Source organism: Streptomyces sp. NPDC052721, from assembly GCF_040678315.1.
Classification (GTDB): domain Bacteria; phylum Actinomycetota; class Actinomycetes; order Streptomycetales; family Streptomycetaceae; genus Streptomyces.
Map to the genome: position 1 here is coordinate 55,303 of NZ_JBFATL010000031.1, position 48,814 is coordinate 104,116.

At 68.6% G+C, this 48,814-nt stretch carries 39 protein-coding genes and 7 pseudogenes (1 of these 46 cut by a window edge); 15 read left to right on the plus strand and 31 right to left on the minus strand.

The genetic code is table 11. The annotated features are described in order from the left end of the window. Nucleotides 1–155 (minus strand): annotated as a pseudogene (locus AB0L21_RS26725) (DUF4440 domain-containing protein) (its annotated part extends 1 nt beyond the left edge of the window); the annotation flags it as partial. 317 nt (nt 156–472) lie between these two features. After that, complete coding sequence (locus AB0L21_RS26730) at nt 473–1,204, minus strand: hypothetical protein (RefSeq protein WP_365786888.1); 732 nt, start codon at nt 1,202–1,204, stop codon at nt 473–475. 703 nt (nt 1,205–1,907) lie between these two features. Here AB0L21_RS26730 and AB0L21_RS26735 point away from each other — a divergent pair. The 3 genes and pseudogenes from AB0L21_RS26735 to AB0L21_RS26745 all read left to right on the plus strand — a co-directional run. After that, nucleotides 1,908–2,611: pseudogene (locus AB0L21_RS26735) on the plus strand (IS5 family transposase); the annotation flags it as partial. Nucleotides 2,612–2,773: 162 nt separating this feature from the next. Next, entirely contained in the window at nt 2,774–4,363 is a 1,590-nt protein-coding gene (locus AB0L21_RS26740; RefSeq protein ID WP_365786889.1) for a phospholipase A2, read from the plus strand. Nucleotides 4,364–4,519: 156 nt separating this feature from the next. Further along, nucleotides 4,520–6,919 carry a proprotein convertase P-domain-containing protein gene (locus AB0L21_RS26745; RefSeq protein WP_365786891.1) on the plus strand — a complete coding sequence of 800 codons (2,400 nt, stop codon included), beginning with the start codon at nt 4,520–4,522 and terminating at the stop codon, nt 6,917–6,919. Nucleotides 6,920–6,974: 55 nt separating this feature from the next. Here the strand turns inward: AB0L21_RS26745 and AB0L21_RS26750 are convergent, their stop codons facing one another. After that, nucleotides 6,975–7,172 (minus strand): hypothetical protein, encoded by a 198-nt coding sequence (locus AB0L21_RS26750; protein ID WP_365786893.1) that lies wholly within the window; start codon nt 7,170–7,172, stop codon nt 6,975–6,977. Nucleotides 7,173–7,640: 468 nt separating this feature from the next. Between AB0L21_RS26750 and AB0L21_RS26755 the strand changes: the two genes are divergently transcribed. After that, nucleotides 7,641–8,171 carry a hypothetical protein gene (locus tag AB0L21_RS26755; RefSeq protein WP_365705033.1) on the plus strand — a complete coding sequence of 177 codons (531 nt, stop codon included), beginning with the start codon at nt 7,641–7,643 and terminating at the stop codon, nt 8,169–8,171. 88 nt (nt 8,172–8,259) lie between these two features. Here AB0L21_RS26755 and AB0L21_RS26760 read toward each other — a convergent pair whose 3' ends face one another. The 3 genes and pseudogenes from AB0L21_RS26760 to AB0L21_RS26770 form a co-directional block, all read right to left on the minus strand. Then, on the minus strand, nt 8,260–9,066 hold the full coding sequence (locus AB0L21_RS26760) for a nucleotidyltransferase domain-containing protein (RefSeq protein ID WP_365705035.1): 807 nt from the start codon (nt 9,064–9,066) through the stop codon (nt 8,260–8,262). A 197-nt stretch (nt 9,067–9,263) separates the two neighbouring features. Then, nucleotides 9,264–9,359: pseudogene (locus AB0L21_RS26765) on the minus strand (IS5/IS1182 family transposase); the annotation flags it as partial. A 43-nt stretch (nt 9,360–9,402) separates the two neighbouring features. Further along, nucleotides 9,403–10,076 (minus strand): annotated as a pseudogene (locus AB0L21_RS26770) (transposase); the annotation flags it as partial. Between the two features lie 621 nt (nt 10,077–10,697). Between AB0L21_RS26770 and AB0L21_RS26775 the strand changes: the two are divergent. After that, nucleotides 10,698–11,450: an alpha/beta hydrolase gene (locus tag AB0L21_RS26775; RefSeq protein WP_365705037.1), complete on the plus strand. Its 753-nt coding sequence runs from the start codon at nt 10,698–10,700 to the stop codon at nt 11,448–11,450. Nucleotides 11,451–11,719: 269 nt separating this feature from the next. On the opposite strand, the gene AB0L21_RS26780 is transcribed toward AB0L21_RS26775, so the two are convergent. Together AB0L21_RS26780 and AB0L21_RS26785 are read right to left on the minus strand one after the other, a co-directional pair. After that, nucleotides 11,720–12,310: a sigma factor-like helix-turn-helix DNA-binding protein gene (locus AB0L21_RS26780; protein ID WP_365786895.1), complete on the minus strand. Its 591-nt coding sequence runs from the start codon at nt 12,308–12,310 to the stop codon at nt 11,720–11,722. Beyond that, on the minus strand, nt 12,294–12,452 hold the full coding sequence (locus AB0L21_RS26785; RefSeq protein WP_365705040.1) for a hypothetical protein: 159 nt from the start codon (nt 12,450–12,452) through the stop codon (nt 12,294–12,296). The genes AB0L21_RS26780 and AB0L21_RS26785 overlap by 17 nt, the downstream gene beginning before the upstream one ends. 567 nt (nt 12,453–13,019) lie before the next feature. Between AB0L21_RS26785 and AB0L21_RS26790 the strand changes: the two genes are divergently transcribed. The 3 genes and pseudogenes from AB0L21_RS26790 to AB0L21_RS26800 form a co-directional block, all read left to right on the plus strand. After that, on the plus strand, nt 13,020–14,228 hold the full coding sequence (locus AB0L21_RS26790) for an alpha/beta hydrolase (RefSeq protein WP_365786897.1): 1,209 nt from the start codon (nt 13,020–13,022) through the stop codon (nt 14,226–14,228). 468 nt (nt 14,229–14,696) lie between these two features. Further along, nucleotides 14,697–15,098 carry a peptide-methionine (R)-S-oxide reductase MsrB gene (gene msrB, locus AB0L21_RS26795; protein WP_365705044.1) on the plus strand — a complete coding sequence of 134 codons (402 nt, stop codon included), beginning with the start codon at nt 14,697–14,699 and terminating at the stop codon, nt 15,096–15,098. 172 nt (nt 15,099–15,270) lie between these two features. Then, nucleotides 15,271–15,410, plus strand: a pseudogene (locus AB0L21_RS26800) (IS701 family transposase); the annotation flags it as partial. Nucleotides 15,411–15,532: 122 nt separating this feature from the next. Here the strand turns inward: AB0L21_RS26800 and AB0L21_RS26805 are convergent. The 5 genes from AB0L21_RS26805 to AB0L21_RS26825 form a co-directional block, all read right to left on the minus strand. Next, a complete protein-coding gene (locus tag AB0L21_RS26805) occupies nt 15,533–15,886 on the minus strand; it encodes a hypothetical protein (RefSeq protein ID WP_365786898.1) in 354 nt (117 codons plus the stop codon). Nucleotides 15,887–16,165: 279 nt separating this feature from the next. Then, complete coding sequence (locus AB0L21_RS26810) at nt 16,166–16,618, minus strand: hypothetical protein (protein WP_365786900.1); 453 nt, start codon at nt 16,616–16,618, stop codon at nt 16,166–16,168. A gap of 368 nt (nt 16,619–16,986) precedes the next feature. Further along, nucleotides 16,987–17,262: a YciI family protein gene (locus AB0L21_RS26815; RefSeq protein WP_365705050.1), complete on the minus strand. Its 276-nt coding sequence runs from the start codon at nt 17,260–17,262 to the stop codon at nt 16,987–16,989. A gap of 114 nt (nt 17,263–17,376) precedes the next feature. After that, complete coding sequence (locus AB0L21_RS26820) at nt 17,377–18,651, minus strand: hypothetical protein (protein WP_365705051.1); 1,275 nt, start codon at nt 18,649–18,651, stop codon at nt 17,377–17,379. Between the two features lie 36 nt (nt 18,652–18,687). Continuing rightward, complete coding sequence (locus AB0L21_RS26825) at nt 18,688–19,830, minus strand: homogentisate 1,2-dioxygenase (protein ID WP_365705053.1); 1,143 nt, start codon at nt 19,828–19,830, stop codon at nt 18,688–18,690. A 328-nt stretch (nt 19,831–20,158) separates the two neighbouring features. Here AB0L21_RS26825 and AB0L21_RS26830 point away from each other — a divergent pair, with 328 nt between their 5' ends. Together AB0L21_RS26830 and AB0L21_RS26835 are read left to right on the plus strand one after the other, a co-directional pair. Beyond that, nucleotides 20,159–20,902, plus strand: coding sequence for an Asp/Glu racemase (locus tag AB0L21_RS26830; protein WP_365786902.1), 744 nt, complete (start codon nt 20,159–20,161; stop codon nt 20,900–20,902). A gap of 56 nt (nt 20,903–20,958) precedes the next feature. Continuing rightward, nucleotides 20,959–22,053 (plus strand): alpha/beta hydrolase fold domain-containing protein, encoded by a 1,095-nt coding sequence (locus AB0L21_RS26835; RefSeq protein WP_365786904.1) that lies wholly within the window; start codon nt 20,959–20,961, stop codon nt 22,051–22,053. Between the two features lie 5 nt (nt 22,054–22,058). On the opposite strand, the gene AB0L21_RS26840 is transcribed toward AB0L21_RS26835, so the two are convergent. The 3 genes from AB0L21_RS26840 to AB0L21_RS26850 form a co-directional block, all read right to left on the minus strand. After that, complete coding sequence (locus AB0L21_RS26840; protein ID WP_365705060.1) at nt 22,059–22,925, minus strand: helix-turn-helix transcriptional regulator; 867 nt, start codon at nt 22,923–22,925, stop codon at nt 22,059–22,061. A gap of 504 nt (nt 22,926–23,429) precedes the next feature. After that, nucleotides 23,430–24,230, minus strand: coding sequence for a hypothetical protein (locus tag AB0L21_RS26845; RefSeq protein ID WP_365705062.1), 801 nt, complete (start codon nt 24,228–24,230; stop codon nt 23,430–23,432). A gap of 200 nt (nt 24,231–24,430) precedes the next feature. After that, the gene (locus AB0L21_RS26850; RefSeq protein ID WP_365705064.1) at nt 24,431–25,633 is read right to left on the minus strand and encodes an MFS transporter; all 1,203 of its coding nucleotides are present in this window, start codon (nt 25,631–25,633) and stop codon (nt 24,431–24,433) included. 672 nt (nt 25,634–26,305) lie between these two features. Here AB0L21_RS26850 and AB0L21_RS26855 point away from each other — a divergent pair. Then, complete coding sequence (locus AB0L21_RS26855; RefSeq protein WP_365786906.1) at nt 26,306–28,108, plus strand: hypothetical protein; 1,803 nt, start codon at nt 26,306–26,308, stop codon at nt 28,106–28,108. A gap of 786 nt (nt 28,109–28,894) precedes the next feature. On the opposite strand, the gene AB0L21_RS26860 is transcribed toward AB0L21_RS26855, so the two are convergent. The 5 genes from AB0L21_RS26860 to AB0L21_RS26880 form a co-directional block, all read right to left on the minus strand. Beyond that, nucleotides 28,895–29,299: a hypothetical protein gene (locus AB0L21_RS26860; RefSeq protein ID WP_365786908.1), complete on the minus strand. Its 405-nt coding sequence runs from the start codon at nt 29,297–29,299 to the stop codon at nt 28,895–28,897. Nucleotides 29,300–29,546: 247 nt separating this feature from the next. Continuing rightward, nucleotides 29,547–30,107, minus strand: a complete 561-nt coding sequence (locus AB0L21_RS26865) for an SUKH-4 family immunity protein (RefSeq protein WP_365705070.1) — start codon at nt 30,105–30,107, stop codon at nt 29,547–29,549. Nucleotides 30,108–30,386: 279 nt separating this feature from the next. Next, nucleotides 30,387–30,701 (minus strand): hypothetical protein, encoded by a 315-nt coding sequence (locus tag AB0L21_RS26870; protein ID WP_365786911.1) that lies wholly within the window; start codon nt 30,699–30,701, stop codon nt 30,387–30,389. Nucleotides 30,702–31,238: 537 nt separating this feature from the next. Beyond that, nucleotides 31,239–31,682 (minus strand): large conductance mechanosensitive channel protein MscL, encoded by a 444-nt coding sequence (gene mscL, locus AB0L21_RS26875; protein ID WP_365705074.1) that lies wholly within the window; start codon nt 31,680–31,682, stop codon nt 31,239–31,241. Nucleotides 31,683–31,732: 50 nt separating this feature from the next. Next, nucleotides 31,733–31,930 carry a hypothetical protein gene (locus AB0L21_RS26880; protein WP_365786912.1) on the minus strand — a complete coding sequence of 66 codons (198 nt, stop codon included), beginning with the start codon at nt 31,928–31,930 and terminating at the stop codon, nt 31,733–31,735. A 331-nt stretch (nt 31,931–32,261) separates the two neighbouring features. On the opposite strand from AB0L21_RS26880, the pseudogene AB0L21_RS26885 reads away from it, so the two are divergent. Next, a pseudogene (locus AB0L21_RS26885) lies at nt 32,262–32,354 on the plus strand (IS5/IS1182 family transposase); the annotation flags it as partial. An 8-nt stretch (nt 32,355–32,362) separates the two neighbouring features. On the opposite strand, the gene AB0L21_RS26890 reads toward AB0L21_RS26885, so the two are convergent. The 4 genes from AB0L21_RS26890 to AB0L21_RS26905 all read right to left on the minus strand — a co-directional run bounded on the left by AB0L21_RS26890 (nt 32,363) and on the right by AB0L21_RS26905 (nt 35,956). After that, a complete protein-coding gene (locus tag AB0L21_RS26890) occupies nt 32,363–33,295 on the minus strand; it encodes an ABC transporter substrate-binding protein (protein ID WP_365786914.1) in 933 nt (310 codons plus the stop codon). 12 nt (nt 33,296–33,307) lie between these two features. Next, entirely contained in the window at nt 33,308–33,970 is a 663-nt protein-coding gene (locus tag AB0L21_RS26895; RefSeq protein WP_365705078.1) for an ABC transporter permease, read from the minus strand. Continuing rightward, nucleotides 33,970–34,611, minus strand: coding sequence for an ABC transporter permease (locus tag AB0L21_RS26900; RefSeq protein WP_365705080.1), 642 nt, complete (start codon nt 34,609–34,611; stop codon nt 33,970–33,972). Before AB0L21_RS26900 ends, AB0L21_RS26895 begins: the two co-directional genes overlap by 1 nt. A gap of 310 nt (nt 34,612–34,921) precedes the next feature. Beyond that, nucleotides 34,922–35,956: an ABC transporter ATP-binding protein gene (locus AB0L21_RS26905; protein WP_365705082.1), complete on the minus strand. Its 1,035-nt coding sequence runs from the start codon at nt 35,954–35,956 to the stop codon at nt 34,922–34,924. 141 nt (nt 35,957–36,097) lie between these two features. Here AB0L21_RS26905 and AB0L21_RS26910 point away from each other — a divergent pair, with 141 nt between their 5' ends. Beyond that, entirely contained in the window at nt 36,098–37,597 is a 1,500-nt protein-coding gene (locus AB0L21_RS26910; RefSeq protein WP_365786916.1) for an aromatic amino acid ammonia-lyase, read from the plus strand. A 282-nt stretch (nt 37,598–37,879) separates the two neighbouring features. Here AB0L21_RS26910 and AB0L21_RS26915 read toward each other — a convergent pair whose 3' ends face one another. The 5 genes from AB0L21_RS26915 to AB0L21_RS26935 form a co-directional block, all read right to left on the minus strand. Next, entirely contained in the window at nt 37,880–39,139 is a 1,260-nt protein-coding gene (locus AB0L21_RS26915; protein ID WP_365705086.1) for an RNA polymerase sigma factor, read from the minus strand. Nucleotides 39,140–39,141: 2 nt separating this feature from the next. Further along, nucleotides 39,142–39,561, minus strand: a complete 420-nt coding sequence (locus AB0L21_RS26920) for a YciI family protein (protein WP_365705136.1) — start codon at nt 39,559–39,561, stop codon at nt 39,142–39,144. A 34-nt stretch (nt 39,562–39,595) separates the two neighbouring features. Further along, nucleotides 39,596–39,928: a DUF1801 domain-containing protein gene (locus AB0L21_RS26925; RefSeq protein WP_365786918.1), complete on the minus strand. Its 333-nt coding sequence runs from the start codon at nt 39,926–39,928 to the stop codon at nt 39,596–39,598. Between the two features lie 61 nt (nt 39,929–39,989). Beyond that, nucleotides 39,990–40,538, minus strand: coding sequence for a dihydrofolate reductase family protein (locus AB0L21_RS26930; protein WP_365786920.1), 549 nt, complete (start codon nt 40,536–40,538; stop codon nt 39,990–39,992). A gap of 520 nt (nt 40,539–41,058) precedes the next feature. Beyond that, a complete protein-coding gene (locus tag AB0L21_RS26935; RefSeq protein ID WP_365786922.1) occupies nt 41,059–41,235 on the minus strand; it encodes a hypothetical protein in 177 nt (58 codons plus the stop codon). A gap of 47 nt (nt 41,236–41,282) precedes the next feature. Between AB0L21_RS26935 and AB0L21_RS26940 the strand changes: the two are divergent. Further along, nucleotides 41,283–41,402, plus strand: a pseudogene (locus AB0L21_RS26940) (IS5/IS1182 family transposase); the annotation flags it as partial. Nucleotides 41,403–41,543: 141 nt separating this feature from the next. Here AB0L21_RS26940 and AB0L21_RS26945 read toward each other — a convergent pair. Beyond that, on the minus strand, nt 41,544–44,810 hold the full coding sequence (locus AB0L21_RS26945; RefSeq protein WP_365786924.1) for a S8 family peptidase: 3,267 nt from the start codon (nt 44,808–44,810) through the stop codon (nt 41,544–41,546). 663 nt (nt 44,811–45,473) lie between these two features. On the opposite strand from AB0L21_RS26945, the gene AB0L21_RS26950 reads away from it, so the two are divergent. Next, nucleotides 45,474–48,725: a S8 family peptidase gene (locus AB0L21_RS26950; RefSeq protein ID WP_365786926.1), complete on the plus strand. Its 3,252-nt coding sequence runs from the start codon at nt 45,474–45,476 to the stop codon at nt 48,723–48,725. The last annotated feature ends 89 nt before the right edge of the window (nt 48,726–48,814 follow it).

Below are 48,814 nucleotides of genomic sequence, written 5' to 3' on the forward strand. Positions count from 1 at the left end.
ACGAATTGCTCGAAGCGGACGATCAGTCCGCCGCCCCACGACGAAGTGGTGCGCGACCCGGACGTCGATCCGCTTGCCCGTCGCCTAGTGACAGCCGTGTAGAGGGGCCAGGACAACGACGTTTCGCCGTCGACGACGTACGTGTCGTCGCCGGCGACCCGGTCGTCCGCATACTTGGCGGGAAGATCTGCCGGATGAGCGGTTGGTCAACTGTGGCCGCTAGAGGGCGACATCGCAGGCATGTATGACCGCCGCAAAAGTCGCGCTCAGGGGGACGTTCGTCCTGTCGCATACGACACGTGTTCCCTACGCCTTCGGGCCCCGGCCCGCGTACCGCGATCCGGCGGTTGCGTGAGAGGGGCGAGGCCATCCAGCGGCGCGGTGAACGTTGCGAGGTGGTGTACTACCCCGGCGTGGGCTGTCCGCGGATCGAGGGTGAGGCAACTCGCCAGTGGCACGCTTCTCCAGAGGACTACTGAAGATTCTCCGTGACAACCTCGTGGTTGGGGCTGAAGATGACGATTCTCTCAAGCAGGTCTCCCTTCGTGTGGAGGACCTCCCATCCCACCGAAGTCTTGCCACCTGGGAAAAGTGCATCGCAACGGAAGAAGACAAATTCCCGGTTCTGATAGTAGCTTTCGACCTCGATACTCACGGGCGGAGCTTTCTGCTGCACGACGCTGATGTAATCATTGAGAGCATCGCGACCCACGAAGACGTTATCGGGTTCAGGCTCCATGAAGGTGAAGTTTTCGGCGTAGATGTCTTCCATCGCCTTCGCGCGCTCACCCGGGTCCGGGATCGTCCAGACCTGCATGTGCTTGGCCGTCAGCAGCCTGGCGCGGTCCGAGGCGCTGGCCAGGCTCAGGTTGAGGTGGGCGATTCGCCCGTCCACGTCCAGGGTGACCGCGGCATGACCGCTCGCCAAGAACTCCTTGCCTTGGAGATCCTGCACGGCTTCACTCCAGTCAGCGGTGATGGAGCCGTCGGCTTCCACCGACCCGGTCCAGGTATGTTTGATTGCCCTACGCTTGGCTGCCTTCCTGTGGTGGAAAGCGAGGGCCCGCTCCCGGCCCTGCACGAATTCGCCGCAGTGCAGCAACAACACGTTGTCCGCCAAGATATCGCGAAGGGCGTCGAGACCGGCGGGGTCAATGTTGGCCGATTCCACGATCTCGAAATAACGGGCAAGCGGGGTCGTCATGACCTATCTCCTTCTTGAGTCGAGTCGTTCGCACAGCTATGTGTCATTGGGGGCCGGCCGGCACTGAGGAAGCGCGGTGACAATGCACCGTCGGCCACCATCAGTCAGCAGCACTGCTGCGACTGGATGACGGCAAGAGTCGACATCCAGGACGGACCCTCCCGACCCGGCCGCTCGCCATCAGGATCCGACACGCTTCCCAGAACTGAGAGTATATGCGCCCATCTTGGGGCGCAGAGACAAGGTGGGACCTCGCGCCACCCTTCGAAGCCGCAATACGGTGGATGCGGCCGGTGCAATGTCTGAAATGATCAGAATGACCCGTACCGGGGCGTTTGGCGAATCAAGAAGCGCAGTGATGGAAAGCCATCCCGACTCCCGAAGCCACTCGGTGTTGCGGACGCCTCCGAGTGCCACGGCGGCAACCTCGGCGTCGAGCGTGCTGCGAGTGAGCACAGCGGAACTGCCCCTGCTCGTCGCCTGGTGCCGGGTGACCTTGACATCGCAATGCAGGTCGACGCTGTGCGTGCGCTGCAAGTCCGCAGCAGACCCGAATCGAGGAACTGCTGCGCTCGCGGGAGACCTTCGCAGAAGACCTCTTCAGCGCGCTGCTGGACGAGTTGGGCTTTCCCCAGGCCACCCGGCAACCCCAGAGCCATAAGACGCCATTTCAGTTGGCCTGATCTTGCGGCAGTCTGGGGTGATGACTGCTGCGCTTGTCGAGCGGATGGCGCCGGAAGAGTTGTGGACGTTGTTCCAGCGGGTGATGCCGCCGGCACCGGTTCGCCCGCAGGGTGGAGGGCATCGCCGGCGAGGGGACCGCGAGGTGCTGGCCGCGATCGTTTTCGTGGCCACGTCGGGCTGCACCTGGAATCAACTCCCGCCGGGCTTCGGTCTGTCCGGGGTGACCGCCTTCCGGCGGTTCACCGAGTGGACCGAGGCCAGGGTCTGGGCCAAGCTCCACCGCCTGGTCCTGGACGAACTCGGCGCCCGGGGCGAGCTTGACTGGTCGCGGTGCGCGATCGACTCCGTCAGCGTCCGGGCACTCAAAGGGGGCGGCTGACGGGACCGAATCCGACCGACCGAGGCAAGAGCGGATCGAAAATCCACCTGGCCGTGGACCGCAGCGGTCTTCCCGTCGCCGTCGCCATCTCCGCTGCCAACACACACGACAGCCTCGCGCTGCAGCCGGTGATCGCCTCGATCCCACCCGTGCGCAGCCGACGCGGTCCCCGGCGACGACGGCCTGCGAAACTCCACGCAGACAAGGGCTACGACTACTCTCACCTGCGGCGATGGCTCCGTGAGCGAGGCATCACACCCCGCATCGCCCGCTGCGGCACCGACACCTCACAGCGACTGGGCCGACACCGCTGGGTGGTCGAGCGGGCCATGTCTTGGCTTGCCTCATCAACTACCGACGACTCACCAAGTGAAACGACGTCTTTAATCGACAGATCCCTGATAGTTGACACGGCAAGTATCAGGCCATTTTACTGTCCTCCAAGATCACCTGCCCAAGATCTGTAACCGTCGACATCCAGGTCGACTTGAACCGAGAGGGAAACAGTGCGCAGAATCGCACTTCCTATCGCGGCATTGGGGCTGGCGCTACTGTCGCCACTGCTGCCCACTTCAGCCACCGCCTCAACCGCCGAGGTGCCCGACCAGCCTTTTTCCGAAGGCACGGTCCAGCCGATAGGCCCCGGCACATACCTGTCCTCGAGCGACAGCTTCACGATCCCCGAGACCGACGTACCGGCAGGCCTGATGGGCCGCACCCACTCGGTCGTCGGTCAGCTCCAGGGCGTCTCGCAGGCGCAGGACGCCCCCACCAACCGATCCGACCTCGGTGTGTTCGGGCCGAGCTGGGAAGCCGAATTCCTCGGCGGCCAGCTCAACCGCAAGCTGACCACGGGCACGAACTCGATCACGACGACGGACCTGACCGCCAACGAGTCCGTCCGCTACGACTTGACCGACTCCGTCGCCGGCGCCAACGGCGGCAGCGTCAACACCTACACGGCCGCCAACGGCTCCAAACTGGTCGAGACCATCAAGTGGGACGACCTCGCCGGCGCGCTGAAGACGACCGTCGTGGAGACGCTGAACGTCGACCTGGCCACGCCCGTCCAGGACGACGACGTCCCCGTCGACTCGCTGGGCAACCCGGTCACCGCGGCTGACCTCAAGCCCTCCTACACATGGAAGCAGGTCGGCGGCGGCGGCGACAACTGGCGTGTGACGGCCGCGGGCAACAAGGCGTATGGGCAGTCCACGGTCTCCTACGACAGCGTCGGCCGCGTGTCCACCGTCAACGACCCCGCGGCGGGCGAGACACCGGCGCAGTCGGTCAAGGTCACCTACGCCACCACGACCACCGCTTCCGGTGAAACCCTTGGTGACGTGAAGGGTCAGGTGAAGGACATCACCCTCACCTCCGGTCAGACCGTGCAAACCGTGGCCCGCTACTCCTACGACGGCTCCGGGCTGCTGCGGAAGGTCACCAACCCGGCCGAGAGCAGGGACCTGGCCGCCTACACCTACGACACCTACGACCGGCTGGACACCGTAACCAACGCCGCCGCATTCCAATGGGATTTGAACTACGTCGGTGACGCCGCCGCTCCGGATGCGGTGCAGACCGCCGGCACGACACAAGACCCGAACGATCCCGTCAACCCGCCCGCCAATCCTGAACCTCCTACCGCGGGCGGAACCAACCCCTGGTACTGCGACTGGGCCATACGGTGGATCTGGTGGCAGGGCCCCGACTGCGTCGCGAGTGTCGCTCACTACGGCTGGCACAATCCGTCGTGGAGGCAGACTCCCACCGGCCGTTGGATCATGGGCATTTGGCACGACCACTGCACCCACTCCCTGGACAAGCCGTTCGGCTATGACTTCCGCCCGGCGTGCGACGCGCACGACTACGCCTACGGAACCATCGGCAACTGGTACAAGGACTACGCCCGCCGCATGACTCCGGACAAAAAGGTTAGCGCGGACAGCGAGTTCTACTCGCTGCTCAAGTACCAAACGTGCCCAGGTTACTGGGACCAAAGTTGGTGCGGATTCATTGCCTATATCTACCGCCAGGGCGTCAGGTTGGGCAACCCGAAGAACGGCGCAGACCGGACCACCACTTACGGACCCTGATGAACCAGGAGCTCGGCTAACCCGCTGTTCGATCAGCTGACTCGGCCTGCTGAGCGCCAGGGCCTTTTGAAAGAGAGCCCGCGGGGCCGGGCGCGCGAGAACCCCTCGCCGCCCGGCCCCTTTCGCGGCCCGCGCACCCGCACCACCCTCCCCTGCATGGAGTACCACGTGATCAGACGCATAAGGGGCATGGTCGCCGCCGCGGCGACTGCCCTGGTGTTCACCGCCATACCCTCGGCGAACGCCACACCCCTACCGGTTGCCAGCCAGACCCGTGCTGCGATGACCGACCCGGTCGACGCGCCGCTGCGCGCGAAGACACGAGGCGACGGAACTGTCCGCGTCAATGTCGTCACCAAGAGCCGTGGGGACCTGCCCGGCGCCGCGACCGCCGGCAAGAAGGTGCAGTCCTTCGACGAGCTGCCGCTGGTCACGCTCAAGGTCGACAAGGGCGGCCTGGACAAGCTGTCCGCCAACCCGCGCGTGGTCAGCGTCGCCGAGGACGTACCGGTGCCGCCGGCCCTGGATCAGAGCATCCCCCTGATCGGCGGCGACAAGGCCTACGCGGCGGGCAAGACCGGCGCGGGCACCGCGATAGCCGTCCTCGACACCGGTGTCGCCACCAAGCACCCGTTCTTCGGTAACCGGGTCAAGACCGAGGCGTGTTACTCCGTCAACGACGACAGCTACGGCGCCACCAGCCTCTGCCCCGACGGCACCACCGAGCAGCAGGGCGCCGGCAGCGCGAACTCCGAAGCGGGGCCCTGCGCCACGATGGGCGACGCCTGCTTCCACGGCACCCACGTCGCCGGGATCGCCGCCGGTGACGGAACCGGCGTCACCGGCGCACCCGCACACGGTGTCGCCCCCGGCGCGAACCTCATCGCCATCCAGGTGTTCTCCAGGTTCGACTCCGACGACTACTGCGGAGACGGGGCCAGCCCGTGCGTGCTCAGCTTCACCAGCTCCCAGATCAAGGGACTTGAGGAGGTCTCCGCACTGAAGCAGGCCGGAACCAACGTCGTCGCCGCGAACCTGTCCCTCGGCGCGGGGAACTGGACTTCCGAATGCACGTCCGACCCGCGCAAACTGATCATCGACAACCTGCTCACGCAAGGTGTCGCCACCGTCGTCGCGGCCGGCAACAACGGCTACACCAACGCGGTCAGCGCCCCCGGATGTGTGTCCTCCGCCGTCACGGTCGGCGCCACCACCGACGACGACCAGCTGGCCGTCTTCACCAACCGCGGCCCGCTGCTGGACTACTTCGCCCCCGGCTCCAGCATCGTCTCCTCCGTTCCCGGCGGTGGCTACGCCTCCATGAACGGCACCTCCATGGCCACCCCCCACGTGTCCGGCTCCCTGGCCATCCTCCGACAGGCTTTCCCCGACGAGAGGATGACGGACCTTGAGTCGCGGCTGACCAACACCGGGAAGCCCATCACCTACACCGGCGGCACCACCCCCCGTATCGACGTCGGCCGGGCGCTCGGCGGTTCGGCGCCGGAACCCACCCCGGACCCCAAGCCCCGTCCCACCAAGGTCATCAGCGAAAAGGCGTACGCCATCCCCGACCCGGGAACCCTCGAGGCGCCGATCACGGTGTCCGGCGTCCCCGGCAACGCCTCCAGGTCGATGAAGGTGGCCGTGAACCTCACCCACGGGTCGCAGAGCCAACTCAGGATCGATCTGGTCGCCCCGGACGGCCAGACGTACCCCCTCAAACCGCTGTCCACGGGGGGCAGCGGCACCCTCAACGACAGCTACTTCGTCGACGCGAGCACCGCCCCCGCGAGCGGCACCTGGAAGCTGCACGTCGAGGACACCTCGGCAGGCACCACCGGCACCCTCACCTCCTGGTCCCTCCTCTTCGCCAACTCCTTCGAGAAGACCGGGTCCTACCTCATCCCCGACCCGGGCACCCTCACCTCGCAGATCGCCGTCGACGGGTTCACCGGCAAGGCCGCGGGTGCCCTGCGCGTGTACGTCGGTGCCACGCACGAATGGCTCGGCGACCTGAAGATCGACCTGGTGGCCCCCGACGGCCAGACATACCCCATCAAGGCGACGTCCCCGACGGAGGCCGGCGGCACCATCAACACCACCTACACGGTCGACGCCAGTGCCTCCCCGGCCAACGGGACTTGGAAGCTCCTCGTCCAGGACAGTGACGGGGGTTCCAGAGGATTCCTCACCGCCTGGTCGCTGGCCTTCCCGTCGAACGAGAACCAGACCAGCCGCGCCATCCCTGACTCCGGCTCCGTCGACGTGCCGATCACCATCAGCGGCTTCACCGGCAACGCGTCCAAGGAACTCAAGGTCCACGTGGAGGCCAAGCATGAGCGGCGCGGCGATCTGAAGATCGAGCTCCTGGACCCGAACGGCAAGGCGTATCTGGTGAAGGCGTCTTCGACGACGGACACCGGCCAGACCATCAGGAAGAACTACACCGTCGACGCCAGTACGTCCCCGGCGTCCGGCACATGGAAGCTCCACGTCTCGGACGTCTACGCGGGCTCCACAGGCACCATCGACAGCTGGACGCTCACCTTCTGACGCCCCCGACTCGAAAGGAACCGGCCGCCGCCCGGTGAGGGCGGCGGCCGGTCACTCATGCCAGGGAACGCGTCACTTGCGGTCCGGCAACCGGCCAGCTTGCGAACCGCCCCCACACCCTCACCCACCCGCTGTACGCGGCGGCACCGGCCATCACCGCCATCACCGGCATCACCGGCATCACCGGCATCACCGGCATCACCGGCATCAGCCTGCGGCAACTCGCGCTAATCCGCGGCATCGACATCGACACGACAGCCACCCGCTTCAAGACCCACGACAGCCCAGCCCACCGCCGCTGCCGCCTCCACCCCCTGCCCACCTGGGCCCGCCCTCTCCTGCACGCCGCCGCCCTTGAGCCCGAGGCGATGCCGTATACGTGGAGACGAACTGCTTGATCTGGGCAATGCCTCCGCTGCCGGGCACGGGAGTCGGGATCACGTTGGTGGTGAAAATCAAATACTCGGGCAGCCGCTCCCGCTTGGAGTCCGGACTCAGCCACGCTTCGAATGTGAAACCACGAGACCGCATCCTGGGATTGCTGATCCATGCGTTGTCGGAACTTGGCCCGCACCACCCCATAGCCGTCCCATGCCTCAAGCTCGCTCTGACACCAACGCTGCGCGCCCCATGTGCACTTGCGTGTGCCCATCGTTCGACTCGTACCTTGCGGCGTTGGCCTCAGAACTCGCTGCGAACCGCCGAGGAACAGGGGGAACACGTGTCAAAGTCGACTGAAGAGGCACTCGCGGATCTCGCACGGCATGCGAACGTCGCTGTCCATTCCACCTCGGCGCTGGCTGGTGACGTTGGTGCCGCAGCCGCAGAGGACGACGAGGAACGCAAAGAGAAGGAGTTCGAAGCCCTCCGGCGCAAACCGGGCCTGCGTCCGTTACCTGCCGCAGATCTTGGCGGCTCGGTCCGCCTGACGCCGTGGGACGTTCTGCACACCTTCGCGCGAGCCATCTCCTTGGCACGCCGAGGAGCAGCCCGCGGCCTGGCCGAGCACTGGGGCAGTGTGAAGTACAGCTTGGCACTCAACGCCAGCCCACCTTCATACATGGGACTCTCTGCCGAGGGACGGGACACGGCCGACTACTACAAGGCGCTCCAGTCGGGGGAGCTCGGTGTCGGATTCGCGCTGGCCCTCGCTGAGCGGATTCTCAGCCGACGTTACCCGGACCATGCGGTATCGATCGTCCCGGCGGACACGGCCCTCCGTGCTGGTTGGGCCCTCAGTGCGTGCTTCTGATCAGTAGGCAGGTGCAGTTCGGCGAGCGTGGCGCCGGGCCGCGCTCCGGTGGATGGCTGCGTAGGTGAGAACGGCCCGGCCCTGCCTGTCAGGGACGCGGGGCTTTCTCACCGTGCACGGCTGTGTATTCGGCTGCGAGCCAAGGGCCGAGGTCGTTGATGAGCATCCCGAGCACCGCCGGGTCGGGCGAGGGTGCACGACCAATTGACGCGGCGACACGCATCTGCTCGACGCGCTCGGGGTAGTAGCGGCCGAAGAGCTCGGCGGACTGGTCGAGGTCACTGGTCCAGCCGCCCCATCGGGGCATGATCAGAGTGAATCCCGTGCGGACGATGCGCCGGCCGACGAGACGGCTGAGGGTCCGGCGATGGGCGTCCGTGGTGGCTTCGGCTGCTTTGGCACGCCAGCGTGGAAGCACGCGGGCGAGGTCACCGTTGGTCTCCCGCGCGAGTAGGGCAGTGGGGCGGAAACGGGGCAGCTCTTCTGCGAGGTCAGGGCCCAGCAACGGGGTGCAGAGGCAGGCGATGAAGAATCCGCCATCGTGACGTTCAACGTCGCTGAGCAGAACCCGCGTGCTGGTCAGCAGGATCCCGACGCCATCGACCTGCGGGAATGCACGGTCGAGTGCGGCCTCGATCGCTTTGGCGTCAGCGCGGTCGGCTTCGGTGGGCTCGTCGTGGAGGGCGAGCTGGAGGTCGAGGTCGGAGACTCCAGGAGTGGCGGTGCCACGGGGGATACTGCCGTAGAGGTAGGCGCTGTGCAGGCGCGTTCTGTCGAACGTTGCGGTGATATGAGCGCGGGCCGCATCGACGACGGGGACGAACGCTGCCGGCACTCGGTCCAGTGCGCCTTCGCGTGCGATCGTTCCGTCGCGGTCCAGCCCTCGTTCATCCATGGGGCCACTGTGCCTCGTGCTGCTGCGTGCTGCCGAGCGGATTTCCGAGGTGGTGTGACATGCGCGAATCGCACCGCCCAGGCTGGGTCAGCAGGAAGCGGTGCCAGCACGGACGGCGGAGGTGCCGGATGCGGCCGGGAGTAGCGCCGTGAGATGTCGGCCGATGCCGGTTTCCTCGGCCAGCCGGGGGTGGCCCTCTGTGAGTCGATCACGGTCGCCACCGCGCGGGGGCCTTTGCCCATGCCGCGGCGTATCCGCCCCGAGAGCTGGTCACGGATCTGACCGACGATACCCGGTCTGGGGGTCCATGGCCCGCTGGGCCGCCGCCGGTCCTGCCCAAGCGTCGGCGAACTCGGCGAACCGGTCCGGAGCGGCCTCCTCGGCCGGAGCGGTATAGACGGGCTTGAGGAGCTTGGCGATCTCGTCCCAGTGCTGACGGGCGGCATAGCGGAAGGGAGTTCCTCAGCAGGTGGACCACCCTTGAGCCCGTCGCAGACCAGCATCAGTACGGCACTTGCGCCGCGGTTCTTGATCTCGGTGAGAAGATGCAGGCAGTGCTTGGCACCCTCGCCGCCGTCGCCGGCCCACAACCTCCCGCCGGTCCTCGGCGGTCACGGCCAGGGCCACGTAGACGGGCCGGTTGGCGACCGCGCTGTCGCGGGATCGTGGAGGTGGTCTTCCGGGAGACCTCGGCGCCATAGACCTCCGCAAGGGTATCTCCACAGGTCCCACATCGGTCAGAACGCTCTTCGTGCGGGTGCGGTTGCGTGAGTTGCCGCCGTTCCTCCCGGCCGGGTCGTGCTTGTCATAGCCGAGGTGCCGGGATGTCGCCCTCCGGGGCGGACTGCTGCTTCGTCAGCTGCTGCAGCAGCCACCCTCACCGGTCAGATGCAGGCCACCGGCCTGGGCCCGAAGACCAGTTCCTCGGTCAGCCGGTCATCCACCGCCCTTGGCCTCTGCGGCACGGACGGCTCGACGGTCTCGGGTTCGGTCACGTTCTCACTGGTCATCGGTGCGTCTTCCATGATCGGCAGTTACACCGAACGATTCACAGTCACAGCCCGGGCCGTGCTCCGTGTGCGTCGTGCGCCGGCGTCCCCGCCGGCACCGTCCGGCTCAACTCGCCGGCTACTCCCGGGCCGGAGGCGCCGCCTCCTGCGCGGCGCTCAGTGGCTCCCTGGTACCGGTTGAGTGACTGCGCCTGCCGTTCCGACGTCCGTGCGGGCTGCCCGTCGCGCCGCGCGCGCACGGGTGTCGGCTCGCCAGGGCCGGTGATCGGGTACGACGGGATGTCCGTCCGTCCTCACACGCAACCCGGCGGGTGGCCGCGCGTCAGTCATGGAGAGACGACGTGCCGGTGCCCGCTCACGGCGACGCGGCACAGCGGGACGGCGTGGCGCACGCGGCGCATCGGGGCCGCACGGGGCACGTCGTGACCCAGGCGAGAGAGGCAAGGAAGACAAGTGAGAAGACTTTCCCGGACAATGGTGTGCACTCTGCTGTGCTTCGGCGCGCTGGCGGCATGCTCCCCCGGTCCCGAGGCGGCACGTGCGTCGCGTGCGCCGGCATCCGCCCACACGGTGGAGGCGGGCAGTCCGTCGCCCGGCCGGACTTCCGCGCGGGACCAGGCCGTGCCTTCCACCACCCCGCCGAGCCGCCGGCCGCCAGCCTCCTACACCCCCAGCTGGCCCGGCAGAACGGTACGCAACAGTGCCGGCTACCTGGTCGACACCTGCGTGCCCAAGTCCCTGCGGGACAAGGCCACGACACTGACGACCAGTGACGGCGTGCACCTGTCCGCACTGGAACTCGGCGAGGGACCCGACGGAGTGCTTCTCGACCACGAACAGGGCTACAACATCTGCTCCTTCCTCGACATCGGCAAGGAACTCGCCTCCCGTGGATACCACGTGATGATCCCGGAGTACCGCAACCACGGCGCCTCGCAAATGGTGGCCGACAACGAGCACATCCTCCGGGACACCCGTGCCGCCCTCGCCGAGCTCGAGCGTCTGGGCGCCGAGCGCGTCTTCCTCGGCGGCGCGTCATGCGGCGGTACCACCGCGGCGCTCGCCGGCGTCGAAGGCCGCCTGCCGGTGATGGGGCTGCTCATCATGTCCTCCCCCGCGCGTTGCGGCGGCGACGGCGTGGCCGCGGTGCGGACGATCAAGGCCCCCTCCCTGTTCGTCGTCTCGCCCGACGACATGAACGGAGCCGTGGAGAAACAGGTCCGCGAGCTGTACGCCGCCTCCGGGTCGAAGGACAAGAAGCTCGTCATCGACCAGAGCGGAGCCCACGGGACCGACATGATCCGCCGCGCTCCTCAGGGGGCCGCGCTGTACGACCAGGTGATCCGCTTCGTCGAGTCCTCGTACGGCCACTGACGCCGCTGTACGAGGACACGGCCAGATCCGCGCCCTCCGAACGGTCGGGGCGTCACGGCAGGGCCACCCCGAGGGACTGCCGCGGGGCGGCCTGCGGGAGCGCGGGGCCGGACCGCTCGGCCGGACCGCCTGAGGGCGGTGCGGGAACGGGGTCGACGGTCCCCGGTCTCCGTGACGCCGTCGGGCTGGGACTGCCGGTCGGGGAGGGCGAAGGCCCGGCCGGAATGACCGAAGGGGTGGTGGGGCCCCGGTCGGACCGTGCACGAGGATCACCACCGCGGCCACCACGGCCGCCAGGCCCAGCGTCCCCGGCACGGCCCGCCGCAGCCCCTGCCACCGCGGGACGTCGTGCGGTGACGGCGGGAGGACCGGTCGCAGGTCCCCGGCACCGACGGTGCCGGCACGTGCGGCGAGCACCTCCCGCAGCAGGTCTTCCAGTCCGTCCGGGTACGGGGCAGCGGATCCGGCCGCTCAACGTCTCGCTTCCAGCTTCCTGGCCGGCGCGGCCAGCGCCCGCCGGCCGTGGACTTGACCGTGCCGCGTGACAGACCGAGCGTTTCGGTGATCTGCGCTTCGCTCACGTAGGACCAGTACCGCAGCACCAGCGCCTCCCGCTGCCGCCGGGTGAGCGACCGCAGCGCCTCCTGCACCTCGCGGTGTTCTTCCTTCGGCAGTACGTCCCCGTTGCGCCGGTGGGGCGGGAACGGGCCGCTCCGGTACGTGGGCGCGGGCCCTCCGGTACGTGGGGCGCCGGCCCTCCGGCGCCTGCGCAGCACCGCGCGCGCCGTCGACCACGCTCCGCCTCCGTACGCCTCGGAGTCGCCCGGGCCGACGAGCGCCCCGCTATGACGGCGGAACATGCCGTGAACGCGTCTGGACGATGTCCTCCGCCGTCGGGAGGCCGTCCACGAGGAGCAGGGCCAGACGCACGTGGTACAGCCTGCGGTGGTGGTACAGGTCGCTGATGCCGGGCGTGACGTTGCCGTGGCGTCCGGCCGACACCGAGCGCCCGTGTCCGGTGTGAGGGCGCGGTCCGTGCTGCTCCGCCACCCCGCGAACAGGCTCCGCAGCAGTCGTGTCCATCGGCCGCGCGGCTCGCCGTTGACGGCGGGGGCGACCACGTGGGGAGTAGTCGGCCGGACGGCGGCGGTCACCGCAGCCGCGTCCTCTCCCCCGGCAGGCGCACCGGTGCCCGACGGCCCGGTCTTGTGACTGCGGTGACGTCGGGGGCGGACATGCGGTACCTCAAGCGTGGTGTGTGTGTGACGACGGAGGCGGACGTTCCTCCTGCCCCGCAGACGTCCACCGCCGAACGGCGTTGCGGGGACCGAGGAGAATGCGACGTTCATCAGATGGCGCACGGGGGTGCGAGCGGTGGCGGCAGCCAGCGCGGGTTGATCGCCGGGCCGCGCAACCTCGGCCGCCGCCGGACGTCTGTCGGGACGAAGCGATCATCCGGCGCCGGCACGGACCGCCGGTGCCACCACTCAACGCTCAGGGAGCCCTTCGTTGCGACACAACGGCACCATCTCAGCGCCTCGCCGCCTGCCGCGGACCTGGACACTCGTCGTGTCCACGGCCGCCCTCCTCCTCCCGCAGGCGCTCGGCAGCACGGCGTCCTCAGCCGCTCCCGACGCTCCGGCCCAGTCAGGGCGGGCCGTCGCCGCCGTCACCTACAGCCTGGGTGACCGTGCGTACGCGCTGCCGGAAACCGGGGAACCGGTCGAGATGGCCGCGACCGTGCACTACCCGAGGGACCTCGGTACCAGCCCGCGGCCACTCGTCGTCGCGCTGCACGGCTGGCACGAGACCTGCGCCGACCGAACGGCAGCGGCGGCCCGCGACGCCGCAGGGCAGGCCGAGGACTGGGACGCGTACACGGCCGCCAACCAGAAGCTGTTCAGCTGGCCCTGCGCCCACGGCACACGCCCCATCGCCAACGACCGCGGCTACGACTACCTCGGCGAGGAACTGGCGCGCCAGGGGTTCATCGTGGTGTCCATCCGTGCCAACGGCATCAACGCCTCGTCGTTGTCGGGCGACGAGAACGCCTCCGCGCGGGCCGAACTGATCAACAGGCACCTCGCCCTGTGGCAGCAGCTCAGCGCCACGGGCCGAGGCGGTCTCGTCGGCGCGTTCCGCGACGCCGGCACGGGCAAGCCGCGGCACGTCGACTTCAGGCACCACGTCGACCTGAACAACGTCGGCACCCTGGGCCATTCGCGCGGTGGCGCGGGCGTGACCTGGCAGGCAGCCGAGCACCACAAGGCCCAGTGGCCCGCCGGCGTCAAGGTCAGGGCGGTCATGGCGCTGGCCCCCGCGTACAACGTCATGACCGAGGACATGACGGCGTACGAGATCACGAAGACGCCCATGGCCGTGATCCGCGGGACCTGTGACGGGCAGGTCGGCCGGGAAGCGCTCTCCTTCGCCGCCGACGCGACCGCCGACGGCTCAGCCGCGTTCCACACGTTTCAGGTGCACGGCGCCAACCACAACTACTTCAACACGCGGTGGTCACCGGCCAGCGGGGAGGTCGCCGCCTGGGACGACGCCGGCCATGACCAGGCCCACCCCGGCCAGTGCGCCGAGCCGGGCGAGTCCTCCTACGAGACCCAGGTGACCGAAGCCGGCGAACGCGAGGTCGGCGCCGCCTACATCACCGCCTTCTTCCGCCGGTACCTCACCGGCGACAAGCGGGTCGACGCGATGCTCACCGGCGAACGGCACCCCCTCGCGCACATCACCCGCGTCGACGTGACGACCGGCCGTCGCTGACGCGCGCGGTCGTTCCTCCTCCCCGCTGCCGCCAGGGCAGGAGGAACGACCGCTCCAACCGGGGCCCGGATCGCGGCGCTCCGCACCGTGAGAGTCAGGGAGGTCCGGTGCCGCCTGCCGACAGTGGGCCAGCGGTGGCTTGCCGTCTCACTTATATGAGCATATACTCGTACTCCATGGTTCGCCAGCCCGCCGGCAAGTAGGCCGCTTTCTGGATCCGTGTGTCACTTCCCCGGCAGACTGACCTCCTCGCGGTGCGGGCCATGATCTAGACAGCGCCAAGCACCCAGAATTCAGGACACATGCCATTTTCGTGGCCGAACGGATTCCGACTCGTCGGCAGTCACAAAAGTCAGCGGCTAACCTCGACTCAGGTGCTTTTTTGTCGCTAATTTCTCAACCAAAGCATGATCCGTCCAGCGCTGCTCGCATTCTGAAGCAGCGTTTCCGGTCCTGAAGGATGAAGCCATGACGTACGATATCGAGAAGTCGAACGCCGAGTGGCGTGCGGAACTCACCCCCGAGGAGTACAGGGTGCTCCGCGGAGCTGCGGACGAAGCGGCGTTCACGGGAGAGTACACCGATACCGAAGAAAAAGGCGTGTACTCCTGCAGGGCCTGCGGAGCGGATCTATTCACTTCCGAGGAGAAGTTCGACTCCCGCTGTGGCTGGCCTGCGTTCTACGACCCCAAGGACCTCGATTCGGTCGAACTGCAGCAGGACGGATCCCCCTATCCCGTCGTTCGGTGCGCTCGTTGCGGGTCGTATCTTGGAGAGTTGTTCGAGGGCGAGGGCTTTGCAACGCCGACGGACAAGCGATACTGCATAAACAGCCTCGCCCTGCGGCTGAAGCCTGCCGATTCCGAATGATTTGACTCAGCTCGTCGCTCGGACCGTGCAGCTCGTTGTGTCTGGCTCGGCCTCCGCCAGGTCCTCACCGTCGTGCAGGGGGACAGGCGGAGCCCGACCGCATGGGGTCGGGGCGCACTCCCGCAAGGAGCCCGGGCGGAGGAGGCCAGGCCGCACAGGGCCGACGTGCCTTCGGAAGAACGGCTGGACCCTGGCGGAGGAGGCCGGCCATGCGGGCCCGGACCATATCCACCGGATGCTGAACCGGATCGAGTGGGACGCCGACGAGGTCCTCGACGACTGCGACTGTACGTGGTCGACAACCTCGGTGAGGAAGGCCCGCGGGCTCAACCCGGTGAACGGGGCTCTCGAAGCCGCCTCCGACGCCGTGGTCACACCAGCCACGCCGAAATCATCGCCCCGGGCCGGCGTGTTCCTCAGCGGGCCTCTCCGCCTCAGCGGAACTCGTGGATCACCTGGATCTCGCCGACGATGTGGGCGTTGAAGTCGTCCAGTTCCTCGGCAGGAACCCACAGCTCGAGGATCGTCCGCCCGCCTGCCTGCTGGACGGGATACCGGCTCAAGAAGTCCGACTCGACCTCGAAACGAGTGACGAAGCCGGCGCCGTCGTGCTTCACGTTCCAGTCCCGCGCGATCCTGACCGCGTAGTCCTCGTCGAGGACCGGGTAGAAGATCGGCTGCTCGGGCAGCCGGGGCGGCCAGGCACGCCAGTTCAGCTCCCGGACCAGATCCAGCTCCTTGGGGCCGGTGGGACGCCACAGGGTCGTCGTTGCTTGCGGGCTGGTCATCTGCATCGCTCTCTGCACGTAGGACGCCCACGGCGGGTCGGGACACCCGACGTTACCGGCACCGCGAACTCAGCAGCCACGCGGTCTCCGCACCATGACCAGCGCCGTGACCGACAGGTGCGGGTCTCCCGTGCTCGCGATCGCCGCGGCCGGTCTGTTCCGAGAGTTCGCAGCCGGTCCCTGTCAGTGGTCTCCCTGTTTGACGCACGACTTCGGACATGCGCGGACGCCGCGGACCGTCGTCGCAGGCAGAGCGGAACAGGTCGTACCAGGGCCGCTTCAACCCATGAATGACTCGTTGCCGGTCCGCTGCATGCTGTCGGCCCCGAAGCCTTGCCAGTCCACCGTCATGGTGGATGCCGTAGACCTGTAGATCTTGCCCAGAGTCCGGTCGGCGTTCCCGTCATCACACTTGAGTCTGATCACGTGCCCCCCGTCCTCCTTGCTCAGAGTTCCTCGACAGTGGCTTTCACCCAGCAACTCCACCCGGGAGCCTTCGATGCGCAGGACGACCGGGGGGCCGGACGAGAAGGACGCCCAGGAGCCGGTGAGGGTCGCATCGACCTTGTCGTCGGCGTCCTGAGCCGAGGGCGTGCCGTCCACAGTCCCTCCGGCCGGCGTGGACACCGGTGGCGCGGACGGCTTCGCCTTCCCCGATTCCGCGACGCCGCATCCGCTCAGGACGAGGACCGCCGCTACGACCACCGCGGCCTGGTGCACCTGTTTGATCACGTCAACCCTTCGAAGGAGCGTCCGGAACCGGCGACCGAGTTCACGCCGGCCGGCGCGCGCCGAGATTACCAACGCCGTTGGAGCAGCAGGGCATTGCGTCAGTGCACGCGGGCTCTGTCTCTGGTGCCCGTGGCAGGGCTCGGCGGCCGCACAGGCACGGTGGCGCGGGAGGAACGCACAAGGAGCGCGGCACGCCGTCGCTGGCGCCGGCTCGACCACGACCGCGGTCCATGTCATGGCTGGGACGGGGACGCGCGGTGCACCACACCTGTGCCTTGGCAGGTGTCGACGCATGCCTGGCTGCCGACCCCGTCCGCCGCTCACGCCCGGCCGTCGCCGTCAGTCAGGTGACCAGCGGCGGCGAACGCTCAGCGCTGTACCGACCCCCGCACGACGTTCCATTCGCGTACGTCCGCGGTCGCGTGGCCGGAGCGGATGAGGGGACTGTTCCGGTAGAGGTTCTGAACCTGCTCGAGAGAGTCGGCGGCCAGGACGGCCATACCGCCACCGCCGTCGCTGAACGGGCCCGCGAGCAGGAGGGTGCCGTCGGCGTGGAGCTTGTCCAGGAACCTGGCCTGCGCCACACCCACCTCCTGGTCGGGCGGGGTGCCGCCGAATTCGAGCGTCACAACGAATCGCTTCATGATCATCCTCCACTTCAGGAGTCCGCCGAGGCGAACGGATCTCCGGTCCATCGCGCACAACGGTGTGGTGGTGGCGTGGCGTGCTGCCACCACCACACCGACCGGGCGCTTCAGTCAGCGGTTCGCAGCCGCGGGGAAGCGTGGAGCGAGCCACTCGGCGATGAACTGCAACGCCTTCTCCCGCTGCTCGAGCGGGTAGCCGAAGTGTTCGCCCTCAAGGAAGTGCACCGTCTTGTCCTCGGCCGGGCAGGCGTCGAACTGTGCCTGGTTGGTGTCGGGGAAGGCGAGGCTGTCCCCGGTGAAGTTGATGACGAGCAGCGGCTCGTGCACCGACTTCACCGATTCGAGCAGATTGGCCCGCGTCGACAGTCCCGACCAGGTGCTGAGCCACGCCCGCGGTGTGACCAGCCGGCCGAACCCGCCGGGCGCGTAGTTGACCTGGTCCGGCCGGGGCCCGAGGATCGAGGCGGGCTCCCGGGTGGACTTCCAGGCGTGCAGGCTCAGGTCCAGGTATGCCGGATCGGCCTCGGTGCGGTGCACGATCATGTAGTCGCCGACCATGGCGCGGCGGGTGATGCGGATGCGCTCCTCCAGCGGCAGGTCCGCGAAGCCCGGCTCCTGCATCTTCCGCCGGTAGCGCTGCCGCTCGGTGATCAGCCCCCGGGCCCGGGCGTCCAGCCGGGCCACGCGGGCCCGCTGTGCCTCCCGGTACCGTTCCAGGAACTCCACGGAGTACTTGCTCGGCTCCGGCGGCTCACGGAAGCCGTTCGCCGGGCTGTACATGTCCAGCTCCGGATCGACCGCCAGCGGATCATCCTCGTCGACCACCGACGGGTCGATGGCGGTGAGCATGAACGCTCCCTGGCCGGGATGCGCTGCGAGCAGGGCCAGCCCGTCCGCGGTGGGCATCTCCACCGCGTTGAGGTCCAGCGGCTCCCCGGCGGCCGTGTCCGTCAGCCGTCCCGGCGGTGCCGTGCCGGCCTGCTGCTGGTAGAACGCCAGCAGAGATCCGCCGCCGCTGTTGCCGAGCAGGACGATCTTTTCGAAGCCCCGCTCGTTCTTCAGATGGCTCAGTGCCGCCGCGAGATCGAGCAGGATCCTCTCGTGCTCGCAATCGACATCGTTGTGCAGCGCCCGGGTCTGGTGGCCGTAGAAGGCGTATCCGGCTTCGAGGACCGCCGGAGCGGCATAGTGGCGGCTCATGTCGCCACGGGGGTGCGACGTCACTACGACCGTCCGCTCCCCGCCGCGGGTGTAGAGCGTCCCACGGGAGGCACCCCCGTCGGCGGCGCTGATCGGTATGACCGTCGCTTCGGTTCCCGTCGGCAGGGCGCTGAAATCGATGATGCCGACACCCACGGTGCTGATCTTCTTCTTTTCTTCAGCCATGGATCGGCTCCTTGAACGAGCTGTCGTACCGGAACATCACTCGGCCGCAACCCCTTCGCGCAGCTGGTCACCCGCGCGCTTCAGGGCCCGGGCCTCCGGTGTGGGGGTCAGCGTTCGCCGGGTGTCCACGAAGATGAACTCGAAGTCGGCGAAGTCGCCCGGCTTGATGTTCTTGCGGATCTCCTCCGCGACCGTGGCCGGGAGGCCGTGGTGCAGTCCCCGCGGAGTGAGGGAAAGGCTGGCCGGGGCCATGGGCAGACCGAGGGCGGTTCCGTTGTGCGTGAACAGGAACTCGTCGTAGTCCATGTTCCGGTGGTACGGGGGGAGTTGCTCCGCGTCCGGTGCGGACTCGAGCGGACGGGGCAGGAAATTGCCCACGACGACGCTCGGGGTGGCGAAAATGCTGTGCGCGCTCGGCATGATGTGGATGCGGTCGCTCGTGATGGGGCGGAAGTCCCTTATGTTGATCTTGAAGGGGAACAGGTCGCCCTTCCAGCCTTCGGCGTCGATCGGATCGAAGTCGTAGTACGCCGTCGTGTACTCACCGAGGAACTTGACCCGGACCGGCCACTCGCCGGCCTCGTTACGGCCGTCACCCAGGTCGTCCAGTGCCGGGGAGGGCACATACAGCAGGGCGGGGTCGAACGGAGCGCGGCGACCGACCGGGCCGATGTCCGCGAAGCCGAGTTCCTCGGTCGTCTCGGTGATCAGGAAGTAGTTCACCGGGCCGGTCGGGCGGATGCGGTACGTGACGCCCTTCGGCAGCAGCACCCAGTCACCGGGCTCGTAGGGGATCGGGCCGAACTCGGTGTAGAAGGTGCCCGTGCCCTGGTGCACGAAGTACAGCTCGTCCCCGTCGGCGTTACGCGCCGAATAGGTCATGTTGGCGCTGCGACGGCTCGTCGAGATGGACACGTCGGAGTTGTGGAACAGCCGCAGCGGGTTACCACCGGCGTCCGTCAGGTCGGTGGGCTCCAGCAGCCGCCCGTCGATGTCGAGGTGGCTGCCGCTTCCATCGGCGCGCTTCCAGTCGGTCGGCTCATGGCGCCGGTACAGATGCGCGTCACGGCCCTCGAAGCCGTGCCGGGTGAGCATGTCCTCATGCAGCCCCAACTCGTGCCGTGCCACGCCCGCCTGGCGAAGCACCTTGCCCCTGCTGTGGTGAATCCACGAACGCATCGGCCTGATTTCCATTGGACTGTGCCCTTCGACTGGGTCCCAACACTGGTGCATGACGATGCCCCCCGGGCACCGGCGGTGGAACGCCGCAGGGATACGAGTACTCACAGGGAGACGCTGGGAAGGAGCCCCGCCCTGCGAGTACGGAGTACTGGCCCGGTGTTCCACTACCAGGCACCGGGCGCCCATGGTCATGGCGAGCGGTCGAGCAGAGCGCGAGGAAACGGTCCGGCGCGTCGAGCCACGCCGTCCGGCGAGCGGCGCCCCGGTGCCCCGAAGCTGTCGACCGCCGATCCCGACCCGCAGGCGCAAGGAGAGGCGAGTGCAGATGAGTTCATACCGCGTGGGTCTGTTGGTGCCGAGTTCCAACACGACGATGGAGACCGAAGTCCCCGAGGTGCTGCGCCGGGTGGCGGACGCGACCGGTGACCGGTTCACGTTCCACGCCAACCGGATGCGGATGAAGACGGTCAGCGAAAGCGAGCTGGCTGCGATGAACGCGGACGCCGATCGCGCGGCGGGCGAGCTGGCCGACGCCGCCGTGGACGTGATGGCCTATGCGTGCCTGGTCGCCATCATGTCCCAGGGCCGTGGCGCGCACCGTGACATCGAGAAGCGGCTCACCGCGACGTCCGCGGAGGCGGGTGCAGCCGTGGACGTCGTGTCGAGCGCGGGGGCCCTCGTCGCCGGACTGCACCACATCGGTGCCCGGAAGGTCTCGCTCGTGACCCCCTACCTGAAGCCTCTCACCGCGCGCGTGGTCGACTACATCGAGGCGGAAGGCATCGAGGTCCAGGACGCGATCAGCCTGGAGGTCGACGACAACATCGCCGTCGGTCGCCTCGACGAGAATCAGCTGCCCCACATCGCGAGCCGGCTCGACACCCGTGGGGCCGACGCGGTGGTGCTGAGCGCCTGCGTGCAGATGCCGTCCCTCGGAGCGATTCCCGCCACCGAGGCCGCGCTGGAGCTGCCGGTCGTCACCGCCGCGACCGCCACGTCCTGGCAGCTGCTGTCCGCTCTCGGTGCCTACGCCCCGGTTCCCGGGGCCGGCGCACTGTTCAAGGGCTGAGACCGGGGACGCTGCCGCGGCCGATCACCCCCATGTTCATGAAGAGGAGTTGACCTATGACGACCGAGCCTGCTGTGAGACCTGTCGACGGCGCCGCTCCGGGGCGCCTCGGCGACCCCGGGCGGTCGCTCGAGACGGATCCCCGGGTCCATCCAGGTGTCGTAGCCGCGCTGGCGCCGTTCGGGCTCGCGGCGTTGGCGTCTGCGCCGCCGGTGAGCGTCCGTTCCACGCATGAGGAGCTTCTGGAGTTCATCGCAGCCGGCGAGGCCGGATTTGAGCAACTGTTCGATGCGCTGATGGCCGGCCTGCCTGACGTCAAGGGTGTCGTATCCGAGACGCGCACCGTTCAGGCAGCGGATGGTCACGAGATCGAACTTCATGTGACCCGTCCCGAGGCCGCGGAAGGCCCGCTCCCGGGCATCTATCACCTGCACGGTGGCGGCATGGTCATGATGGGTGCCACGAGCGCCGCCTACGACCGCTGGCGGAGGGAACTCGCCGCGACCGGCCTGGTCGTCATCGGTGTCGAGTTCCGCAATGCCGCGGGCAGGCTCGGCCCGCATCCCTACCCGGCCGGGCTGGAAGACAGTGCGACCGGTCTGCGATGGGCCACGGACCATGCCGCCGAACTGGGCGTCTCGCACATCGTGGTGTCAGGTGACTCGGGCGGCGCCAACCTCGCACTCGCACTGACGATCAAGGCGAAGCGGGAGGACTTCCTCTCCGCGATATCCGGTGTGTATGCCCAGTGCCCGCACATCCACGGCAAGTGGGGCCATGACGACGAGGCGCTGCCTTCGCTCGCCGAGAACGACGGGTACTTCATGCACGGCGACCTGCTGCAGGTGCTCGCCGAGCTCTACGACCCGGGTGCGGCGAACATCGACGAGGCGACGTGCTGGCCCTCCCGGGCCACCCAGGCCGACCTGGAAGGGCTGCCGCCGCACGTGATCTCGGTCAACGAACTCGACCCGCTGCGTGACGAGGGGCTCGACTACTACCGCAAGCTGCTCGCGGCGGGCGTCCCGACGGTCGGCCGGATGAACATGGGGCTGTGTCACCACGGCGAGACCCTCTTCCGCGCGACGATGCCCGACGTCTACGCCGCGAACGTCCATGGCATCAGCAGCTTCGCCCACTCCTTGAAGTGAGGACGTCACAGCTCAGTCGTCTGTGCTCCGGCGCTGACCTGAGAGGATGAGAGGCAGGAGTCGATGGCTGCCTTGGTCTCGTCGTCATGAGGCAGCCACAACTGAAGCCAGTGGTGGGCCTCTCCCACGAGGAGAACCTCGAGCGTGATGTTCAAAGGCCCGGCAGTGGGGTGAACGAGACGCTTGACGCCTGACCGCCGGAACGCGACCGAATGGGTGGACCATCGCTCGGCGAACTCGGGAACCGCGGCCAGGTCATCGACCAGCGCCTGGAAATCCTCATCGGCGCCCCAGTCCTGCTGCGCCGACCGCAGCCAGCCCACCACCTCGTCCGCCGTCGCCGCCCAGTCCTCCTTGGTGAACACGCTGCGGATCACGGGGTTCAGGAAGTGGTTGTGAATGAAGTTGGGCGGCCCCGCGTCCAGCGCTCCCAGCGGCCTGCTCACCGTTTCCCACGCGCTGTTCCATGCCACGACGTTGTAGATGGGACCGAGCAGGCACGCCGGCGTGGGGTCGAGATGGTCCAGCAGCGCACGAATGGTGGGCCGCGGCTCATCGCTGACCGGGGGAGGAGGGGGAAAGAGCGCGGCGCTGTGCCGTTTCATGGCCAGCATGGCAAGGTGCCGCTTCTCGTCCTCCGACAGCCGCAGCGCCGCGGCCAGCGCGGCGAGCACCGCGACCGAGGGATTGCTGTCGCGGCCCTGCTCAAGCCGCTCCAGGTACTCCACGCTCAAGCCGGCGAGTGTGGCGAGCTCCTCTCGCCGCAGCCCGGGTGTACGCCGGCGGCCGGAGGAGGGCAACCCCACATGTTCGGGTCTCAGCCGCTCCCGGCGCGAACGCAGAAACACCCCTAGCTCACTTCCTTTCACCATTCCCCCATGATGCTCTTCTCCACGCACCGCAGGATCTCCCTGAGAGGGCGACTACTGACTTCGGCTCGTCAAGGTGCGGGTCGTTGAGTGTCAGGCCGGTGCCGCTATGAATCCGTCGAGGGTGACGGGCCGGTACCGGAGGCGTTCGAGCCGCTTGCGGACGAGCGTTCCAGGCGGTCGAGAGCGGCGATCAACTCACGCATGACAGGGGAGACGTGGATGTTCGGCCGGTCCCACGGGCGAGATACCGGTGCCCAGGGTGGCGCCCTGGTGGAGTTGCCGACGCAGCAGGGTCGCGGACCCCCCAGCGGACCGCGAACGGCAGGCCATCGGACGGGGGATCGCGCCGCAACCGTAGGGATGCCGGAGCACGGCACAGCTCGGAAGGCTCCGTGGCGGGGACTTCCCTGTGGGGCCGGCCGAACAGAGCCGGCCGGCGTCGCTTGCTGGGGTCGCGCACGCGATCGCGCAGGGAGGTGGCTCAGGGCGTTTTCACCGAAGGTGTCAGACGAACAGGACGCTGTCGACGTCGATCGTGACGAGTTCCATGTCGCGGAAGACGGTGCCATCCTCTCCGAGCCGGTAGACGCGCCGCTTGGTCGGTACCATGATGCCGTCGAACTCCCGGTACTCGGCGACGTAGTGTGCCGCGGCTCCCGCGTGGATGACCTCGGCCGTGTAATCGTGCCTGCGCAGCAGTCCGTTCGCGCCGAAGTAGAAGGTCTGCTCCGGGCAGTGCGTCGCGATGTGGTCGGGGAAGGTGACCTGCAGCCGCCTCAAGCTCTCGCCCTCCTCGGTGACAGGAGAGATTTCCTCCGTCTTCACACCCGGCGCGGTGAAGGAGAACGGAGTGGTGAGGTATGTCCACATGGCATACCCGGCGAAGTAGGCGACCTGCAGATCGTCCCAGGGAGCGTATAGGTCGGACGGGAACGAGGCACGAGGGTCATGCCGCTCGGCCGTCACCTCGCCCGCCTCGGTCTCGATGGCCACCCGCTGCGGGGTGAAGGACGTCCGCAGGTTCGGCGCGGTGAAGGGGTGGTGACTGACGCGCTGCTGGTGCAGGTCGATCCGGACGGCTGAGTGACGCAGAATTCCCTCCCGTCCTTTCAAGGTCCACAGCGCCCCGCCTACGCGAATATGTGCGGTGGCCGAGGTGAGCTGGTTGTAGCGCGCCAGCCCGCCGTGCGCATCGATTACCTGGGTGACGAGATCATTCATGCCATATCCGTTCAGCTCAGACGCATACCGGTGGTGGTGCGGCCCTGAGAAGGGGATGGACAGCCGCGGGCCCGTTACGAGCATATGCTCATAACGGGGAAGCGGCAAGGACGTGAGACAGATGGATGACGAACCTGTCGGAGCACCCGTCGGTGTGCTGCGCGACGAGAGCGCCGGCCTCAGCCTCGACGACGAAGCTCCGAGTCCCGTTCCCGGCCGCGCTGCGGGCCGACATGAGGCGAATCCTGAACGCAGGCAGCGCCGGGGAGCTCGGCGGCTGTCCGCTACTCGGCCGTCGCCGATACCGACCCCGAGCTTGCCGTGGCCGCGTCGTGCGCTCGGTGGCGGCGTATGACGCGATGTGCCATCTCCGCAGCGACGAGGCCGAGGGCGATCAGCAGAGCACCGATGGGACCGAGCCGGTGCGCACCGACCCAGGCTATTCCGGCCTGTCCGATCAGCGGCGCGACGGAGACACCGACGTAGGTCGTGGCAGTGTTCAGGCCGGTGAGCACAGGCGCTGCGGCCGGCATGGCACCGACCAGGCGGTGCGTCTGCGGCGTCAGGAGGCCCCACCCGCACACGCCCCACACCATGAGCGCGACGACGGAGGTGGCCAGGTTCGCGCTGGACCAGGGCAGGAGCACGAAGTCGATGACCAGCAACCCCAGGCCGGTGTTGATGATGCGCCGGGCGCCGAGCCGGTCGACCAGAGCGCCCGAGCCGAGCGTCCCGATGGTGGACGCCACACCCCAGACGAACAGCAGCAACGCGAGGGTGGTGCCGCTGCCGCCGGTGGCGCGGTCCAGGCTCTCCGCGATGTAGGAGTAGACGGTGAACAGGCCGGTGAAGACAAGGAGGGTCGTCAGCAGGGTCATACCCACACGGCGGTCTCCGAGCGGAGCGAGACGGGCGCGCAGCGCGACCAGCGGCGGATTGGGGATCTGGGGAATCAACAGGGCGATTCCCGCCGCCGCCAGCACACCCAAGGCGGAGACGAACAGCATGGTGACACGCCAGTCGCCGGTGAGACTGCCGATCGCCGTGCCGATGGGTGCACCCAGTGCGGTCGCCGCACTGAGGCCGGCCAGGACGGTCGAGATGGCACGCCCCCGCTTCTCCGGCGGCGCGAGTGCGGTGGCCGCGGCGACGGCCGCGGGGCTGACCATGGCCCCGCCGAGCCCGGCGACCACTCGTGCGGCCAGCGCCACACCGAAGACGGGCACCAGTGCCGTGAGAAGGTTGCCCACTACGAAGACGCCGAGCCCGGCGAGGAAGAGCGTGCGGCGCGGCCAGCGCGTGGTGAGCGCTGCCATGACGGGACCCAGGACCGCATAGGCAAAGGCGTAAGCGGTGATCAGCCAACCGGTGGTGCCGACACTGACGCCGAGGGAGTGTGCGGCGTCCGGCAGGATACCGGCGATGACGAAACTGTCGGTACCGATGGCGAACATCGCGACGGACAGGACCAGGAGTGATCGGTACACGACGAAAGCTCTCCATGACACATGTAGCGGTTCGGTATCAAGGCGGGTTGATGGCGGCTGGCGCTCAAGCAGCGGTCAGGTGTGGAAAGTTGTCCAGCTGAGGGAACATGCAACGCACGGCTTCGGGCGGCAGGGCGCCGTGGCGCTTCCCCGTCGTCACCGCCAGGGCGAACGCACCGAGGTCCCCGATCCGCACCGCGCGGCTCGACCGCGTCGCGCGCCTCACCTGTCGACAGATCCAGCCGCTTGTCAGCACTCCCCTTGCGCGTTCGAAGCGTCAGACAACCCCTCCCGCCCAGATAAGAGCATATGCTCGTATCTGCTCCGACGCAAGTCCGCACCGGTGACTGTGCGCGAGGCCGTACCGCTGACCCGCGACGACAGCCGAGACCGGCCGGCGTCGTCGCCCCGTATGGATCAAGGACGCGTCAGCCCCCTCCTATGAGGGGGCCAATCACATCCTATGGAGGGGCAAAGAATTCGCTCCGGTACTGCCGAACACGCCCGCGCCACAGCTACGTTCCTCGCGCACACTGTCATGTCATCATCACCAGCTCTCCCCAGCCAATGAGTGTCATGCTCATGACTGCGCGGTCGCCGCCGCTACGCGCGTCACGGGCCTGCCCCCCAGTCCGTACCACGACCCCCACTCCCCCACGGAGGCAGTACCCCATGCGTGAGTCACGCCCCAGCCGGCGCAGCCGGAGTCTGCGAAGACTCCTGTCCGTCGCCCTCCCCTCCCTCGCCCTCTGCGTCACCGGCCTCGCCGCGGCGCCGACCGCCGGGGCCCAGTCCGGCACCGCCACCACGGCCCACGTCACCCGGGCCGCCCAGAACGCCAAGGCCCTGACCGCCCCCGAACGGCAGACCTTCCACTCCACCGGCAAGGCCGGTCAGAAGGTCCCCACGACTCACCTGTGCGCCACCGCCGAGCCGGGACACGCGTCCTGCTTCGCCCAGCGCCGTACCGACATCAAGCAGCGACTGGCCACCGCGCTCGCCGCCGCCACCCCCGCCGGCCTCTCCCCGGCCAACCTGCACAGCGCCTACAACCTGCCCTCCACCGGCGGCACCGGTATGACGGTCGCCATCGTCGACGCCTACAACGACCCCAACGCCGAAGCGGACCTGGGCACTTACCGCTCCACCTACGGCCTGTCCTCCTGCACCAAGGCCAACGGCTGCTTCAAGCAGGTCAGCCAGACCGGCTCGACCACCTCGCTGCCCGCCAACGACACCGGCTGGGCCGGTGAGGAGGCCCTCGACCTCGACATGGTCAGCGCGGCCTGTCCGAACTGCAACATCATCCTGGTCGAGGCCAACTCCGCCAACGACACCGACCTCGGCATCGCCGAGAACGAGGCCGTCGCGCTCGGCGCCAAGTTCGTCTCCAACAGCTGGGGCGGCTCGGAGTCCTCCGGCCAGACCACCGAGGACACCCAGTACTTCAAGCACCCGGGCGTCGCCATCACCGTCTCCGCCGGTGACTCCGCCTACGGCGCCGAATACCCGGCGACCTCGCAGTACGTGACCGCCGTCGGCGGTACCGCGCTCACCACCGCCGCCAACTCCCGAGGCTGGACCGAATCCGTCTGGCACACCAGCGCCACCGAGGGCACCGGCTCCGGCTGCTCCGCCTACGACCCGAAGCCGACCTGGCAGACGGACACCGGCTGCGCCAAGCGCATGGAGGCCGACGTCTCCGCCGTCGCCGACCCGGCCACCGGCGTCGCGGTCTACGACACCTTCGGCGGCTCCGGCTGGGCGGTCTACGGCGGCACCAGCGCCTCCGCCCCGCTCATCGCCGGCGTCTACGCCCTCGCGGGCACCCCGGGCGCGACCGACTACCCGGCGAAGTACCCCTACAGCCACACCGCCAACCTGTACGACGTCACCACGGGCAACAACGGCTCCTGCTCCACCTCGTACTTCTGCACCGCCCGCACCGGCTACGACGGCCCGACCGGCTGGGGCACCCCCAACGGCGTCGCGGCCTTCACCGCCGGTACCGGTGGCGGCGGCACCTGCACCCCCGCGCAGCTCCTCGGCAACGCGGGCTTCGAGTCGGGCAACACCGTCTGGACCGCCTCCACCGGCGTCATCACCAACGACACCGGTGAGGCCGCGCACGGCGGCTCGTACAAGGCCTGGCTCGACGGGTACGGCACCAGCCACACCGACACCGTGACCCAGTCGGTGACCATCCCGGCCGGCTGCCACGCCAGCTTCTCCTTCTACCTGCACACCGACACCGCCGAGACCGGCACCACCGCGTACGACAAGCTGACGGTGTCCGCCAACACGACCACCCTGGCGACGTACTCGAACGTCAACGCCGCCACCGGGTACTCGCTGAAGACCTTCGACCTGTCCGCCTTCGCGGGCCAGACGGTCACCCTGAAGTTCAGCGGTGTGGAGGACACCTCCCTCCAGACCAGCTTCGTCGTGGACGACACCGCCCTGACGACCGGCTGATCCCCGCAGCGGGCAAACCGGTCCCGCACACGGCAGCCGTCGTGTGCGGGACCTTCACGCGTACGGAACCCTCGCTGTTCGGTGGGGCCTTGCTCCTCCTGCGTCGACGGGCGCGCGGCAGGGCGTACCGGTCCGAGCCGGTGCGTCACCTGGCGCCAGGCCACCACCGCCTGCGCGTACGGAACGAGCCGGACGGGACCGATCAGGCCCTGGGTCTCGCGGTGGCCGTGCCGGACACGGACGGCTGGGCGACCCGGAGCCGGTTGATGAGCGGGGTCGCGCCCCTTCGATCTCGATGCTGTTGTCGCCTGCGCGCAGGCAGGGGCCGACGTCGACGACGGCGTGCGGGCGGTCGACCGCAGGCAGGCGGGTGCCGCTGACGGTGACACGGAAGGTGTCGGAGACCTGCCCGAGTTCGAGGACGGCCCCGTGGGACGCGGTCCAGTGGTCCGGCAGGGTGACCTCGGTGCGGTAGCGGCCGACGCCCGCGGAGTCGGCCAGTCCGGGGACTTCGACCACGGCGCGAGCGCGTCCAGGGTCAGGGTGCGCCGGACGCGTTCGGTCCGGGTCGCGCCGGAGCCTGGGTACCAGTCCTCGACCTCCGGTTCCCACACCGCCGGGGTGATCGGGCCGGACACGGACGGCAGGACCGTGGTGACCGTGCGGCCGTCGGACAGGCGGGTGGTGCGGGTGCCCGCCGCGCCGGCCCGCACCGTCAGTCCGCGGCCGGTGAACAGCACGTCGTCGGCGTCCGAGGCGACGGCATGCGGTCGGTTGCCGTGGCGGTCACCGAACAGTCCGGGCCGTCCCAGCGCGACGGTCATCGTCTCCCCCCGGCTGGAGCGTGACGCACAGGGTGACGTCGTCGCCGTCCTGGGTGTAGCGGGCGAGCCGCATCGCCCGGCCCGTCCAGGCGTCGAGGAGGTACGGCACCGTCGCCCCGCGGCCCCGGGTGCCGCGCAGGGTGACGTCGTGGTCGATCGCGGCCACCGCGGGCTTGACGGTCTCGGCGTGCTTTCCGTTGCACAGGTAGGAGAAGTCCGCGTCGTCGGTGGCCCGATGGGCGTTGAGGAGCGTGGAGGAGGTGGCGTAGCGGACGTCGGGGGTGACGCCGGGCTCGGCGAGCGCGTCGCCGACGGCGGCCTTGTCGGTGACGCGGACCACGCCCGGCAAGGCGAGCAGCCGGGCCATCAGCGCGCGCAGCCGGCCGGTCTCCCCCGCGTCGGGGACACCGGGAGTCAGTGCCTGGTCGAAGGCGCCGAGCAGGACGACGGGCAGGCCCGCCTCGGCCAGCTTCAGCAGCTTGCGCGCGTCGGTGACGGCGAGCGTCGGGGTGGAGCCGTAGAGGAAGTCGCCCTCGCCGAACAGCGCCTTGTAGGCGGGCCCGGCATCCCCGCACGCCCGGAGACATACAGCCCGTGACTCTGCCGGCCAGAGGTCAGTAGAGCCAGCGGTCCAAAAGCCCTGGCCAGAGAAACCCCTCGTAGCCGTTGAAGGCCGCCGGGTCGATCTCCTTCAGCTCCTCGGCCAGCCGGTTCAGCTCGGCGAAAGCCCGCTCTTCCTCCTCTTCAGAGAGGTACTCCTCGGGGCCGTCCGGCTCGCTGAGAAGCTCGGAAACGGTGACGCGACTGCCGTAACAGTGAAGGACGTCGAGCCACACGTCGACACCCGAGTTTGCGAACCATGCCTCCCCGTCCGGCATGACGAAGCAGACCTCTCCGGTCTCCGGCTCAACACCGAACCATGACCGCTCAGCCGGCGTATCCGGGCCGGTGTCCTCCGTGAGGCGGTAGAGCGGACCACGGGACGTGCGCAGGATCGGATCGGCCTCGCTCTGCATCACGACCCGCTCGATGAGGCGCGGAGCCACCGGGATGCCCACCTCGACAAGCTGCGTCTTCATGAACTCCGGGATCCGCCAGCCGGCTACAACGTCCCGTCCGACTCGCGTGACATGACCCGGACCGGCCCACTCGGTCAGCTGGTCGTACGTCGCCATCGAACGGTCCTCTTCCGTCGGCTGCGGTCCTGACCCTACCGAGCCGACCTCAAGCTGAGGCAAGACCACATGTGCGGGACAGCCCTTAGCGAACCAGCGACGTGAACGCGCCCGCATCCGAAGTGAGAGACACGTCCGATGGGGCGGTCGGCCTGTTACGGCTGCTGCTTGAGCAATTACACCTGCTCCTGAAACACCCTGATCCCGGACGGCGTGAGCATTCTGACAGTCGTCCAAGCTGACATCTCGGTCAGCTCCCCGGCCCATTCTTCGAGATCATCACCAGCACCGTGGAAGAACCACCTCACAGTGGACCTGCACGTAATGGTCGTGATCACCATCGGCGTCGGAGACCTCGAACTGCCGTGTCAGGTCGACCGTGAACGTCGGAGAACCGTCGAACGAGTAGGTTCCGTACTGGAAAAGAAGGCCGTCACCATCAGGCGCTTCCGAGACGTCGAACAGCCGTCGGCCGAAGCGGAGGAAAGCCTGCCAGACGTCTTCCGTGCCAAGGTCGGCGAGCGCACGCTGCCCCGCCCTCAGCTCGCCTTCAAGTAGCCCCACGGCTTCGTCGACCGACGGCCTCCGTGTCATCCCCGCCCCCTCATCGCAGCGGCTCAGCCTACTCAACCCGGCAAACGTTCCCGGTCACAGCACTAGACACCGCCTTGATGTCGTCGGCGGCATACCCGGTCGGGTAGCTGATCGAAGGGCGGGGGTTGAAGCGGCAAGCACGCTCAGCCCCGTCGCCCCGGCGGCAACTGAGCAGCAGACCGGTCGAGCCGGGGCCTTCTTCCGGAAGACGGCATGGCGAGGCCATCAAGGCAGTGGAGTGCGCGGCGCGCGGCGTCATCCAGCCCGACGACGCGAAGGCCGCCCTCGGAACGATGCTGGGCGAGATCAGGAAGCATCCGGCCGCAGGAGGAACGGAAACCTGACCGAAGGATGCCCCTCCCGCAAGCGGGAAGCGACAGAGTTGGCGCACGGTCACCTACCCGGGGCATGGGCTGACGGCACGCGTCGGTGGTCAGACAAGAAGAAAGCGATCGCTGCGAGTTGGCCGCATGGGCAACCCGGCCAAGTGGTGAGCACGGAGGTTGTCCGGTTGTCACCGATCGATCAGGGGGCCGGTCACCCGGCCCGCTGGGTCGTCTCCCCGGCCTGGGCGGGTACCGCGGGCAGGGGGACGGTGCAGGAGGCGCAGCGTCGGGCCTGGGCGGGGACGGGGCTGAGGCACTCGGGGCAGTCCCGCTTGGGGGCTTGGACGTCATGGTGGGGAGCGAGGCGCTCGTGCAGCTTGTTGATCGGGAGTACGACGAGGAAGTACAGGGCGCTGGCGAGGAGGAGGAAACTGATCGCCGCGTTGATGAAGGTTCCGTAGGGAAACCTGGTAGCGCCTACTGTGAAGGTCTTGCGGGCCATGTCGCCGGTGGCACCGGTGGCCAGCCCCACGAGCGGGGTCAAAAAGGCGCTGACGAAGCCGTTGACGACGGCGGTGAACGCCGCTCCGATGACGATGCCGACCGCCAGGTCGACCACATTGCCGCGCAGGATGAAGCTGCGGAAGCCCTTCACCTTTTCACCCCTTCAAGGCCCATGACATCGACGGGCGGCACACCGACCCTTCACCCCGGATGCCCCGCCAGGTCTCCCCCATACCTGCTGGGCGGCGGCACCACGGCCGCCGCCGGCTCGCCGAGGCCATCCCCTGCATCGGTGTCGTCCGTCTCACCCGGCTCGGGCCAGTGGCCGAACGGTCCCTCCTGGCCGGGCAGCGCACCCAGGGCCGGCGCGCCCTTGGCGCGGTGACTGCCGTGGATCATTCGCCTGTTCTCCTCGCTGACCGGTCTGGGATGCCGCCGGCAGTCTGCAATCGACCACGCGAGTCTGGGCCGGAGGCGGGCCGATCCCGGGCTCGTCGCGCTCGGTGGGCCTCCTCGCAGGGACGCGGCAAGGGCTCGACCGTCGGTGTCGGCCACGAGGCGCGCGACGTCGCGTCGAGTCTGCCGTTTCCCAGGACGTGTCGCCTTCTCAATGACTCGATCGGTGCCACGACCATGCGGATCACTGTGCTTTGAGGCGCCGCCCGGTACGGCAGGCTGCCCAGCCCACTCGAACAAACTGCTTGTCCGCTCCCAGCCCGGCGAACCTTTCCACCTGCGCCGCCGGCAGATCCGCGCAGTCATCCCGCAGCTGTCGGACCAGATCGGCCACCGCCTGCGGCGGGGCCGCCACGGCGGACGCCCGTCCGGCTTCTACTTCAGCAGCCCGTGCTGCCTGGCGTAGGCGTCCGCCACATCCTCGGGGTCCTTCTTGTCCTTGTCCACCTGCCGGTTCAGCTCGGTGAGCTGGGCCGTGGTCAGGAGGTTGCCGAGTCGGGCGAGGGCCTTGCGGACGGTGTCGTCGGCCTTGCGGTCGGCGATGAGCGGGACGATGTGCTGGCTGGGGACCAGTTGCTTGGGGTCGGTGAGGACCACCCAGTCGTTGGCCTTGATGTCGGTGTCGGTGGTGAACAGGTTCGCCACGTCCACGTCCCCCTTCTTCAGGGCGCCCTTGACCAGCGGACCGTCCGAGTCCAGCGACTTGAACTCCTTGAACTCCACGCCGTACACCTCCTTCAGGCCGACCGCGCCGACCTGACGCTTCTTCACCTCGGGCGCGGCGCCGATGACCAGCTTGCCGTTGTGGTTGCGCAGGTCGGCGAGGGAAGTGAGCCCGTACTTCTTGGCCGTTTCCCGGGTGACGACGAAGGCGTCCGAGTCCTCCGCCATGCCGTAGGGCAGCACCTGGAGCCCGGAGGGGAGGGCTTGGGTGAGAGCGTTTTGCATGGCGCCCGACTCGGTAGCGGTGGACTTCGGGTCGAGGTAGTTCAGGAGGGCACCCTGGTACTCGGGCAGCAGGTCGATGTCGCCGCCCCTGAGCGCGGGGATGACGATCTCGCGGGTGCCGAGGTTGGGGCGGACGGTCGCCTTCACACCGACGCCCCTCAGAGCGGCCGCGTAGAGGTAGCCGAGCACCTGGTTCTCGGTGAAGTTGGCCGTGCCGATGGTGACTCCGCCCTTGCTGGAGCCGCCACCTCCGGCGGCGGAGCCCTGGCCGTTGAGTGAGGTGATGCCGCTCCCGCAGGCGGAGAGGGCGGGGATGGAGGCGACCGTGAACAGGCCGCCGAGGACAGTACGTCGGTTCATTGGTCGTTTTCCCTACGCGGTGCGGTGACGGAAGAGGAAGCGCTGGAGGGCGGCGAGAACCACGTCCAATGCCACGGCGACCACGGCGACCAGCACCGCGCCGCCGAGCACCTGGACCAGGTCACGCTGGGCGAGGCCGTCGAAGACGTAGCGGCCCAGCCCGCCGAAGGAGACATAAGCGGCGATGGTCGCCGTGGCCACGACCTGGATCAGGGCCAGCCGCAGGCCCGTCATGATCAGCGGAAGCGCGAGCGGCAGCTCGACCTGGAAGAGGACCTGGTGGCCGCGCATGCCCTGTCCGCGCGCGGCATCGCGCACGTCCGGGTCGACGGCGTTCATCCCGGCGTAGGTGTTGGTGACGATCGCCGGGACCGCGAGGGCGACCAGGGCGACGTAGACCGGCAGCATCGACAGGCCGCCGGCGAGGAAGACCAGGACGACCAGGCCGACGGTCGGCAGGGCACGGCCGAAGGAGGCGAGGTTGATCGCGAGGAACGCGCCCTTTCCGGTGTGGCCGATCAGCAAGCCGATCGGGAGGCCGATGGCGGCAGCGATCAGCGTGGCCAGCAGGGAGTACTGGAGGTGTTCGGTGAGGCGGTGGGCGATGCCGTCGGGGCCGGTCCACTGGGAACCGCTGACCAGCCACGTCCCGAGGTTCTTGAACAGTTCGTACATCAGGCCCGCCTCCTGGCCCAGGGAGTGAGGACGTACTGGACGGCGACCAGCAGGGCGTCCGCGACGACGGCGAGGAACAGCGTGAGGACCACTCCGGTGATCACCGGGGTCGGGAAATTGCGCTGGAAGCCGTCGGTGAAGAGCTGGCCGAGGCCGCCGTCGCCGATGTAGGTCGCGACGGACACCAGGGAGATCGACATGACGGTGGCGATGCGGACCCCGGCCATGATCACGGGCAGCGCGAGCGGGAACTCGACGGTGAGGAGAGTGCGCAGGGGGCGCGTGCCCATCGCCTTCGCCGCCTCCTTCACCTTCACCGGGACCGAGTCCAGGCCCTCCACCGTGTTCCGCAGCAGGACGACCAGGGTGTAGATCGTCAGGCCGATCACGGTGGTGGTGCGGGTCAGACCGCTGACCGGCAGGAGCAGAACGAAGATCGCGATCGACGGGATGGTGAACAGCACGTTGGAAGCGCCGAGCAGGAGGCCCCGCAGCCGGGGTGTCCGGTGGGCGACCACGGCCAGCGGAAGCGAGACCAGCAGGCCGAGGGCGACGGCCGTCAGCGCGGCCTGCAAGTGGGAGAGGGTGAGGGTGGTGAGGTCGTCGGTGTGGGTGGATATCCACGACCAGTCGATCGTCATGCGGCCCTACTTTCCTTCGCGCGGCCCGCTCGGTGGCGACAATGGGGTCGCGCGAGCGGAGCAGTGATGGGTCTCATGCTGGCTGCCGTCCATGGCGCGGGGGCCTGATCCCCCTGTCCCCCTGCTTCTTCCGGGCCGTCGGCCAGGCTCTGCGGATCAACGCTCGGTGGGGCGAGGACGCGCAGGAGGGATTGCACCCGAGACCGTTGGACGGGGCGAGAGTCACCTTGTCCGGCGTCTGCGCCATGCTGCGGAGCCGCGAGCCCCGCCTGGCACAGCCCCAATTCCGCCGTGTGGCTCGACTTCAGCATCAGGCAGCGACCCTCACTTCGGTGTGGGCCCGGCCGGCGTGCTCGTGAATGTCGTCGCGGGTGGAGACGCCGGTGAGGACACCGTCGGCGTCCACGCGGACGATCAGGCCAGTGGGAGAAGCGACCGACTCGTTGAGGGCTGCGAGGAGGGAGTCGCTGTCCTTCAGCGGCCGCACCGGGATCTCGGCGTCCTGCGCGGCCCAGTGCAGGGGCTTGTTCTGCGTGTCGAGGACGAGGGTCCAGGTACCGCCTCGCGGAGCCGGACCCTGGGGGACCTCGGCGAGGGTCTTCAACGACAGCAGCTTCAGTCCGCGTTCGGCGCCGAGAAAGTCCGCCACGAAGTCGTCGGCCGGGCGGGCCAGGAGCTCGGCTGGTGGCGCACACTGGACAAGGTGGCCGCCAGTGCGGAACACCGCGATCCGATCGCCAAGCCGTACGGCCTCGTCGATGTCGTGCGTGACGAACACGATGGTCTTGCTCAACTCTTGCTGGAGCCGCAGCAGTTCGTCCTGGAGCTGGGTGCGCACGACCGGGTCGACCGCGCCGAACGGCTCGTCCATGAGCAGCACCGGCGGGTCGGCGGCGAGGGCGCGGGCGACGCCGACGCGCTGCTGCTGACCACCGGAGAGCTGGTGGGGGTAGCGCTTGCCGGCCTCGGCGGCCAGGCCGACGGTCTCCAGGAGTTCGGCAGCTCGGGCCCGGGCCTTCCTTCGGTTCCAGCCGAGCAGCAGCGGGACGGTGGCGATGTTGTCGAGCACCGTGCGGTGCGGGAAGAGGCCGGCCTGTTGGATGACATAGCCGATGGAGCGGCGTAGTTCGGCCGCGTCTCGCCGGGTGACGTCCCGGCCGCCCACGCGGATGGTGCCCGAGGTCGGTTCGACCATCCGGTTGATCATCCGCAGAGTGGTCGTCTTTCCGCAACCGGAGGAGCCGACCAGGACGGTGATGCCGCCTTCCGGCATCTCGAGGCTGAGGTCGTGGACCGCCGTGGTGCCGTTCGGGAAACGCTTGTGGACCGCATCGAACTGGATCATGAGATGTCCCTTGCCCGGCTGTATAACATCATGCAGAGTTCTCCCTGTGTGAATAGCTTGTCAACGGGTCGACGCCAATCCGCTGCACCAACTGACCGAACAGCAAGACCAGATGCCCGGCTTGAGGGGAGTTTGAGTGTGATGTCGTCTCGCATCGTGGACGCCTCGGAGTGTGCGCCGTTCCCGCGGGCCGCGACGGTCGTCCTTGACGGCAACGGGCTCGGCGTGGAGGACGTCGTACGCCTCGCCGACTGTGCCGCGCGCCCCGTCCCCGAGGCCCACGCGATGCGGCGCGCGGAACACACCTGGAAGGCAGCCCGGCAGATCGCGGCCACGGGGCGGGTCTACGGCCGCTCCACCGGAGTGGGTGCTAACCGGAATGAGGACGTGCCCGCCGATGCAGCCGCCGGCCATGGCCTGCGCCTGCTGCGCAGCCACGCCGGCGCCATCGGCGAGAAGCTGCCGGCCCGCCAGGTGCGCGCGATGCTCGCCGTCCGCGCCAACCAGCTGCTGGCTGGCGGCGCCGGCCTGCGGCCCAGCGTGATCACGGCGCTGTGCAAGGCCCTGGAGACCGGCGCCCACCCGGTCGTCAACGAATTCGGCTCCGTCGGCACCGGCGACATAGCCGCCCTGGCCCAGGTCGGGCTCGCGCTCGCCGGAGAACATCCCTGGCGCGGTGCCGACGCCCCCGAACCCCAGCCCCTCGACAACAACGATGCCCTCGCCCTGATCAGCAGCAACGCCCTCTCCCTCGGCCAGTCCGCGCTCGCCCTGCACGAACTGCGCGGGCTCGTCGGCGCCACACAGGTCGTCGCGGCGCTCTCCCTACTCGCCGTCGACGGCTCCCACGAGGCCTACTCCATGCCCGTGCACGCTGCCCGGCCGCACCGCGGCAGCGTCGAGGTGGCCCGGCGGATGCGGGCGCTCATAGGCGCCGCCGACCGGCCGGCCCCGCCGCTCGGCCGCATCCAGGACCCCTACGGCTTCCGCTGCCTGCCCCAGATCCACGGCCCCGCGCACGACGCGGCCGACGCCCTGGAGCAGGTCCTGACGGTGGAGATCAACGCAGCCGCCGAGAACCCGCTCATCGCTGCCGAGGACTTCACCGCCTACCACCACGGCGGCTTCTACCAAACCCAACTCGCCCTCGCGCTGGACCACTTCAGGCTTGCGCTCACCCAGGTGGCCCGCCTGTCCACCTCCCGCCTGTCCACGCTCAACGAGCCCACCTACACCCGGCTGCGCCCCTTCCTCGCCGATCACGAGCCGGCCTCCTCCGGCGTGATGATCCTCGAGTACGCGGCCGGGGCAGCCCTGGGCGATCTGCGGGCGTTCTCCGCGCCCGCATCACTCGGCCACGCCGTACTCTCCCGGGGCGTCGAGGAGCAGGCGAGCTTCGCCTCGCTGGCCGCGCGACAGGCCCTGCGCTCGTGCGACGCTTACCGTCTGGTGATCGCCTGCGAACTCGTCGCCGCCGTCCGTGCGCTGCGCCAGCGCGACCTGAGACCCGACCCCGGGCTGCCGGCGGGACAGGCGTTCGCGCTCGCCGAGACGGTTCTCAACCCGGACACAGCCGACCGGCCACTCACGGACGACGTGACAGCGGCAGCCGGACTGCTGGACCGGTTCGCAGCCATCTGAATCACGGAACGGCCAATCCCGCCTGCGTGACATGGGGTGATGTTCCACAGGCGGTCCGCGGGCTTCCCCCGCACGAGTAGTCCAGCCGTAGACCGTGACCTTGCTGGGTGTACTGGCTGAGGCACAGGCACGGCTGCCGCTGATCATTGGCGTGGATGACCAGCCCGACGCGACCGGGGGGCAGCGGCAAGGCACTGGCGGTAGCGCGCCGAGCGCCCCGTCAGCGAGGGCGGCAAGTGCTAGCGGAAGGGGTGGTCCTTGGGGTCGGTCAGTCACCGGTGGTCAGTTTGTCGGCGGACGGTCGTCGAGTGCCTGGCTCATGCGCTGGAGAAGGAGCAGGCGCTCGTGTCGGGTCGGTGCGAGTTCGGCGGCACGCTCGAGTTCCTCAGCCGCTTCGGCGTTTCGGCCCAGGCGGAGAAGGATGTCACCGCGGACTGCGCCGAGCAGGTGATAGCGTGCCAGCCGCCGGTCGTCCCGGAGGGAGTCGGTCGCTGCCAGGGCCGCGTCCGGGCCGTCGGCGTAGAGCAGTGCCACCGCGCGGTTGAGCTCGACCACGGGGGATGGGGCGAGTTGGGCGAGGGCGTCGTAGAGGGCGATGATGGCGGCCCAGTCGGTGTCGGCGAAGGTGTTGGCCCGGGCGTGGTATGCGGCGATGGCCGCCTGGAGTGTGTAGGGCCCGAGCGGACGGCCAAGTCCCGTCGCTCGGTCGAGCATGGCGAGACCATGCGTGATGAGGGTGCGGTCCCAGCGTTTCCGTTCCTGGTGTTCGAGCAGCACCGGGGCGCCGTTGGCATCGACGCGGGTGGCGAATCGCGAGGCTTGCAGTTCCATGAGGGCGACCAACCCGAAAATCTCCGGTTCGCCCGGTAGCAGTCCGGCCAGGATCCGTCCGAGTCGCATGGCTTCCCGCGCCAGGTCTCGCCGTATCCACGTGGCGCCAGACGTGGCCGTGTAGCCCTCGTTGAAGATGAGATAGACGACTTCGAGTACCGCGCTTACTCGTGCCGGCAGTTCATCAGCTGAGGGCGATGCGAAGGGAACGCGGGCTTCCGACAGCGTGCGCTTGGCTCGAGAGATGCGTTGGCCGAGTGTGGTGGAGGGGGCCAGGAAGGCGTGGGCGATTTCGTCGGTGCTGAGCCCGGCGATCAGGCGCAGAGTCAGGGCCACCCGGGACTCGAGTGGGAGCACCGGGTGGCAGGCGATGAAGATGAGCGTGAGCAGGTCGTCGGGGACCGGGTCGAGGGCCTGGTCCGCAACGTCGGGTGCCTGGTCGTCCAGGTCGGCCGCGATCAGCGCTGCCTTGTGCCGACCGGATTCCTCGCGCCGCGCACGGTCGATCGCCTTGTGCCGGGCGGTGGACATGAGCCACGCGCCCGGCCGCGGCGGGATGCCGGCGCTAGGCCACTGCTCAAGGGCGGCCACGAACGCTTCGGAGGCGAGGTCCTCCGCTACGGCAACGTCCCCGATCTGCCGAGCGAGCGTAGCGATGATCTGTGGCGATTCCATCCGCCACAGCGCCTCGACCGACTGGCGGATGTCCATGGTCAGGCTTCGCCACCGCGCTGCTGGAGCTCCCGGCTCTTCGCGAGCGTCTGGGAGTCGACGACTTCGGCGAAGTCGGCCATGTCGAAGAACGGGCGGATCTCAAGCGTTTGCGTCGCCCCGTAGCGCGGATCGAACGGGCAGCGCCTGGCCCATTCCACGGCCTCCGCGAGCGAGCCGACCTCCCAGATCCAGTAGCCGGCGATGATCTCCTTGGACTCGGTGAACGGCCCGTCGACGACGGAGGTCTCACCCGCCGTGAAAATCACCTGGGCTCCGGCGCTGCTGGGCTTCAGGCCTTCTCCGGCGAGCAGGATGCCTGCTTTGACCAGCTGTTCGTTGTACGTCTGCATCTGCTCGAACATCTCCTGGGACGGCTGGCCTTTGCTCTCGTCGTCGCCGGTCCCTTTTGTCATTACCATGACGCGCACGTTGGTGGTTCCCTTCGCTTGTCGGTCAGCGCGCGCCGGTCGTCCGGCGCAGGATGTCGGCGAGGAAGTCGTGGTCGACCTCGTCGCCCTCACGGATGTCGATGGCCTTGCGGTCACCGTTGCCGAGTGACCGAAGCAGCCCCGGCACGGCCTCGATGCCCGCCGCGTGGAGCACCATGAACGAGACCTTATCCCTCGCGATGTGGATCACTGCCGACGGACGGCCGTCGCGCAGGAAGTGAGGCTTTCCGTACTGCAGCGCCTCCTCGGCTTCAGGGAGGGTGCGGTGCACCATCTCTCGCAGCCCTGTGCACACCCGCGTCTGCCAGGGCTTCGCCATCTCGATGTAAGCCGTCACGTCGTGATCCATCTGGTCCTCCGGGTGGTTGTTCGGCTGCTCACCGGCTCGGTGGCACCGGTCAGGCGGTGGTCGGGCGATAGGTGAGCACCACGACACCCGATTCGAAAGTCACCGTCTCGGCCAGAGCGACCGGGGCGGTGCTCTCCGGTCGGAACAGCGGCCGGCCCTGGCCTTTGATCACCGGGTAGAGCCAGATGCGGTACTCGTCGAGCAGGCCAGCCGCGGCGAGATCGTCGGTGAGGCGGCCGTTTCCCCAGATGAGGATGTTGGCGCCGTCCTGCCGCTTGAGTCGGCTGGCGGTCTCGACGAGGTCGCCTCCAGGGATCACCGTGGTTGGTCCCCATGCGTCGGTGTCGACCGGCTGGGAGGCGACGACGTACTTGGCGATCGAGTTCACGTGGTCGGCGTAGGGGTTGCCGCCCATGGTCGGCCACGCCTGCGCCATGCCCTCGTAGGTGATGCGGCCCAGTAGCAGCGTGTCGGCACCGAGAGTGAGTTCGAAGGCGTGCTTCTGGGCTCGCTCGTCGTTGTACTGCAGCGACCACTCGTGCGGGTTGTCGATGTAGCCGTCGAGCGTTGTGTAGGTCGAGGCGATGATCCTGCGCATGGCGGTCCTCCTGTGTAGCTGTGAGCGGGCGGGGCAGCCCTGACACCCTGTCTTCGAACGGACAGCCGCGATTTCGACAGCGGCACAGAAAAGTCTTCGGCGATCACACCGGTGCACAGCGCTCGTGGGCGGAAAGGACGGCGGTGAGCGTCTTGCTGCCGCGCTGGGCCGGCACCTCGGCCGCACGGGAGCGGCGAGCTTCAAGCCAGGAACGCTCGGGCGCGGTGGTGCAGGTGCAAGCGGTGAGGCATAGCGGCGCCGCACCGCGAGCCGCCCTTTCCCGCCGTATGGGCTGCTTGGGACTGGCTGTTGTGACGTCCTGCGGAATCCCTTCCTTCTGCGGGGGCTTCAAGACGCCGTTTCTTCTGGGGAGCCTGCGGAGCAGATCAGGGGGCGATCTCGTCCGTCACGACACTGTGTTTCTCCAGCCACGTCGTCTGGTCCGACACCGATGCCGTACCACCGTCAGCGCCTCGATCAAGAGACGCCGGCAAAAGATCCGCCTGTTCGACCGCCCCGGTCAGCGGCGGCGGGACGCGGCCCGCTCCGCCTGCCGGCGCAGGGCAGCGACCCGGGCCGGGCGTCGGCGCGGCGCCGGAACCGGCCGGTTGCGTACCGCCGACAGGGGTGCCGGGCGGGTGCTGTCGGCGTTCTCCTGACCGAACAGGACAAGGAGCGCCGCCACGAGGGTCGCCACCAGCAGGAGGACCAGGTCGACCCATGCGACCCAGTTCCCTGGAGGTCCTGGTGCTAGGTGTCCCGCCGATCCGCTCCCGGCGTGGACCACGCCGACGGCGGCCCGCCAAGCTCCATGGCGACAAGGGGTACGACTACGACCACCTGCGGCGACGGCTACGCTCGCGGGATCGCGAGATCCAACGACGGACTACCGGCGCAGGACCCTAGCCCGACGCGGCCGACCATATGTGTGTACGCGGGGGCAGCAGCCAGGAAGGCGAGATGGCTGCGACCCGCGGTCTCCGGGCCGCAGCCGTACTCTGTGCGCTACCCGGTGGTGCGGTAGGCGCGATAGATGGTCTGCTTCAGAGAGTTGCCGTCAGCGTCTGTGAGGGTTGCGCGGAGCGAGACGGTACCGGCCTTGGCGGGGCTGCGCAGCTTGAGCAGCCCGCCGTCCACCTTGGTCTTCTGCCAGGTTCTGCCGTCGTCGTACGAGACGGCGAAGGCGAGATTGCGCAGGGTGCTGACCTTGGTGGCCGCGCCCTGGATGGCGAAGGGCACGGTGAGAGTGGTGCCGGCCTTGGTGGTACTGGCTGTCGAGAGCCTCGGGGAGAAGCGGACCACGGTCAGCGGCAGCTTCCGGGCGGTGTCACCGGAGACGTGGGCCGAGGTGAAGCTCCAGCTTGCGGTGACCCGGGTACTGACCGCGGACTGGGCCGCGCTGCGGGACACGTCGACGGACAGCGTGTAGGTGCGTTTGCCGGCGGGGAGAGTGTAGGAGCCGCCGGACAGCGGCTGGTCGGCGGTGAAGATCTGCTCGCCGTCGGCGTAGAGGGCGCTCTTCGCCGTGATGAACGGGGTCCTGCCTAGGTGGCCCGCGACGCCATCGGTGAACAGCGGCACATACGCGGTGAACGTGTCGCCGCGACGCAGGGCGCCCGGCTGGTACGTGCTCGCCGGGAAGTTGCCGGAGGGGAGGGCCGGGCCGAAGACTCCGACGTTGAACCGTTCGATGTAGTTCTTGCCCGCCGCGTAGGCCCTGGGCAGGTTCGTCTGCGTGCCCTCCCACGTCTCTTCGCCAGAGCCGCTGACCTTGTACTGGCTGACCTGGTAGATCCACTTCAGGCCATTGGGGAGCACGTATTCGATGGTGGAGGACGGAAGTGTGGCGCCGGTCTCGAAACGAGAGCTGAAGCCCCAGGGCGTCATCGGCGCGGCCGTGTAGCTCATCACCTTGTCCCTGCCAGGCGCGCCGACGACGAGCCTGACCTTGGTGAGCTGCGAGAGTTTGACGTTCCGTGTGAAGCCGGACAGATCGCCGGAACGGTCCCAGGCCAGGCGGTAGCTCACCGCGTTCTGCGTCCAGACGCCCTGGTACATGCCGAACGACTCCGCGGCTGGAACCTTGGAACCGAGCTGCGCTACGCGCAGATTGCGGAATGTGTCGAGTCTGTAGCTGCTGATGACGCGTCTGTCGCCGGTACCGACCGCGGTGTGCAGGATGGCTTCGACAGGCTTCGCCGCCTTGCCGGGGACGGTGATCGCGACCGGCTTGGCCTCGCGGGCGTCCATGACCAGGGTGGTGTCCTTGGTCAGAGCGAACTTGGGGCGCAGCAGCAGGGCCCAGCCACCGCTGGTCGCGTCGCCGATGGGTACCCGGCCGTCCAGGGCGTAGGTGCCCTTCGGCAGCCGGAAGGTGACCTCGCCATCGCAATCCCCCACTACCCGCGAGACGAAGTTGTCCAAGCCGTTGACGCCCGTCGTCCCATTCCCTTCGGCTCTGCCGTCCAGGCCGACGTGCCGGATGGTCAGGTTGTATGACTCGATTTCGCGGTGGACGCCGATGGCGGTGCGCACAGTGGTGACACCGTCGGCGGTGGCGGTCAGCGAGCCGCCGAAGGTTCCGTCGGCGGTGCCGGAGCGGGTGTCGGCGGTGACCGTGGCGGAGGCGTCGCCACCGGCGGGGACGGTGAGCTGCCGGGGCGTTACGGTGAACATGCCCTCGGCGGCGGGCTTCCCGCCACTGCCGTAGGCCTCGGTCGCCAGATCGAGGGTGACCGGCTCGGTGCCCGCGTTGTGGTAGGTGACGTCCCTGACGACGGGTGTGTCGTCGGTGTGTGGGTAGTGCTGGGTGCCGAAGTCCAGCGAGGCAGGACTGCTGGTGACCCGCTGGGTGATCGCCCTGGCGACGTCGATGCGGCCGGTTCCCTGGGTGTAAGCGGTGGTTCCGGGGAAGGCCTTGGCGGAGGCGGTGAGGGCGGCCTTGATCTGCTCGCCGGTCCAACTCGGGTGCTGCTGGGCGAGGATCGCGGCGGAGCCCGCAACGTGCGGGGTGGCCATGGACGTACCGCTCATCGACACGTAGCCGGTGGCCGCGGGATCACCCAGGTATCCCTCGGCGGCCTTGGCGGCGACGATGCCGACGCCTGGTGCGGTGATGTCGGGCTTGAGGGTGCCTTCGGCGGTCGGGCCGCGGCTGGAGAATTCGGCAGTGCTGTCGTCGCGGTCGACTGCGCCGACGGTGAGGGCGGAGGCGGCGGTACCGGGTGAGCCGATGGTTCCCTGGCCGGGGCCGTCGTTTCCGGCGGCTATGACGAACAGGGTGTGTGAGCTTGCCGAGAGGTCGTTCACGGCCTGCTCGATGGGGTCGGTGTCTGGTGTGTCCTCGCCGCCCAGGCTCATGTTGACTACCTTGGCGCCCTGTTGGACAGCCCACTGCATGCCGGCGATGATGCCGGATTCATCGCCCGAGCCGGAGTCCCCCAGCACCTTGCCGACCAGCAGCCGCGCGCCGGGCGCGACGCCCTCGTACTTCCCGCCCGACCCGGCCCCGGAGCCCGCGATGATGGAGGCGACGTGCGTACCGTGGCCGACGCGATCCACCATGTCGGCGGTGTCCGAAAAGTTTCTCTCCTCATCGATACGGGCCTTCAGGTCCGGATGGGTGGCGTCGACGCCGGTGTCCAGGACCGCCACTTTGACGCCGGCGCCGTCGTATCCGGCGGCCCAGGCAGTGGGCGCGCCGATCTGCGCGACGCTTCTGTCCAGACTGGCTCTGACCTTGCCGTCCAGCCAGATCTTTCCGAGCTTGTCGGATGCGATGTCGTCAGTGAGCCTGTTCCACAGGTCGCCGGCCTGCGTTTTACGGGCCTTCAGGGCATCGCCGTTGACGCTCGGCAGGTCCCGGCGGACGGTCGCGCCCAGACCTGTGAACGTGTCGGCCGCGACCGACGTGCCCCTGGCGTAGGTGACGATCAGCGGCAGGTCGGCCCGGTGGGCGTCGTCGTAGTGCTGGCTCACCAGGCGCTCGACGTCGAACAGCCGCCGGTCGACCTGGCCCTTCGCGATCAGCGTCTCCGCGTCACGCGGAACGACATACACGTGACCCCTGCCCTGCTCGACACGGAAGCCAACGCCCTCGCGGCCCCTGGCCGCCACCAGGCCGGTCACCTTGCCGGCGTAGTCCAGGGTGACCCGGTCGCCGGTGACCAGTGTGACCGTCGTCACGGGTCCGTTGGCGGGCTGTGTGGCCTGGGCGGCGTCCGCCGTGCCGCCGGACAGCAGTCCGGCCGCGAGCGCAACCGTCAGCGGCACAGCAGCCGCTGCATGTTTTGCGTGCCTTCTTCTCTGTCTTGTCAACGTGGTCAACGAGGAGCCTTCCGGTCCGGGGGTTCGCGGGGGCGGCCGATGTCCCGTCCCCGCGCATCCTTCCTGTCCGCAGGCGCTGTCAGGTTCCACCCTGTGCCGCCGACTCCGCACACCTGCGCTCCGAATCACTAGGGGGTATTTCGAGAGTCCTGTGCGGTGCCCGCGGTCTCCGGTGCGTGCCCCCGGCGTGCCGGACGAAGGCCCTCGCACCGGACGTACTCGGGGTTTCGGCCGGTGCGGCGAGAGTGCCTGCCGGGCGCCGTGGGTGCTGTGCGGGACGCTCGAAACACCCCTAGCCCGCTCGGCCCGAGGGACAGCTGAGGGGCAACGCAGGACGCGCGGACGTGGCGGTATGGCGGCCGCAAGGGGCTCGCACGGGTCGCGCCCCGCCGGGGGAGGCCACCCAGTCGCGTTATGCCATCGTGATCCCTCACTCAAAAGATCAACACATCGCCGAACCAGTCTTCGTGTTCCCTCCAACAAGAGATGGGGACAGCTTTTATGCGCAGACCCAGCGGATACCTGGTGAGTGCAATCGCCATCGCCATGGCACTCACCTCGGGATCAACCGGCGGAGCCTCCGCAGCTCCGCCGGGCGGTGGCCAAGGCGTGAGCACGGGCTTCGGCCGGGGCTCCGGCCCGCGGGCGACCACGGTGACGCTGATCACCGGTGACCGGGTCGATCTGGACGCCGAGGGCAGGGTGACCGGGGTCCGGCCCGCCGAGGGGCGCGAGCACATAAGGATGTCGGTACGGCAGGATCGGGACAGGACGTACGTGATCCCCACCGACGCCATGCGGCTCATCGCGAACGACACGGTGGACCGGCGCCTGTTCGATGTGACCGGCCTCGTCGAGGCGAGGTACGACGACGCCCACCGCGACGGGCTTCCGCTGATCCTCGCCTACCCGAAGGGTGCCGCGAAGGCACGAGCGCAGGCTGAGACCAAGGCGAAGGTGGCGGCGGCGGGCGCGGAGGTGGAGCGAAGCCTGCCCACGCTGAACGGGCAGGCGGTGTCGGCTCCGAAGGACAGGGCTTCGGCCGTGTGGCGGGCGTTGACCGCCGACTCGGGAAGGTCCGAGGCCCGGACCGCGGCGCCCGGGGTCAGCCGTGTGTGGCTGGACGGTCGGCGCCAGATGGATCTGGACAGAAGCGTTCCGCAGATCGGGGCGCCCACCGCCTGGGCCGCTGGCTACCAGGGCGACGGCGTGAAGGTCGCGGTCATCGACACCGGGGTGGACCAGACCCATCCGGATCTGGCGGGCGTCGAAGTCGCGGAGAAGGACTTTTCCGGCTCCGGCAGCCCCCTGGACCGCGTCGGGCACGGCACCCACGTGGCTTCGACGATCGCGGGCAGCGGGGCCAAGTCCGCGGGCAAGTACAAGGGCGTCGCGCCCAAGGCGAAGATCCTGGACGCCAAGGTGTTCGACGACGCCGGGATGACCTCCGACTCGTCCGTCATCGCCGCTATGCAGTGGGCGTCCGACGAGGGCGCCAGAGTGGCGAACATGAGCCTGGGCGGGGGCGACTCGGCGGAGATCGACCCGGTGGAAGAAGCGGTCGACTCGCTCTCCAAGAGCAGCGGAATCCTGTTCGTCGTCTCGGCGGGCAATAACGGCCCGGCCCCGGGGTCCATCGGCTCGCCCGGCAGTGCGGCAGCCGCACTCACGGTCGGGGCGGTGGACCGTGAGGACGACATCGCCCCCTTCTCCAGCGTGGGTCCGACGGCCGACGGCTCGCTGAAGCCCGACATCACCGCGCCAGGCGTGAACATCGTCGCGGCCAAGGCCGCCGAGGGACACCTCGGAACCCCGGCAGGGGACGGCTATGTCGCCATGAGCGGTACGTCGATGGCGGCACCGCATGTCGCGGGTGCGGCGGCCATCCTCGCGCAGGAGCATCCGGACTGGACCGGCGAGCAGATCAAGCAGGCCCTCACAGCCTCGGCCGTGCCCCATCCCGGACTGACGGCCTATCAGCAGGGCACGGGTCGTACCGATGTGGCGAAGGCGATCAAGCAGACCGTCGTCACCGAGCAAACCTCGGTCAGCTTCGGGATCCAGCGCTGGTCGAAGTCCGGTGCGGCACCGGTGACGAAGCACGTCACCTATCGCAACGAGGGGACCGAACGCGTCACCCTCGACCTGAAAGTGCAGTCCGTCGGGCCCGACGGCAAGCCCGCACCGAGCGCACTGTTCACCACCGACGTCCAGCAGGTCACCGTGGAGCCCGGCGCCACGGCACAGGTCGCGCTGACCGCGGACACCCGCGTCAGCGACCAGTACGGCGACTTCTCCGGCGCCCTGGTGGCCACGGCCGGCCAGGGAGCGCAGACCGTACGGACCGCCTTCGGGATCACCCGCGAGGCGGAGTCCTACGACCTCACGATGGATCTGCTGGACAAGAACGGCGCTCCGGCCCAGGCGTCGGCCCCCATGCTCATCAACCTCGGCACCGGCGCGTCGTGGGGGGAGTGGAGCGACAGCGGGAAGATCACGTTCCGCGTCCCCAAGGGTGACTACCTGGTGGACGCCCCGATCCTCACCCCGACGAGCGCGGGTGAGTCCGACATGTCCGAACTGACACAGCGCAAGCTGAGCGTCACCGGGGACACGAAGGTCGTCTTCGACGCACGCGAGGCAAACCCGCTCGACATCAGCGCTCCGGAGGCTGCGGACACGGTCCACGGGACGGTGGGATGGACCCTCGCCCACGGGGACGGAACAGCCTTCGTCAGCCGGCTCGTGATGGATTCACTGAAAGGCTTCTCGACCGCTTCGGTGGGTGAGGAGGTTCCCGACGACAAGGCGTTCCAGGCTCAGATCAGCACGGCGATGACCGCGGGCACGGCCTTCTACAACCTGCTCTACACCCATGACGGCAGCATGTTCGACGGTTTCACGCACCGCGCAGCGCGCAGTGAACTCGCCCAGATTGACGTGGGCATGGGCACCTCGGCGAAAAACAAAGTGGGCGCGGTCCTTCCCATGTGGTGGAACAACGGCACCGGCGTCCTTTCGGGTGAGGGGCCCTTGCTGCCCCTTTCGGCCGCCTCGAAGCAGTACGTCACCACACCGCCCGGGTACCAGTGGTCCTTCGGGGCGGGCCAAGCTCCCGCCGGCGTTCCGTTCACCGGTGAGTACGAGGTGCTCTTCGACCCCAACGAAGGCCGGACATACAAGGCGGGCAAGAGGTACGACCTCACCCTCAACGTCGGCGTCTTCAGCCCGGGCGTGCATCCCGGGGACGCGATTCGCTACAAGGACCAGGCGATGCTGTGCGTTCCCACGTTCGCCGACAGCGCGGGCCGTCCCGGATACTCGGTGACCACCAAGGCCACGATCACGGTAACGGTGGACGGCGTGAAGGTCGACGCGGCAACGGACCCCCTGGGTTGCACCGCTTTGTCGGGCCTGCCGGAGAAGTCGGCTGCGTACACCGTGAGCACCGATGTGTCGCGCAAGACGGATATCGCCGCGGTCAGTACCCGTATCCAGGCCGCCTGGACGTTCACGTCGGCGTGGGCAGGAGGCGAGGTGGCGAATCTTCCGTTGTCCACCCTGTCCTTCGCCCCGAAGCTGAGTCTGGGCAGCACCGCCAAGGCGGGCGATGAGCTGACGCTTCCGCTCATCGTCCGCGGCAACGCGGCCAACAAGGGAGTCAAGTCCCTCAAGGTCGAGGCGTCCTACGACGGTGGTGACACCTGGCAGGAGGCGCCCGTCCTCACCGCGTACGGCAAGAGCAGCATCACCCTGCACCATCCTTCGTCCGCCAGGTCGGTCTCGCTCAGGGGCACGCTGACGGATACCGAGGGCAACAGCTACAAGGTGACCGTCATCGACGCCTACCTCCTCGCCTAGGTCCTGTCGTCAAACTCCCGTCGTCCGCCCGGAGGGCGGGCCGCGCGGCGTCAGGTGCGTGCTCTCGGCGTGCCGGGCCCCGGCCCTCG

What these genes read in the sequence shown, in the direction of transcription:
- AB0L21_RS26730 (WP_365786888.1), bottom strand. Translation starts at nt 1,204, where the DNA reads ATGACGACCCCGCTTGCCCGTTATTTCGAGATCGTGGAATCGGCCAAC.
- AB0L21_RS26745 (WP_365786891.1), top strand. Translation starts at nt 4,520, where the DNA reads ATGGAGTACCACGTGATCAGACGCATAAGGGGCATGGTCGCCGCCGCG.
- AB0L21_RS26760 (WP_365705035.1), bottom strand. Translation starts at nt 9,066, where the DNA reads ATGGATGAACGAGGGCTGGACCGCGACGGAACGATCGCACGCGAAGGC.
- AB0L21_RS26780 (WP_365786895.1), bottom strand. Translation starts at nt 12,310, where the DNA reads ATGTTCCGCCGTCATAGCGGGGCGCTCGTCGGCCCGGGCGACTCCGAG.
- msrB (WP_365705044.1), top strand. Translation starts at nt 14,697, where the DNA reads ATGACGTACGATATCGAGAAGTCGAACGCCGAGTGGCGTGCGGAACTC.
- AB0L21_RS26805 (WP_365786898.1), bottom strand. Translation starts at nt 15,886, where the DNA reads ATGACCAGCCCGCAAGCAACGACGACCCTGTGGCGTCCCACCGGCCCC.
- AB0L21_RS26815 (WP_365705050.1), bottom strand. Translation starts at nt 17,262, where the DNA reads ATGAAGCGATTCGTTGTGACGCTCGAATTCGGCGGCACCCCGCCCGAC.
- AB0L21_RS26820 (WP_365705051.1), bottom strand. Translation starts at nt 18,651, where the DNA reads ATGGCTGAAGAAAAGAAGAAGATCAGCACCGTGGGTGTCGGCATCATC.
- AB0L21_RS26825 (WP_365705053.1), bottom strand. Translation starts at nt 19,830, where the DNA reads ATGCGTTCGTGGATTCACCACAGCAGGGGCAAGGTGCTTCGCCAGGCG.
- AB0L21_RS26830 (WP_365786902.1), top strand. Translation starts at nt 20,159, where the DNA reads ATGAGTTCATACCGCGTGGGTCTGTTGGTGCCGAGTTCCAACACGACG.
- AB0L21_RS26835 (WP_365786904.1), top strand. Translation starts at nt 20,959, where the DNA reads ATGACGACCGAGCCTGCTGTGAGACCTGTCGACGGCGCCGCTCCGGGG.
- AB0L21_RS26840 (WP_365705060.1), bottom strand. Translation starts at nt 22,925, where the DNA reads ATGGTGAAAGGAAGTGAGCTAGGGGTGTTTCTGCGTTCGCGCCGGGAG.
- AB0L21_RS26845 (WP_365705062.1), bottom strand. Translation starts at nt 24,230, where the DNA reads ATGCTCGTAACGGGCCCGCGGCTGTCCATCCCCTTCTCAGGGCCGCAC.
- AB0L21_RS26855 (WP_365786906.1), top strand. Translation starts at nt 26,306, where the DNA reads ATGCGTGAGTCACGCCCCAGCCGGCGCAGCCGGAGTCTGCGAAGACTC.
- AB0L21_RS26860 (WP_365786908.1), bottom strand. Translation starts at nt 29,299, where the DNA reads ATGGCCCGGCTGCTCGCCTTGCCGGGCGTGGTCCGCGTCACCGACAAG.
- AB0L21_RS26865 (WP_365705070.1), bottom strand. Translation starts at nt 30,107, where the DNA reads ATGGCGACGTACGACCAGCTGACCGAGTGGGCCGGTCCGGGTCATGTC.
- AB0L21_RS26870 (WP_365786911.1), bottom strand. Translation starts at nt 30,701, where the DNA reads ATGACACGGAGGCCGTCGGTCGACGAAGCCGTGGGGCTACTTGAAGGC.
- AB0L21_RS26880 (WP_365786912.1), bottom strand. Translation starts at nt 31,930, where the DNA reads ATGATCCACGGCAGTCACCGCGCCAAGGGCGCGCCGGCCCTGGGTGCG.
- AB0L21_RS26890 (WP_365786914.1), bottom strand. Translation starts at nt 33,295, where the DNA reads ATGAACCGACGTACTGTCCTCGGCGGCCTGTTCACGGTCGCCTCCATC.
- AB0L21_RS26895 (WP_365705078.1), bottom strand. Translation starts at nt 33,970, where the DNA reads ATGTACGAACTGTTCAAGAACCTCGGGACGTGGCTGGTCAGCGGTTCC.
- AB0L21_RS26900 (WP_365705080.1), bottom strand. Translation starts at nt 34,611, where the DNA reads ATGACGATCGACTGGTCGTGGATATCCACCCACACCGACGACCTCACC.
- AB0L21_RS26905 (WP_365705082.1), bottom strand. Translation starts at nt 35,956, where the DNA reads ATGATCCAGTTCGATGCGGTCCACAAGCGTTTCCCGAACGGCACCACG.
- AB0L21_RS26910 (WP_365786916.1), top strand. Translation starts at nt 36,098, where the DNA reads ATGTCGTCTCGCATCGTGGACGCCTCGGAGTGTGCGCCGTTCCCGCGG.
- AB0L21_RS26915 (WP_365705086.1), bottom strand. Translation starts at nt 39,139, where the DNA reads ATGGACATCCGCCAGTCGGTCGAGGCGCTGTGGCGGATGGAATCGCCA.
- AB0L21_RS26920 (WP_365705136.1), bottom strand. Translation starts at nt 39,561, where the DNA reads ATGGTAATGACAAAAGGGACCGGCGACGACGAGAGCAAAGGCCAGCCG.
- AB0L21_RS26930 (WP_365786920.1), bottom strand. Translation starts at nt 40,538, where the DNA reads ATGCGCAGGATCATCGCCTCGACCTACACAACGCTCGACGGCTACATC.